52 protein-coding genes and 5 pseudogenes (2 of these 57 only partly in view) are annotated in these 56968 nt (G+C 70.5%); 30 read left to right on the forward strand and 27 right to left on the reverse strand.

Annotation, left to right across the window (positions count from 1 at the left end; all coding sequences use genetic code 11):
* The 3 genes and pseudogenes from ACGH7X_RS41490 to alr all read right to left on the reverse strand — a co-directional run.
* Positions 1-542: the 5' portion of a GNAT family N-acetyltransferase gene (locus ACGH7X_RS41490; protein WP_399896489.1), read on the reverse strand. 13 nt of this gene lie to the left of the window's left edge; only the first 542 of its 555 coding nucleotides appear in the window; its start codon is at positions 540-542; its stop codon lies beyond the left edge, outside the window.
* 101 nt (positions 543-643) lie between these two features.
* A complete protein-coding gene (locus tag ACGH7X_RS41495) occupies positions 644-856 on the reverse strand; it encodes an alanine racemase C-terminal domain-containing protein (RefSeq protein WP_399897738.1) in 213 nt (70 codons plus the stop codon).
* 32 nt (positions 857-888) lie between these two features.
* A pseudogene (gene alr, locus ACGH7X_RS41500) lies at positions 889-1803 on the reverse strand (alanine racemase); the annotation flags it as partial.
* Positions 1804-2125: 322 nt separating this feature from the next.
* On the opposite strand from alr, the gene ACGH7X_RS41505 reads away from it, so the two are divergent.
* Positions 2126-2740, forward strand: a complete 615-nt coding sequence (locus ACGH7X_RS41505; RefSeq protein ID WP_399896492.1) for a hypothetical protein — start codon at positions 2126-2128, stop codon at positions 2738-2740.
* Positions 2741-3056: 316 nt separating this feature from the next.
* Here ACGH7X_RS41505 and ACGH7X_RS41510 read toward each other — a convergent pair whose 3' ends face one another.
* Both ACGH7X_RS41510 and ACGH7X_RS41515 read right to left on the reverse strand, forming a co-directional pair.
* Complete coding sequence (locus ACGH7X_RS41510) at positions 3057-3875, reverse strand: SDR family NAD(P)-dependent oxidoreductase (protein ID WP_399896495.1); 819 nt, start codon at positions 3873-3875, stop codon at positions 3057-3059.
* A 49-nt stretch (positions 3876-3924) separates the two neighbouring features.
* Entirely contained in the window at positions 3925-5937 is a 2013-nt protein-coding gene (locus ACGH7X_RS41515; RefSeq protein WP_399896497.1) for a BTAD domain-containing putative transcriptional regulator, read from the reverse strand.
* 1303 nt (positions 5938-7240) lie between these two features.
* Here ACGH7X_RS41515 and ACGH7X_RS41520 point away from each other — a divergent pair.
* Positions 7241-7645, forward strand: a complete 405-nt coding sequence (locus ACGH7X_RS41520) for a LuxR C-terminal-related transcriptional regulator (protein ID WP_399896500.1) — start codon at positions 7241-7243, stop codon at positions 7643-7645.
* 23 nt (positions 7646-7668) lie between these two features.
* Here the strand turns inward: ACGH7X_RS41520 and ACGH7X_RS41525 are convergent, their stop codons facing one another.
* Positions 7669-8415, reverse strand: coding sequence for a TetR/AcrR family transcriptional regulator (locus ACGH7X_RS41525; protein WP_399896502.1), 747 nt, complete (start codon positions 8413-8415; stop codon positions 7669-7671).
* 184 nt (positions 8416-8599) lie between these two features.
* Here ACGH7X_RS41525 and ACGH7X_RS41530 point away from each other — a divergent pair, with 184 nt between their 5' ends.
* Positions 8600-9331 (forward strand): DUF2306 domain-containing protein, encoded by a 732-nt coding sequence (locus ACGH7X_RS41530; protein ID WP_399896505.1) that lies wholly within the window; start codon positions 8600-8602, stop codon positions 9329-9331.
* 111 nt (positions 9332-9442) lie between these two features.
* On the opposite strand, the gene ACGH7X_RS41535 is transcribed toward ACGH7X_RS41530, so the two are convergent.
* Positions 9443-9784 (reverse strand): DUF6924 domain-containing protein, encoded by a 342-nt coding sequence (locus tag ACGH7X_RS41535; RefSeq protein WP_399896508.1) that lies wholly within the window; start codon positions 9782-9784, stop codon positions 9443-9445.
* Positions 9785-9919: 135 nt separating this feature from the next.
* Entirely contained in the window at positions 9920-12151 is a 2232-nt protein-coding gene (locus ACGH7X_RS41540; RefSeq protein ID WP_399896511.1) for an MMPL family transporter, read from the reverse strand.
* Between the two features lie 178 nt (positions 12152-12329).
* Between ACGH7X_RS41540 and ACGH7X_RS41545 the strand changes: the two genes are divergently transcribed.
* On the forward strand, positions 12330-12722 hold the full coding sequence (locus ACGH7X_RS41545) for a VOC family protein (RefSeq protein WP_399896514.1): 393 nt from the start codon (positions 12330-12332) through the stop codon (positions 12720-12722).
* 10 nt (positions 12723-12732) lie between these two features.
* On the opposite strand, the gene ACGH7X_RS41550 is transcribed toward ACGH7X_RS41545, so the two are convergent.
* Complete coding sequence (locus tag ACGH7X_RS41550; RefSeq protein ID WP_399896517.1) at positions 12733-13380, reverse strand: TetR/AcrR family transcriptional regulator; 648 nt, start codon at positions 13378-13380, stop codon at positions 12733-12735.
* A gap of 203 nt (positions 13381-13583) precedes the next feature.
* On the opposite strand from ACGH7X_RS41550, the gene ACGH7X_RS41555 reads away from it, so the two are divergent.
* Positions 13584-14987, forward strand: a complete 1404-nt coding sequence (locus ACGH7X_RS41555; RefSeq protein WP_399896520.1) for an MFS transporter — start codon at positions 13584-13586, stop codon at positions 14985-14987.
* Positions 14988-15004: 17 nt separating this feature from the next.
* Complete coding sequence (locus ACGH7X_RS41560) at positions 15005-15214, forward strand: hypothetical protein (RefSeq protein WP_399896523.1); 210 nt, start codon at positions 15005-15007, stop codon at positions 15212-15214.
* An 80-nt stretch (positions 15215-15294) separates the two neighbouring features.
* On the opposite strand, the gene ACGH7X_RS41565 is transcribed toward ACGH7X_RS41560, so the two are convergent.
* Positions 15295-15975: a TetR/AcrR family transcriptional regulator gene (locus tag ACGH7X_RS41565; protein WP_399896526.1), complete on the reverse strand. Its 681-nt coding sequence runs from the start codon at positions 15973-15975 to the stop codon at positions 15295-15297.
* A gap of 96 nt (positions 15976-16071) precedes the next feature.
* Here ACGH7X_RS41565 and ACGH7X_RS41570 point away from each other — a divergent pair, with 96 nt between their 5' ends.
* The 4 genes from ACGH7X_RS41570 to ACGH7X_RS41585 all read left to right on the forward strand — a co-directional run bounded on the left by ACGH7X_RS41570 (position 16072) and on the right by ACGH7X_RS41585 (position 21934).
* Complete coding sequence (locus ACGH7X_RS41570) at positions 16072-16269, forward strand: ferredoxin (RefSeq protein WP_399896529.1); 198 nt, start codon at positions 16072-16074, stop codon at positions 16267-16269.
* Between the two features lie 91 nt (positions 16270-16360).
* Complete coding sequence (locus tag ACGH7X_RS41575; protein WP_399896532.1) at positions 16361-17599, forward strand: cytochrome P450; 1239 nt, start codon at positions 16361-16363, stop codon at positions 17597-17599.
* A gap of 69 nt (positions 17600-17668) precedes the next feature.
* The gene (locus tag ACGH7X_RS41580; RefSeq protein ID WP_399896535.1) at positions 17669-18889 is read left to right on the forward strand and encodes an FAD-dependent monooxygenase; all 1221 of its coding nucleotides are present in this window, start codon (positions 17669-17671) and stop codon (positions 18887-18889) included.
* 150 nt (positions 18890-19039) lie between these two features.
* Positions 19040-21934 (forward strand): SpoIIE family protein phosphatase, encoded by a 2895-nt coding sequence (locus ACGH7X_RS41585; RefSeq protein ID WP_399896538.1) that lies wholly within the window; start codon positions 19040-19042, stop codon positions 21932-21934.
* Positions 21935-21953: 19 nt separating this feature from the next.
* Here the strand turns inward: ACGH7X_RS41585 and efeB are convergent, their stop codons facing one another.
* The gene (gene efeB / locus ACGH7X_RS41590; protein WP_399896541.1) at positions 21954-23246 is read right to left on the reverse strand and encodes an iron uptake transporter deferrochelatase/peroxidase subunit; all 1293 of its coding nucleotides are present in this window, start codon (positions 23244-23246) and stop codon (positions 21954-21956) included.
* Between the two features lie 346 nt (positions 23247-23592).
* Between efeB and ACGH7X_RS41595 the strand changes: the two are divergent.
* From ACGH7X_RS41595 to ACGH7X_RS41615, 5 genes and pseudogenes are all read left to right on the forward strand, one after another.
* Positions 23593-24026: pseudogene (locus tag ACGH7X_RS41595) on the forward strand (cytochrome P450); the annotation flags it as partial.
* A 176-nt stretch (positions 24027-24202) separates the two neighbouring features.
* Complete coding sequence (locus tag ACGH7X_RS41600) at positions 24203-25615, forward strand: aminotransferase class V-fold PLP-dependent enzyme (RefSeq protein ID WP_399896543.1); 1413 nt, start codon at positions 24203-24205, stop codon at positions 25613-25615.
* Positions 25616-26064: 449 nt separating this feature from the next.
* A complete protein-coding gene (locus ACGH7X_RS41605; RefSeq protein WP_399896546.1) occupies positions 26065-27066 on the forward strand; it encodes a hypothetical protein in 1002 nt (333 codons plus the stop codon).
* Positions 27063-27704 carry an RNA polymerase sigma factor gene (locus ACGH7X_RS41610; protein ID WP_399896549.1) on the forward strand — a complete coding sequence of 214 codons (642 nt, stop codon included), beginning with the start codon at positions 27063-27065 and terminating at the stop codon, positions 27702-27704. Before ACGH7X_RS41605 ends, ACGH7X_RS41610 begins: the two co-directional genes overlap by 4 nt.
* Positions 27701-27946 (forward strand): hypothetical protein, encoded by a 246-nt coding sequence (locus ACGH7X_RS41615; protein ID WP_399896552.1) that lies wholly within the window; start codon positions 27701-27703, stop codon positions 27944-27946. The genes ACGH7X_RS41610 and ACGH7X_RS41615 overlap by 4 nt, the downstream gene beginning before the upstream one ends.
* Positions 27947-28000: 54 nt before the next feature.
* Here ACGH7X_RS41615 and ACGH7X_RS41620 read toward each other — a convergent pair whose 3' ends face one another.
* The 5 genes from ACGH7X_RS41620 to ACGH7X_RS41640 all read right to left on the reverse strand — a co-directional run bounded on the left by ACGH7X_RS41620 (position 28001) and on the right by ACGH7X_RS41640 (position 32529).
* Positions 28001-28651, reverse strand: a complete 651-nt coding sequence (locus tag ACGH7X_RS41620) for a DJ-1/PfpI family protein (protein WP_399897741.1) — start codon at positions 28649-28651, stop codon at positions 28001-28003.
* Between the two features lie 431 nt (positions 28652-29082).
* The gene (locus ACGH7X_RS41625) at positions 29083-29982 is read right to left on the reverse strand and encodes an alpha/beta hydrolase (RefSeq protein WP_399896555.1); all 900 of its coding nucleotides are present in this window, start codon (positions 29980-29982) and stop codon (positions 29083-29085) included.
* Between the two features lie 59 nt (positions 29983-30041).
* On the reverse strand, positions 30042-31433 hold the full coding sequence (locus ACGH7X_RS41630) for an alpha/beta hydrolase (RefSeq protein WP_399896557.1): 1392 nt from the start codon (positions 31431-31433) through the stop codon (positions 30042-30044).
* A 110-nt stretch (positions 31434-31543) separates the two neighbouring features.
* Complete coding sequence (locus ACGH7X_RS41635; protein ID WP_399896560.1) at positions 31544-31885, reverse strand: hypothetical protein; 342 nt, start codon at positions 31883-31885, stop codon at positions 31544-31546.
* Entirely contained in the window at positions 31882-32529 is a 648-nt protein-coding gene (locus tag ACGH7X_RS41640) for a SigE family RNA polymerase sigma factor (RefSeq protein WP_399896563.1), read from the reverse strand. The genes ACGH7X_RS41635 and ACGH7X_RS41640 overlap by 4 nt, the downstream gene beginning before the upstream one ends.
* A gap of 538 nt (positions 32530-33067) precedes the next feature.
* Between ACGH7X_RS41640 and ACGH7X_RS41645 the strand changes: the two genes are divergently transcribed.
* Positions 33068-33232: a hypothetical protein gene (locus tag ACGH7X_RS41645; RefSeq protein WP_399896566.1), complete on the forward strand. Its 165-nt coding sequence runs from the start codon at positions 33068-33070 to the stop codon at positions 33230-33232.
* Between the two features lie 64 nt (positions 33233-33296).
* Here the strand turns inward: ACGH7X_RS41645 and ACGH7X_RS41650 are convergent, their stop codons facing one another.
* The 6 genes and pseudogenes from ACGH7X_RS41650 to ACGH7X_RS41675 form a co-directional block, all read right to left on the reverse strand.
* Positions 33297-34775, reverse strand: coding sequence for a sensor histidine kinase (locus tag ACGH7X_RS41650; protein ID WP_399896568.1), 1479 nt, complete (start codon positions 34773-34775; stop codon positions 33297-33299).
* A gap of 17 nt (positions 34776-34792) precedes the next feature.
* Positions 34793-35497, reverse strand: a complete 705-nt coding sequence (locus ACGH7X_RS41655; RefSeq protein WP_399896571.1) for a response regulator transcription factor — start codon at positions 35495-35497, stop codon at positions 34793-34795.
* Between the two features lie 105 nt (positions 35498-35602).
* Positions 35603-36331 (reverse strand): ABC transporter permease, encoded by a 729-nt coding sequence (locus ACGH7X_RS41660; protein ID WP_399896574.1) that lies wholly within the window; start codon positions 36329-36331, stop codon positions 35603-35605.
* A gap of 149 nt (positions 36332-36480) precedes the next feature.
* Entirely contained in the window at positions 36481-37395 is a 915-nt protein-coding gene (locus tag ACGH7X_RS41665) for an ABC transporter ATP-binding protein (protein WP_399896577.1), read from the reverse strand.
* Positions 37396-37793: 398 nt separating this feature from the next.
* Positions 37794-38967, reverse strand: a pseudogene (locus tag ACGH7X_RS41670) (MMPL family transporter); the annotation flags it as partial.
* Between the two features lie 118 nt (positions 38968-39085).
* Positions 39086-39658, reverse strand: coding sequence for a TetR/AcrR family transcriptional regulator C-terminal domain-containing protein (locus ACGH7X_RS41675; RefSeq protein ID WP_399896580.1), 573 nt, complete (start codon positions 39656-39658; stop codon positions 39086-39088).
* A gap of 70 nt (positions 39659-39728) precedes the next feature.
* On the opposite strand from ACGH7X_RS41675, the gene ACGH7X_RS41680 reads away from it, so the two are divergent.
* The 4 genes from ACGH7X_RS41680 (at position 39729) to ACGH7X_RS41695 (ending at position 45428) form a co-directional block, all read left to right on the forward strand.
* Complete coding sequence (locus ACGH7X_RS41680; protein ID WP_399896583.1) at positions 39729-40976, forward strand: FAD-dependent monooxygenase; 1248 nt, start codon at positions 39729-39731, stop codon at positions 40974-40976.
* Between the two features lie 210 nt (positions 40977-41186).
* Positions 41187-43391, forward strand: a complete 2205-nt coding sequence (locus ACGH7X_RS41685; protein WP_399896586.1) for an MMPL family transporter — start codon at positions 41187-41189, stop codon at positions 43389-43391.
* Between the two features lie 118 nt (positions 43392-43509).
* Positions 43510-44736: a sensor histidine kinase gene (locus ACGH7X_RS41690; protein WP_399896589.1), complete on the forward strand. Its 1227-nt coding sequence runs from the start codon at positions 43510-43512 to the stop codon at positions 44734-44736.
* Entirely contained in the window at positions 44733-45428 is a 696-nt protein-coding gene (locus tag ACGH7X_RS41695; RefSeq protein WP_399896592.1) for a response regulator, read from the forward strand. The genes ACGH7X_RS41690 and ACGH7X_RS41695 overlap by 4 nt, the downstream gene beginning before the upstream one ends.
* A 212-nt stretch (positions 45429-45640) precedes the next feature.
* Here the strand turns inward: ACGH7X_RS41695 and ACGH7X_RS41700 are convergent, their stop codons facing one another.
* Positions 45641-46600: a CPBP family intramembrane glutamic endopeptidase gene (locus ACGH7X_RS41700; RefSeq protein ID WP_399896595.1), complete on the reverse strand. Its 960-nt coding sequence runs from the start codon at positions 46598-46600 to the stop codon at positions 45641-45643.
* 249 nt (positions 46601-46849) lie between these two features.
* Here ACGH7X_RS41700 and ACGH7X_RS41705 point away from each other — a divergent pair, with 249 nt between their 5' ends.
* The 3 genes and pseudogenes from ACGH7X_RS41705 to ACGH7X_RS41715 form a co-directional block, all read left to right on the forward strand.
* Entirely contained in the window at positions 46850-47104 is a 255-nt protein-coding gene (locus tag ACGH7X_RS41705; protein ID WP_399896597.1) for a hypothetical protein, read from the forward strand.
* Complete coding sequence (locus ACGH7X_RS41710; protein ID WP_399896600.1) at positions 47101-47475, forward strand: PIN domain-containing protein; 375 nt, start codon at positions 47101-47103, stop codon at positions 47473-47475. The genes ACGH7X_RS41705 and ACGH7X_RS41710 overlap by 4 nt, the downstream gene beginning before the upstream one ends.
* A gap of 785 nt (positions 47476-48260) precedes the next feature.
* Positions 48261-48376: pseudogene (locus ACGH7X_RS41715) on the forward strand (transposase); the annotation flags it as partial.
* A 169-nt stretch (positions 48377-48545) separates the two neighbouring features.
* On the opposite strand, the gene ACGH7X_RS41720 reads toward ACGH7X_RS41715, so the two are convergent.
* The gene (locus tag ACGH7X_RS41720) at positions 48546-48767 is read right to left on the reverse strand and encodes a hypothetical protein (RefSeq protein WP_399896603.1); all 222 of its coding nucleotides are present in this window, start codon (positions 48765-48767) and stop codon (positions 48546-48548) included.
* A 54-nt stretch (positions 48768-48821) separates the two neighbouring features.
* The gene (locus ACGH7X_RS41725; RefSeq protein ID WP_399897797.1) at positions 48822-49013 is read right to left on the reverse strand and encodes a hypothetical protein; all 192 of its coding nucleotides are present in this window, start codon (positions 49011-49013) and stop codon (positions 48822-48824) included.
* Between ACGH7X_RS41725 and ACGH7X_RS41730 the strand changes: the two are divergent.
* The 6 genes and pseudogenes from ACGH7X_RS41730 to ACGH7X_RS41755 form a co-directional block, all read left to right on the forward strand.
* A pseudogene (locus tag ACGH7X_RS41730) lies at positions 48976-49571 on the forward strand (transposase); the annotation flags it as partial. The gene ACGH7X_RS41725 and the pseudogene ACGH7X_RS41730 sit on opposite strands and share 38 nt — an antisense overlap.
* 442 nt (positions 49572-50013) lie before the next feature.
* Positions 50014-50706 (forward strand): SDR family oxidoreductase, encoded by a 693-nt coding sequence (locus ACGH7X_RS41735; RefSeq protein ID WP_399897744.1) that lies wholly within the window; start codon positions 50014-50016, stop codon positions 50704-50706.
* A gap of 68 nt (positions 50707-50774) precedes the next feature.
* Positions 50775-51695: a zinc-binding dehydrogenase gene (locus ACGH7X_RS41740; protein WP_399896606.1), complete on the forward strand. Its 921-nt coding sequence runs from the start codon at positions 50775-50777 to the stop codon at positions 51693-51695.
* Between the two features lie 39 nt (positions 51696-51734).
* Positions 51735-52220 (forward strand): OsmC family peroxiredoxin, encoded by a 486-nt coding sequence (locus ACGH7X_RS41745; protein WP_399896609.1) that lies wholly within the window; start codon positions 51735-51737, stop codon positions 52218-52220.
* A gap of 66 nt (positions 52221-52286) precedes the next feature.
* Positions 52287-52973, forward strand: a complete 687-nt coding sequence (locus tag ACGH7X_RS41750) for an EthD domain-containing protein (RefSeq protein ID WP_399896611.1) — start codon at positions 52287-52289, stop codon at positions 52971-52973.
* 41 nt (positions 52974-53014) lie between these two features.
* Positions 53015-53938, forward strand: coding sequence for a TIGR03619 family F420-dependent LLM class oxidoreductase (locus ACGH7X_RS41755; protein ID WP_399896614.1), 924 nt, complete (start codon positions 53015-53017; stop codon positions 53936-53938).
* A 41-nt stretch (positions 53939-53979) separates the two neighbouring features.
* Here the strand turns inward: ACGH7X_RS41755 and ACGH7X_RS41760 are convergent, their stop codons facing one another.
* A complete protein-coding gene (locus tag ACGH7X_RS41760; RefSeq protein WP_399896617.1) occupies positions 53980-54927 on the reverse strand; it encodes an AraC family transcriptional regulator in 948 nt (315 codons plus the stop codon).
* Between the two features lie 233 nt (positions 54928-55160).
* Between ACGH7X_RS41760 and ACGH7X_RS41765 the strand changes: the two genes are divergently transcribed.
* Positions 55161-55772, forward strand: coding sequence for a hypothetical protein (locus ACGH7X_RS41765; RefSeq protein ID WP_399896619.1), 612 nt, complete (start codon positions 55161-55163; stop codon positions 55770-55772).
* 343 nt (positions 55773-56115) lie between these two features.
* On the opposite strand, the gene ACGH7X_RS41770 is transcribed toward ACGH7X_RS41765, so the two are convergent.
* On the reverse strand, positions 56116-56968 hold the 3' portion of the coding sequence (locus ACGH7X_RS41770) for an aldehyde dehydrogenase family protein (protein WP_399896622.1). The gene runs 521 nt beyond the window's last position; the window shows 853 of its 1374 coding nt (coding positions 522-1374); its start codon lies beyond the right edge, outside the window; the stop codon is at positions 56116-56118.

Here is a 56968-nt window from a genome sequence, read left to right on the forward strand (position 1 = left end):
CGCCGGGCGACTTCACTCGGCCCGGACGGGAACAGGCTCTCGGAGAGCCGAGGCGAGGCCGACAGGGAGGAGTCGCCCGGGCCGCTGCCGAAGTGCTCCAGACTGTCGGCGAGGCGCGCCTTCGCGGCGTCGGGGAGTCGCAGGACGTGGGCGGTCGCGCAGCCGGCGCTGTCGCGGCGGAGGTACCCCGGTGCGTCGTCGGGGCCGAGGCGGACCGTCCGGTCGGTGACGAGGAATCCGAGGCGACGGACGAGCAGCCCCATTCCGTCGGGGTTGGCCTGATGCACGTAGCCCATCACCGGCTTGGTGTCGGTGTGGGTGACGGCCGCGATCGCGACGGTGCTCAGCAGCGTCCCGAGGCCCCGACCGCGCAGGGCCGGAGAGAGGTGGAGGCCGCCGAACTCCCACCGGGCGACCGTGTCGAGCCCCTTGCCGTCCGGTGCGACGTAGCAGAGACCCACGACTGCTCCGCGTCGCTCGACGGCGATCATCCGGCTCGCCCCGACGATCTGCTGGAACGTGGTCGCCGCGAGTGGCAGCATGAACTCACCGAGGTTGGCCCGGTGATATGCGAAGGCGGCGTCGCGGGTGTCGTTCGTGACCGGCGTGATGAGCAGGGCTTCCGGCGTGTGGGCGGGTGGCTTCAATGCCTGGTCTTCCCTTCGAGACGGTTGAGGAGGACGTCGGTGGTTCCCGCCCAGTCCGCCCACTCGGCGGCCGTCGGCTCACCCTTGTCTCCCGGGCCGAAGACCACCGCGTCCTCGCCGACCGTGACCTGGTCGTTCCCGGTGTCCACGAGGCACTGGTCCATGGCGATCCGGCCGGCCCCCCGTCGGCGGACTCCGCCGACCAGGATCTCCGCCGAGCGCGAGGCCCGAAGGGCAGTCCGTCGGCGAAGCCGAGCGGTACGCGGGCGAGCGCGGTCGGACGCTCGGCCACGTACTCGTGCCCGTAGGACACGCCCGTACCCGCCTCCACCCGCCGGCTCATGATGACGCGGCCGCGCAGCGTCATCGCCGGCCGCAGCCCGAAGCTCTCGCCCCTGACCGGCTCCACGCCGTACAGGCCGAGCCCCGCGCGGACCAGGTCGTAGTGGGTGTCGGGAGCGGCCAGCGCGGCGGCCGAGTTGGCCAGGTGCAGCACCTGGGGCCGCAGGCCCGCGGCACGGGCCTGCGACACCGCCGCCTCGAAGGCGTCGACCTGACCGGCGACGCTCGGGTGCCGGGGATCGTCGGGGTGCACGAGGTGCGACCAGACGCCCCGCACCCGCAGCAGGCCCCGCCGTTCGAACTCGGCGGCCGCTTCGAGGAGTCGGGGCCAGTCCACCGTGCCGGCGCCGTCGCGCCCGAGCCCGGTGTCCACCTTGAGGTGGACGGCGCCCGGGATCCCCGCCTTCTCGGCACACGCGGCGATCCCCGCCAGGTGCGCCAGGGACGCGGCCGACAGGTCCACGTGCTGCCGGATTGTCCCGGTGACGTCCTCACCCGGCAGCCGCATCCAGGCCAGGACGGGTGCCGTGATGCCCGCCTCGCGCAGCTCCAGTGTCTCCGGAGTGGAAGTGGCGCCCAGCCAGGTGGCTCCGTGGGCGAGCGCGGTGTGTGCCACCTGTACGGCTCCGTGACCGAATCCGTCCGCCTTCACCACCGCCATCAGGGCGGCGCCGCGCGAACGGGCCGCAAGGACGCGGGTGTTGTGGGCGATGGCCGAGAGATCGACCACCGCCTCGGACAACCGGTGCCGGACGGTGTCGGGGTGTGTGTCACATTCGGGTTCCGACCTCGCTGAGGGCGACTGGCGCGTCATCAAGACTCCGTGGGGGTGGAATACGCGGACGGCGTGGTCATTCGAGATTCGTCAACGGAGAATGCGCCCGCACCCGTGACGAGTTGTTCCCGTGGGGGATACGGGCGATCGCGCGCGAACGTTGAAGCCCACACTCTCGAATGCGACCAACCCAAGTACTCCGGCCCCTCCACGACGATGAAGCCCGCACGTCCAACGGATGTACAGCCTGGGCTACCGGGCACGACGTGCCGCCGTCTCCCTCCTCCCTTTCAACACAGACGGTGGAATCCGCGTATCCCCGTTGTACTCAGTCGTTCACGTACGGCCTCAGGGAGAAGGGGTGGCCGGCACCATGAACAAGGCATGCGTTCACCAACGGCCGTTCCTGACCGAGTACCTGCTGCTCGGGACTCCCCTGCCCGAGGAACTCTCCCGGCACCTCGACCAGTGCCCGGACTGTGCCCGTGAGGCTGCCGAGACCGAGGACGTGAGTCGTACGATGCGGCGGGTCGACGCCTCCGCCCGCTGGAAAGCCGCGCCGCAGGGCCCGGTGTGCTCCGTGAATGGCACGGAGGCTCCGAAACCGGTTCGTACCGGCCCCGGAACGTGCATCACCCTCGGGTTCGCCGCCGCCCTCGTCGTGGCCGCGGCAGTGGTCGTTCCTCTCGGCGTGACGCACCGGCAGGGGGCCGATCCCACACCGTCGGCCGCGCTGATCACGCACGGCGAGATGATCGGCCGGCCGTGGGGCACCGAGGCCCCGGTGGTGCTGTCGAGGCTCAGCAGCGGTGAGACCTACCGTCTGACGACGCCGGGCGCGGACGGTGCGAGCGCGGAGCGGCTCATCTTCCGCATCGTGACGTCCATGGACAAGGACACCATCACCGAGCTGATCGTCGAGGACGGCGAAGGGCACGTCATCGCCCGCGTTCCCATGTGCCCGTGCTCCGTCTGACCCGGTGCGGTGCCTCCCGGAACCGTGTCACCCCGGTTGGGAGGGCAGGTCCTCGGGCCATCGACTCCAGCACCCGCCGCGCCAGGCGTGCGTTGCCGATGGTCCGCCCGCTGGGGACTGCGTCGAAGTGGGCGCCCAGAACCTTCAGCGTCGCGTCGGAGCAGGTGTATTGCACGCACCCGAGGGAGCCGGGTGGGCGCCGCGTCCGGGATCCGAAGCCCGGGACGCCGTACGACCGGCACCCGCCGGGACCCGACGACGATGTCCCGCGGCCGGGAGCTCGGTCTACGCGACATCGCGGGGATGCGTTGAACGTTCACGGTGCGAGCCTCAGCAGTTCGGTGCTGCGATCCCACAGCAGGTCAGGGGCGACGGAGGGGGCGTTGACCGCCCGCAGGCTCCTCTTCTCGTAGTAGCCGCCGGAGACCCAGTTCCGGCCGGGTTCGGACGTGGCCAGCCACAGCATCTGCCCGGCTGCCTTGGCGGGTGACTGGAAGAAGAGCCCGGGAACAGGCGACCTGAACAGCGTGCCCACCGGGCTCCGGCTGCTCCGGGCGAAGCCCGAGGCCACACCCCCCGGGTGGAAGGCCGCTGCGGACAGCCCTCGGGAGTGGTACCTGCGATGGAGCTCCTGGGTGAAGAGGATGAGTTCCATCTTCGCGTTGCCGTAGGCCCGCACCGGGGAGTACCGGCGGGAGTTGTTGAGGTCGTCCAGCTCGACCCGGGAGGAGAGCCGGGCCGCGTTGCTCGATGTCTGGATGACGGAGGCACCGCCGGCGAGTAGGGGGTCCATGAGGAGCGTGGTCAGGAGGAAGTGGGCGAGATAGTTGACCTGGAACGACTCCTCGAACCCATCCTCCGTGACGGTGCGCTCGCCGAGAATCGCCCCCGCGTTGTTCATCAGGACGTCGATACGGGGGTGCCGGGTGGCGAGTTTCGCCGCGAGGGCGCGGACATCACCCAGGTGGGCGAAGTCCGCCGTGTAGTGCTCGGTGCCCAGCTCCTCCGCCGCCGTGCGGGTCTTGTGCGGTGACTGGCCGACCAGGACCACCTGGTGTCCGCCGCGCACCAGTTGACGGGCGGCCGCCAGGCCGATTCCGTCGCTGGCACCGGTGATGACGATGGTTTTGGACACGTTCCAGTCCTTCGGTCGGTTGCGTAGGGGGCGGTGCCGGTGCGCTGGATCATCCGATCGCACTGACTTCGGCGCTTTCGCGGGAGGCGGGGTGGCGTGGGGCGCCGGAGCGTGTCCGCCCGGTCGGGCCGGCGACCGTGGCCGGGGCCATCGGGCCGGCCGCGCGCAGATGGCCGACCAGGCGGTCCGGGTCGGTGTCCTTACGGCCGTTCAGTTCACGGGCGATCGTGGAATGGAGCAAGTGCCTGGACGAGGTGGTCAGCGAGTCGACCAGTACGTCGTGGACCAGGTCGGGCAGACGATAGTGGCCTCCGGCGGGCGCCCTGGAGTCCGGGTCCCAGACGACGAGCCTTCGGGAGGCGGAGTCGTCGACCTGACGCAGTAGCTGTTCATGTGTCAGGCGCTGTACGCCCGCGAGCAGGGCGACGTCCAGCCGACCCCCGTCGACGGCGGCGTAGGTCAGCATCGTCCGGGCCGGTGCGGGCAGTTCGGCCAGCCGTGCCTGGACGACGCTGCGTACCGACTCCGGCACCCTCGCGTGGGGGCCGGTGCGATGGGGACGCGGCAACTTCAACAACTCGCCGAGGACGAACGGGTTGCCCTCGCTGCGCCGGTGCAGTTCCGCGCAATCGGCCGGGGACACGCTCTCGCCACGCGCCGCGAGGATGTCGGACACGTGGGCGGTCCCGAGCGCGTCCAGCCGCAGCCAAGTCGTGTCCAGCCGGGCCAGCTCCGCGAACAGGCCACTGACCGCCGAGGACTGTGTGTCGCGCAGGGCGCACACCACGACCACCGGTACATCCCTCAGCAGGCGGGCGAGCCGGCGCAACTGGTCGTGGACGTCACCGGCCGCCCAGTCCAGGTCGTCGACGACACAGAGGGTCGGCACGCGTGCGAGCTGCCGGACGAGTGTGGTGAGGACGTCCTCGCCGGGCCCGGAATGCGCCTCCGCGGCCCCGTCGGGGCGGCGCAGTCCGTCGGCGAGCTGAGTGATCGCGCAGCGCAGGGTGACGGTTCCGCCGCGGCCGAGGGCATGCCCCCCGCTGGCCCGGGTGATGGCGAATCCCGCCTCGGCGGCCTGGGCCGCGAACTCGTCCAGCAGGCGGGTCTTGCCCGAACCGGGCTCACCCGAGACCACGGCCCACCGGGACTGCCCGGTCGCCGCGTCCCCCAGCAGGGCACGGAACCGAGCTGTCTCCTGCGACCGGCCCACGAGCGGTGCACTCGTCACCGGAGGGGTGCCGGACAGTGCCGTGGGCTTCCGTGACGACCGGGGGATTTCGAGGACGGCGGTGTCGTGCCGCAGAACGGCTAGCTGCAGGTCGCGCAGGGCAGGGCTCGGGTCGAGTCCCAGTTCCCGGGCCAGCATGGTGCGGAAGCGGTCGTACTGGCGCAGCGCCTCCACAGGTCGTCCGGCGGCGTAGAGGGCGCGCATGAGCAGGGACCAGGAGACCTCGCGCAGCGGAGCGCCGACCGTGAGCTGCTCGGCGACGCTCACAGCGGGCACGAGGTCGCCCTGCCCGATGAGGATCGCCGTCAGGAGTTCCCTCGCGTCCTGGCGGGCCGCGTTGAGGCGTGCGCCTTCGCGCAGCGCGAAGGGTTCTTCGGCGGCTTCGCCGAGGGCGGGCCCGCGCCACAGGCCGAGGGCCGTGTCGATCTCGGTGCGGGCCAGGGGAAGTTGCTCCCGTGCGAAGACGTCGCGGGCCCGGAGCACGTGCGCCTCGAACGCGGTGGTGTCCCGCGCTTCCCTCGGTACGGCCAGCGCGTAGCCGGCGGGGCCACTGACCAGTACGGACGACCTGCGCTTGCGTTCCGGGTCCAGAACCGACCGCAGCCGGCTGATGTGGGCGCGGATGGACGACACCGCCGCGGTGGGCTGCTCGTCTCCCCAAAGGGAGTGGCAGAGCTCGGTGAGGGAGACGGGCCGGCCGTCCTCGATGAGGAGGCGGGTGAGCAGGAGCCGACGTTGCCGTGGCCCCAGGTCGAGGGACGTACGGCCGTGCCGGACCACGACGGGGCCCAGCATGCCGTACCACATGGTGTGGTCGTCTTCCGCGTTCACCGGGTCAGCTCACTTCCTGCTGACACCGCGCGGGGGCCTGCTCCTCGATGCGCCGTTATCGCCAAGGTGATACGCCGGTTCCGGTCGCGACGTTGCGGGTCACGGCCATGACGACCCCAGGACCTTGCCCGGTGGTTGTTCCGGACCCTCGCGACTCGACCCGTACACGCGGGACGGGACTCGCCGGGAGTCTGCTTCGCGCCCCCAGGACGTCGGCCCGGGTGGGTGTCGTTTCCGGCAGCCGAATTCCGGGACAGCAAGTGGTGTGTCATCAAGACCCCTGTAGCGACTTGTGGGAAGGCAGGAGTGGTAAGAAGGGCGGCGTCGTGCGTGCACCGGGTGTCGCCCGGGACAGGACAACGATGTCCCGCGCCCGGTACCTCGGCCGATGACCGGCCGGTACTTCGGGCGGCATGGGTAGCTCGTACACACGACCGCTCACACAAGGTCTACGCAACGCGGCGGGGTTACGTTGAAAGGATGTCCGCGCGCGGTCCAACCGCGCTCTCGTGACGGCGTGACCAGGACCTCGCCGTGATCACCATGCCCCGGGCCTTCCTTCTGTTCAAGGACGCCGTCGACTCGATCGGCGCGATCACCAACATAGGAACGGGGTGTGACGGCCGCCATGAAGCCCTGGGGCCAACCAGGGGTACAGCCTGCGCTACCGACCCGGGTTGCGGGTGCCGTCGGGGCGCTCGGTGTCGTGTGCGAGATCGTCGCGAGAGAGAACTGTTCCGGCTCTGGTGACTGCGCCCCCTGCGCAAGGGGGTGAGAGGGCGCAGTCGAACAGCCGGCTCGCAACGGGGGGTATGCGAACCGGCTGTTGTGACGGCAGCCTTCTCATGCCTTCGGTCCGGCTGAACCGTCTCCAAGATCGTAGTGGCGTTGGATTGTCGCTTTCTTGTCGGTGAACCCCGAGTTCCCCGAGCTGGGTGAGGATGACAGGGCCCCTTGCGGCCGACCCGCTCTTCAACGGTGCGGCGGGTGATGTCGTACACCCCGTGAGCGCCCCGCGCGTCGCCCGGAAGAAGACGGACCCTGGACGGAGTCACCATGACGCCCCCACACCCAACCCGCCCTCACCGGCACCGGATCGCGTGCCCGTCGTGATCCCTGCCGACGACCCCGTACTGCGGGCGGGAATCGTGCACTGCCTGGCCCCATGCCCCACCGTCCGGCTGGTTGGCGAATCGGACAGCCGGTGTGACGCCGTCTCCGTGTTCCCGGTCGACACTCCCGACGAGGCGGTCAAGGCCGGTTGCGTGCGTGTGCGCAGGTCGGGGCAGGGCGCGCCGTGCTGGTGACCCGCGGTCTGAAGGACGCGGACTTCCTCGATGTGATGGGTGCGGGTGTCCGTGTCGTCGTGCGGAGCCACGATGTCAGCCCGGACCGGCTCGCCCGGGCGGTTTCGGCGGCGGCGGCCGGTCACGGCGACCTGGTCGACCGGCTGCTGGCTCTCGCGGTGTCGGTGCGCCGGTTGGCGGTCGGGCAGGACACCGCCGGGTCGGTGCACCGCCCCTCGCCGCGAGAGCTGACCGTGCGGCGCCACGTCGCCGAGGGGTTGAGCAACCAGGAGATCGCGCAGCGCCTGGAGTGTTCCGAATGGGCCGTCAAGAACTCCCTGCGTCAGGTCATTGGCCGCTGGGGGGGGGTGCGCGGCCGGGAACACGCCATGGCCCACGCGATACGGGCGGGACACATATGACCCGGCGGTCCACCGGGGTGTCGTCACCGCGCGGTGACGTCGGCCGGAATGCGGCGGCGGACGTCCTGGAGCATGGCCAGCATCGCCATGCGGAACATCTCGGCCTGATGCGGTCCGACGAAGGACGTGTGTCCGAACACCTCGAGCACGACCAGGCCGTGCATCTGTCCCCAGGCGCTGATCAGGATGGGCACGGCGGGAGACGGCATTCCGCCGAGGGCGTCCGGGGACAGGAAGTCCTCCAGGTGCTGCTTGAGGGCGGGGGAGAGAGCGGCGGTGTCCGCGGCGGCGAGTTGCTCGGTGGTGAATCCTCTGAACAGCTCGTTCTGGAAGATCCCGCTCATCCGGCGGACCGCCCGGGTGCTGGCGCCCTCCGCGGGGGCCGAGTAGTGGCGCAGGGGCGCTCCGTAGATGAGCTGGAACCGCTCCGGATGGTCGACCCCCCACTGGCGGTACCTCTCGGCGGCGATCACCATCCCGGGCAGGTCGGAGTCCTCCGGCGCCGAGTCGACCGCTTCCTGCACGGCGTCGGCCAGGTCGCCGTAGGCCTTGGCGACGAGGGCGGTGACGAGCTCGTCCCGGCTCGGGAAGTAGTGGTAGAGCGCCTGCACGGTCATCCCGAGACTCCGGGCGACCGCACGCAGAGACAGCGCGGCCGGTCCGTTCTCGGCGATCTGGTCCTCGGCGGCGGCCAGGATCTCCCGGACGGCGACGGCCCACCGCCGTTCACGCAGGGACAGTGGGGCACCGGCTGGTTCGTCTCCGTTCATGATTCAGACCGTACGACGCACGCCTTATGGCGACAAGGATGGTGAAGAGTGATAAATCAAACTCACACTGTTAGGTAAAATTAGTGCTGCCAACACAGATGGATCCCTGTCTACCGTGAGCACGGCGCATCGCAGCCACTCCGAGCCCGTCCCCCCAACCAGGCACCAATTCGGGAGTCCCCCCATGTCCACAGCCAGGATCACGTCGAAGCGCCGGTGGCCGAGCTTCGGCTGGTGGCTGTTCGCCGTTCTGGCGGTCGGAACCGCCGCGTACAGCGTCCCCGTCTATCTGACCGGCAGTGAGTCGCAGAGCAAGATCCCGCTCAACCCGGACGTGGCCGTGCACTACCTGATTCTCGGCATCCACGCCTTGCCCGGGGGGTTGCTGCTGGCGCTCGGACCGATCCAGTTCGTCCCGGCCTGGCGGAACAAGTACCGCAAGATGCACCGGGTCCTGGGCCGCGTCTACATGGTCAGCATGGTCATCGCGTCCGTGGCGGCCCTCTTCGCGGCGACGTTCTCCGAGGACGGGTTCCCCGCGCAGGTCGGCTTCTACATCCTCACGGCGGCCTGGCTGTACTCCATGGTCCAGGCCTACCGGACGATCCGGAAGGGCCAGGTCCAGCTCCATCGCATCTGGATGATCCGGAACTACGCGCTCTCGTTCGCCGCCGTCGTGCTCCGCGTGTTCCTCCTGATCGGACTCGCCCTCCGGTCGCAGTTCGACTGGCTGTCCTTCGAGGACGTCTACACGACGTCCGTGTGGGGCTCGATCCTCATCAGCGCCGGCGTCGCCGAATGGTTCATCGTCCAGCGCACCCTCAAGCCCCTCGCCCGCAGCCGCAGGCGCCCCGCGGGCGCCCAGGAGCAGACGGCCGGGAGGGGCCTCGGCAAGGAGGAGCCCGCGGCGGTGTGACGGCCTCAATTCGGCGGCCGGTGACAACATGTCACCGGCCGCCTCGTCGTGTCGAAGCGGCCGGTCGGTGCAAGGTCCGCGCAAGGGGCGGGCAGTGAGCCCTCGACGGTCCTATCGCTCGGCGACGGAGCGGAAGACCCCCTCCGGGTCCTCGCGCGCGCTCGAAGAGAATTCCTCGAAGTCCACGTTGGCCAGTTCAGGGTTGACATGGATCGAGTGCACACCGCCCGGCAGCGTGCGGAATGCACGTCCGAACTCGACCGCGGCCTCGTACTCCTCGTCGTCGTCGAAGTCCTCCCGGGTCATGGTGGTGACCGCGAGCAGGGCGTGGTGGCCGACACACATCGTCGTGCAGTCGGCGACGAACACCACACTGAGCTGTTCCAACAGCTCCTCGTGGGCCGATATCGCCGCCAGGACCGCGTCTGTGTCCGCACCGTCCAGCTCGGGCATATGACGCGGCCGGGTGCGGCTACCTCGTCTTCCCGCATCCGCCCCGGCCGGCGAGAGCCACCCCGGTAGGCACGAAGGGGCGGGCTCGCGGCAGATACCTGCCGCGAGCCCGCCCGGACGTCGTGGTACCGGTGGTCAGACCTGCGTCGTGTCCTTCGCCCACGAGGGCGCCGTCGTGGACGCCGGCGTCGGCTCGGGACCACCCTCGCTCAGGCCGATCCGGCCGTGCAGCTTCTTCAGGAAGGGCGGCGCGTACCAGGCCGAGTCACCGAGCAGGCGCATCGCGGCGGGGACGAGCACACCGCGTACGGCGATGGCGTCGATCAGGATGGCCAGGCCGCTGCCGAGGCCGAACATCTGCATGAAGGTGATCTTGGCCGTGCCGAAGGCGAAGAAGCTCACGGCCAGCAGGAGGGCCGCCGCCGAGACGATGCGTCCGGTGTGACCGAGCCCGTTGGCCACGGCGGACTCGTTGTCCTCGCCCTGGTCGTGGAGCTCCTTGATCCGGCTGGTGACGAACACCTCGTAGTCCATCGACAGACCGAAGGCGATGCAGAACATCAGCACCGTCATCGACACCTCCATCGGCTGGGCGGTGAAGCCGAGCAGGGACGAGAGGTTGCCGTCCTGGAAGATCCAGGTCATGACGCCGAGGGTGGCGCCCAGGCTGACCACGTTGAGGGCCAGCGCGCGCAGCGGCTGCACGATGCTGCCGGTGAACAGGAAGAGGAGGACAAAGGTGGTGAGGACGACCAGGGCGATCGCGAGCGGCAGCTGGCCGCTGATGGAATCCTTCGCGTCGACCAGCTCGGCGTCGGTCCCGCCCACCAGGGGTTCGGTCCCTTCGGGCGCCGTCACCGCACGTACATCCGCGACCAGCGCCTCGGCCTCGTCCGACTTCGGGGTCAGTCCGCTCACCACGTTGATCCGCTGGGCGTCGGGGCGCCCGAGTGCCGGGTTGCCGGGACCGGTCGGCGCGGACTGGCCACCGGTGTACATGCCCTCGCTCGTCTCGACCCGCAGGACGCCGTCGAGGGCGGCCAGGTCACTCGCGTAGGAGGTCAGCCCGTCCGTGGCAACGGCCCTGTCGATGACCACGTGGAGGGCCGCCGCGTCGTTGCCGTTGAAGTTCTCGCCGAGCATCGCGGTGACCTGGCGGCTTTCGGCGTTCTCAGGCAGCACCCGCTCGTCGGGGGTGCCGAAGGTGATGCCGATCAGCGGGGCGGCGGCCACCAGCAGGACGGCGAGCACGGGCAGCGCGGTCAGCGCGGGCCGCCGCATCACCGTCCGGGCCATGCGGCCCCAGACGGAACCCTGCACGGTGGGCCGGCGGTCCTTGGCCCACGGCATCCGGCCCTTGTTGACCCGGTGTCCCAGGACGACGAACAGGGCGGGCATCACGAACAGGGTGCTGACGGCCGCGATGGCGACGACTCCGACGCCGGCGTAGCCGAAGGAGCGCAGGAAGTACTGGGGGAAGACCAGCAGCGAGGCGAGTGCGGCGGCCACCGTGGCGGCGGAGAACGCGACCGTGCGGCCCGCCGTGCTCACCGTGCGGCGGACGGCGTCGTCCACGGAGGCTCCGGACGCGAGCTGCTCACGGAAGCGGCTGGTCATCAAAAGGGCGTAGTCGATGCCCAGCCCGAGGCCCAGCGCGGTGACCAGGTTGGTCGCGGTGTTGGAGACCTCGGTGATGCCGCCGAGAATGGACAGCTGGGCGAAGGCCCCCGCGATGGCGATGACCGCGATGGCCAGCGGCAGCAGGGCGGAGACGACGCTGCCGAAGACGAAGAGCAGCAGTATCAGTGTCAGGGGTATGGCGATGGACTCCGCCAGCACCAGGTCCGAGACCACCTGGGTCGAGATGTCGGCGCTCACGGCGGTGCCGCCGCCCGCCTTGACCTCGAGTGTGTCCTTGTAGGCCCCGGAGTAGGAGTCGATGAGACTCTGGGCGTTGTCCTGCAACTCCGCCTCCTCGCCCTTCACATGGGCGAGGATCAGGGCCTGCTCCCCGTCCTCGGAGCGGAGGTCGGCGAGGTTCGTGTCCCAGTAGGAGTACACGTTCGCCAGGTTCTTCTCACCCTTGAGCTCGGCGACCAGCGCCTGTCCGCCGCTCTTGGCGGCCGGGGTGTCGACACCGCCGTCGGGGGAGTCGACCAGCAGGACCAGGTTCGTCTCGCCGCCGAACTTGTCGTCGATGACCTCGACGGCCCGGCTGGACTGCGAGTTCGGGTCGTCGAAGCCGCCCGGCAGCAGCTTGGTGAACGCGCCGCCGCCCACGAAGCCCATGACGGCCACCGCCAGGACGGCGATGACGAGTACCAGCCGGGACCGGCGAATCGCCAGCTCGGCCACGCGTTCGAACATGACATCTCCTCTTGCTTGCACCTGCTGGTCGTGAATGAGGGGTTGTCGCGCTTCCTCATCGCCGTGAGCGACGGTAGTCAAGGAGAGGAAGATTTAGCAGTATGAATTTTATCTAACAGTGTCAGAATTATTTGGCGTGCCAGAAAGGTCCTTCATGCGTTCCCGATAAGGTGCGGTCATGAACCTTGCCCAAATCCGCCTGCTGGTCGCGGACTTCCCCCGCTGCTACCGCTTCTACCGGGACGTTCTGGCGCTGAAGCCCCAGTTCGAGGCGGAGGACGGGCCGTACGCGAAGTTCACCGCCGACGGCGGTGCCGCGGGCATCGCCCTCCAGGATCGGGTCCAGATGAGCGGGATGCTGGGTGAGCTGGCCGCCGAGCCGACCGGATACCGGTCCCTCGTCGTCCTGCGCGTCGACGAACTGGACCGCTACTGCGAGGAGATCACCGCGCGGGGCGCCGTGCTCGTCAACGGTCCCGCCCCCATGACGGACCACCTGCGCGTCGCCCACCTCAAGGACCCGGCGGGCAACCTCGTCGAACTCCAGGAGTGGCTCGAGCGGCGCGGGTGATCCGCGTCCGCTACGAAGGCCGGTAGGCCCGCAGAAAGGTCCGTACGCCCTCGACGACGAGCGGCCGGACACGAGGGTCCTCCGCGGCGTTGGCCGAACCGAGCCGGTTGAGCGCGACCGAGAAGGTCAGAGCGGTGAACTGGTCCGCCGCGAGACGGGCGTCGGGTACGGAGAGCAGGCCGGCGTCGGCGAAGGCGGCGAGCCGTTCGGCCAGTGCCTCGTCGGGGGTGTCGGCCATGAACTGGTCGCCCCCGTCCGGCAGATGACGGGACTCCGTCCGGACCAGGCGTTGCAGTGTCGCGTACTCGCCCGAGTCGAGCATGTCGGTCGCGATGCGCATCGCGAAGGCCACCAACGCGTCCTCGAGCTCGGCGGCCTCGGTGACCTGCGCGAGGGTGTCGTCGAGGGTGCGCCGGATCGTGGTGATCAGTGACTGGCCGATGGAGTCGACGACGGCCCGCAGCAGCGTCTGTTTGTCGCCGAAGTAGTCGTAGACCGTCCGCTTGGAGACTTCGGCCAGCGCGGCGACCGCGTCGACGCTGGACCGGTCGAAACCGCCTGTCAGGAAGAGCTCCCGGGCGGCCGAGAGGATGGCGGTCCGTTTCTGCGCGGAGCCCTCGCGCAGGGTTTTCGGACGCGGTGTCTTCGTGGTCGCCATGCACTCATACTAGCGCCTTACACTGCACGGTGTAGTTTACCTCGGGGGCTGGATGCCGTGCCCGGCCTGATCACCGCCCGCCCGCCCGGTGTCGGCGCGCGGCGAACCCAGCTGTGCCCGCCGGGTTGGCTCGCACGGTTCACGACACGTTCCCGTCCCCGCGTACTGCTCCCCACTTTTCGGCAACGACGGATTGGACGAGCATGACCATGGCGCTGGCTTCACCGGTCGGCATCAAGAAGCCCGCTCTCGCCGCACTCGGCATGCTGGCACTGGCCACCGGTGCCCTGGAATCGGTGGTGACGCCCACACTTCCGCTCCTGCAACGGGAGTTGGACATGAGTCCCGCCGAAGGTGCGTTATTGAGCATCATGCTTCTCATCACCGGCGCGCTCATCACGCCGGTCGCGGGGAAGTTCGGCGACCGTTACGGCGGCAAGAAGGTCCTGATCCGGCTGATGGCGGTGGTCTCGGTCGGCGGCACGGTGTCCTCCCTGGCGCCGAACCTGCCGGTGCTGCTGCTGGGCCAGGTGTTGCAGGGCGCCATGGTGGGCGCGCTGCCCCTGTCGTTCATCGTGGTGCGCAAACATCTCCCGGCGGGCGACTCGAAGGTCGCCATCGGGGTGGTCAGCGGGCTGTTCGTGGGCGGCGGGATGGCGGGAACACTGTCGGCCGGGCCGGTGGCGGAAGGACTCTCCCGGCACTGGATGTTCGCCCTGCCGACGCTGGCCGTCATCGGGTCCACCCTGCTGGTGTACCGGCTGATGCCCGCCGATCCGCCGGGCCGCTCGGACGAGGCCGGGGTCGACTGGCCGGGCCTGGCCCTGCTGAGCGGGATGCTCATCACGCTCATGCTCGCGCTCGCGCTCGCGCCCGACCTCGGCTCGCAGCCGGTCCTGCTCGTCGCCGTCGTCGTTCTGCTGGCCGGCTTCGTGACCGGATGGATCGCCGTGGAGCGGCGCGCGGCCGCGCCCATGGTCGATCTGGGGATGCTGACCCGGCCCGGGATGTGGAAGTCGTGTGTGCTGACGTTCGTGATCTGCATCGGCACGTCGGTGGCGGTCTATCTCGTACCGCAGTTGTTCGCGGTGTCCGAGGATGCCTACGGGTTCGGGGCCAGCGCCACCGAGACGGGGTTCTTCCTGCTGCCCGGCGCCGTGGCCGCGTCGCTCGCCGGGCCGCTCAGCGGGATCGGCGCGCGGCGTTTCGGCTCACGTGCCGTGGTCACCGCCGGCATCGTCATGATGGCCTGCGCGCTGGCCGCCCTGGCACTCGTACACACCCAGATCTGGCACCTCATCATCGGCAAGATGCTGGTCGCGCTCGCGAACGGACTGTGCGTCACGGCGATGGTGAGCAGCACCGCCACCTCCGTCGACGAGAGCGACACCGGCATCGCCACCAGTCTGATCCTGGTGACCCGCGTGATCGGCTACGCGGTGGGTGTACAGGTCAGCGGCGCGATCCTCACCGCGGGGACTCCCTCCGGGTCGGACACCCCGGCCGAATCCTCCTTCGTCACCGGCTTCGTCATGGCCGGCGTGGTGACGGCGCTGTCCCTGCTTGTCGTCCGCTCGATGAGCAAGCGGGAAGAGCGCACTGCATAGGCTGAACGTGCGCCGTCATGCCACAGATCTGTTGCTGTCCCGACGAGTTGCCGCCGCCCGGCGGCGCGGCGACGTGGACCTGGCGGGCCTGCTCGCTGGTGGAGGCCGGCACGGACGGCTGCGTCGCCCACGCCGTCGAAGCCGTCCACCGGGTCATGCGGGACCCGGCCAGCCGCAAGGTTCCCGCGGTGCCGGACTCGGACCGGACGACACCGAGGCGTTCTTGAACCGTGGCCTCACCCTGCGCCCCGACCGCCGTGCCGCCCGACTTGCCGGCAAGGACGTCAGGTCCGGTACGGGGACCCGCTCAGGAGCGGCCGAACAGGGAGACGAGAAGAGCGTTCTGCAGCTGGACCAGGGGCTGTTGGCCCGGCTTGTTGCGGGTGGTGATCCACCAGATGCCGAACTGGCCGTGCAGGCCGGTCCACAACAGCCGTGTGAGGTCCTCCGCGGTCAGTGACGACGCGCCCGGGTCTCGGCCGACGTTGGTGGCCGGATCAGCCAGGTACGCCTGGACGACCTCGCGCCACACCTCCATCACCCGGTGCCCGGGGTGCGCCGCTGAGGACTGGGGCTCGGTCAGTGTGGGCCCGATGTGGAACATGAGCTGGTAACTCTGCCGTTGATCGGTGGCGAACCGGCAGTACGTGTCGACGGTGGCCCGCAGCGCCGTCCACGGATCGGAGCCGGGTGCCGACCGTGCCGCTTCGCGCATGTCCTCGGCCAGTTCGCGGCAGATGTCGTCGAGGACGGCGAGGAGCAGTTCCGACTTGTCCTTGAAGTGTTTGTAGATCGAGGGAGCGGTGACGCCCACTTCTCTGGCGATGCCGCGCAGCGAGATCTCCTCGGGACCGCCCCCCTCCCTGAGGAGGCGTCCGGCCGCGTCCAGTACCTCCTGGCGCAGCCGTTGTCCTTCCCCCCAGCGGTTGGGTACGCGGATGCGTCCGTCGGACGCACCGGATCTTCCTGTGTGGCCTGTGCTGCTCATGGCTTCTCCACATTGATTCCGCTTGATTCTGTCGCGGCATTCAGTTTACATTGTTCATCAAGTTGGTAAACGGTGATTACTGATTGGAGCGGGCCCATGCGAGTGGACGTGGAGCAGGGCAAGTGCGTCGGTGCGGGGCAGTGCGTACTGCTCGCGCCCGAGGTCTTCGACCAGCGCGACGAGGACGGGATCGTCGAGCTGCTGGACGCCCGTCCCGCACCCGAGGCGCGGGACGGGGTCCGAGAGGCGGCCGAGGCCTGCCCCGCCGTGGCCATCCGTCTGGTGGAGGCGTGAACGAACGACGTGCGCCGTGCCGGCCTGGGGCGTGCCCCCACGCGGCCGTCGCACACTCCGCCACCTGCCCCACGACCCTGATGGAGGACTTGTGACCACGCAGGCCGAGCCCGACCCCACGGCCGAACTTCCGGCCTTCCCCCAGGAACGCTCCGCGCAGTGCCCCTTCGACCCGCCCGCCGCCTACCGCGACTGGCGACAGACCGCGGGCCTGCGGAAGGCCCGCCTGTGGGACGGCAGCCAGGTGTGGATGGTGACCCGCTACGAGGACATCCGCACCGCCCTGCGTGACCCCCGCGTCAGCGCCGATGCGAGGCACCCCGGATTCCCCCGGGTCTCCCCGGGCACGCGGGTTCCCGGCCCGGAGGACGAAGTCGTCTTCGCGCGTACGGACGACCCCCGCCACGCCGAACACCGCCGCATGCTCACCCGGTTCTTCACCGTCAAGCGCGCCGAGAGCATGCGGCAGGACATCGAGAACGTGGTGAGCGACAACCTCGACCGGATGACCGCCCACGGCCGGTCCGCCGATCTGGTCACCGAGTTCGCCCTGCCGGTCCCTTCCGAAGTGATCGCGCGGCTGCTGGACGTCCCCTACGAGGACCACGCCTTCTTCCAGGAGAACTCCCGGAGACTGTTCGACTTCACCGCCTCCGCCGCGGAGGTCCGCGGCGCCTCCGAAGCTCTTACCGCCTATCTCCTCCGGCACCTCGAACGCAAGTTGCGCCAGCCCGGCGACGACCTCCTCAGCCGGCTCGTCACCGAACGGATCGCCACCGGTCAACTCACCCGGCAGCAGGCGGCCCCCATGGCGATGGCCCTGCTGGTGGCCGGGCACGAGACCACCGCGACCATGATCGCCCTGGGCACCCTGGCCCTCCTGCGCCACCCCGACCAGCTCGCGCTCGTCCGCGACACCGACGACGCGCGCGTGGTCGCCGGAGCGGTCGAGGAGATCCTGCGCCACCTCACCATCGCCGACAACGTCGTCGTCCGCGTCGCCCGGGAGGACCTCACCCTCGCCGGACAACCCGTACGGGCCGGCGAGGGACTGGTCTTGAGCCTCCCCTCCGGCAACCGGGACGAAGCCTTCCGCGGCACCGACCCCGACGCCCTCGACGTCCGCCGCCCTGCCACCGGTCACCTGGCCTTCGGCTACGGCCCCCACCAGTGCCTCGGCCAGAACCTGGCCCGGGTGGAACTCCGGATCGCCCTGCCCGCGCTCCTGCGCCGGCTGCCGGGCCTGCGACTCGCGATCCCCTTCGAGGACGTCGCCTTCCGTCGGAACACCGCCCTCTACGGACTCAATGAACTGCCCGTGACCTGGTAGGACACACCGGCTCGCGCCGTGAGGCGCGGGTTTTGTCGTTGTTCGTACCAGGAGCAAAGGAGAAGAGACATGACGTTCGACGGACTGATGGCCGAGGTCCGCAACAGACCGAGGCCCAACGCCCTGGTCTCCGGCGCCGGCATCGCGGGACCGGCCCTCGCCTACTGGCTGAACCGCTGGGGCTTCGAGGTCACGGTGGTGGAGAAGGCGGGCACACCGCGCGGTGGCGGCTACCCCGTCGACGTACGGGGCACCGCGCTGGAGGCCGTCCGCAGGATGGGCATCCTGCCCCGGCTCAGAGACGTGCACGTGGGTATGGGCAGGACCACGTTCCTCGACGCGGACGGCAGCCAGGTGGCAACGATCGCCCAGGACGCCGTCGTCGGCAGCGTGACCGGACGGGACATCGAGGTGCGGCGCGGAGACCTGACGTCCGCCCTCCACGACGCGGTGCGTGACGACGTGGAGTTCGTGTTCAACGACTGCGTCGAGACCCTCGACCAGACCCCTGGTGGAGTGGACGTCGCCTTCCGCGGGGGAGCCTGCCGCACGTTCGACGTGGTGGTCGGCGCGGACGGACTGCATTCGCGCACCCGGGAGATGGTGTTCGGTCCCGAAGAGGGCTTCCACCGGTACCTGGGCTACTGCTTCGCGGGATTCACCATGCGCGACACCCTCGGTCTCTCCCGCGAGGCGATGATGTGGAACAGTCCGGGCAGGGCCGCCGCGCTCTACGCGGCGGGCGACGGGGACGAGGTGCACGCCTTCCTGATCTTCGCCCGGCCGGAGCCGCCGTTCGACGCGTTCCGCGACCCGGGGGCGCAGCGGGAACTGGTCGCGGGGATCTTCGCGGACGCGGGGTGGGAGGTGCCGGCCATGGTCGCCGCCATGCGCGAGGCGGACGACCTGTTCTTCGACGTGGTCAGCCAGATCCGTATGCCGAGCTGGTCCAGTGGCAGGGTCGCGCTGGTGGGCGACGCGGCGTTCGCTCCCTCGTTCCTGACCGGGCAGGGATCCAGCCTGGCCCTGGTCGGCGCGTACATGCTCGCCGACTCCCTGGCCGACCGGAGCCCCGCCGCGGGCTTCGCCGCCTACGAACACCGGACCCGGGAGTTCGTGACCCTGAACCAGGACGTGGTCGGCGAGGGCGACGCCAGGCTCTTCCCCACCACCGCCCGGGGACTGGAGCAGCGCAACGAGATGCTGCGCCGGCTCGACACCATGCCCTCCTCGGGAGGGCGCCCCGTCCACTCGGCCCTCACCCTGCCGGAGCTCGCGCCGATGATGTGACCTCGACGTCCGGACGTGCCAGGGCCCAGCCGTCTGAACGACCAGGCAAAGGGTAAATAATGCATGAAACGGTAAGATGCGCATAAAAAGCCTCTAGTGTAAACGCGCGCGCGGGGCACCTCTCACGCGTGGACCGCGCGAGGGATGATCATGAAGGCACTCTTCCGCCGAATCCGGCACGCGCCGCACGGGCCGAAGGCCGACGAGGGGGAACGGGGCCGTACCGGCGGCTCGGAGCCACGGCGTCCGGCGGCAGGGGACCCGGGCACCGGCCACTCCTCCGGTTCGGTACTGCGCGCCCTGCTGAGCCCTCGCAGTGCCGCCGGGCAGGTGTTCCTCCTCCAGGTCGGGATCGTGGTGCTGCTGGTCGTGGCCGCCGTGACGGCGCTGATCCTGCAGGCCCACCGGGACAGTACGAGGGAGGCCAGGCGGCAGTCGGTGACCGCGGCGGAGGCGTTCGCCAACGCCCCGGGCATGGAGGAGGCGCTGAAGTCCCCGGATCCGACGGCGGTGCTGCAGCCGCGGGCCGAGGCGTTCAGGAAGAGGGGCGGTGTCGACTTCCTGACCGTCACGGACACCCGTGGCATCCGTTACACCAACCCGATCCCCGAGCGGATCGGCAAGAAGTTCGTCGGAAACATCGGACCGTCGTTGCACGGTCACGTCCTCGTCGAGACGCTCGACACCCCCTCGGGCCACGTTGTCCAGGCGGTGGTACCGGTGACCGGGTCCGACGGCTCGGTGATCGGCCTGGTGTCCTCGGGGTTCAAGGTCCGCAGCGTGACCAGCATGGCCGCGAACCAGCTGCCGATCATCCTGGGCACCGGCGCCGTCGCCCTCGTCGTGTCCACGACCGGCACGGCGTTGGTGGCGCGCCGGCTGCGCCGCCAGACGCACGGCCTGGGCCCGGTGCAGATGGCGCGGATGTACGACCACCACGACGCGGTCCTGCACGCGGTGCGGGAAGGCGTGCTGATCACCGGCCCTGACGGCCGGCTGATCCTGGCCAACGACGAGGCCCGGCGGCTGCTGGACCTGCCGGCGGACGTCGAGGGCCGTCCGATCGGCTCGCTCGGTCTGGACGAAGGTGTGGAACGGATGCTCGCGTCGGACGAGCCGGTCACGGACGAGGTGCGGCCGGCGGGCGACCGGCTGCTGGCGGTGAACAAGCGGATCACCGCCCCGTACAGCGGGCAGCCCGGCAGTGTGGCGACCCTGCGCGACACCACCGAACTGGCGGTGGTCTCGGGACGGGCCGAGGTCGCCCGCGCACGACTGACGCTGCTGTACGACGCCGGGGTGCGGATCGGGACCACGCTGGACGTGACCCGCACGGCGGAGGAACTGGCCGAGGTGGCGGTGCCGCGGTTCGCCGACGTCGCGGCCGTGGACCTGCTGGAGGCGGTGCCGAGAGGCCAGGAGCCGTCCTCCGAGGCATGGGGGCGGATGCGTCGTACGGCACTGTGCGGTGGGGCGAAGACATCGGCGCTGCCCCCGGCAGGGAAGCTGATCACGGTCGCCCCCGGGACGGCACCGGACCGGGCGCTGGAGTCTGGGCGGGCCGTCGCGGAGACGGTCCCGCACGCCGCCGCCGGTCCGCCACCCTGGGACTACCAGGGACCGGAGCCGGACCGGGATCAGGGCCACGGCCCGGATCAGGACCAGGTGCGCGCGATGCCGGAGCACGGTCTGCGGTCGCTGGTGACGGTGCCCCTGCGGGCGCGCGGTGCGACGCTGGGCATGGTGCACTTCTGGCGCACCGGGGACGCACCCGCCTTCGAGGAGGACGACCTGTCCTTCGCCGAGGAACTGGCGGCGCGGGCCGCGGTCGCCGTCGACAACGCCCGCCGGTTCACGCGTGAGCACGCGATGGCCGTCACACTGCAGCGCAGCCTGCTGCCGAGGGGTGTCCCGGAACAGAACGCGCTGGAGGCGGCCTGGCGGTACCTGCCCGCGGAGGCGGGGGTGGGCGGGGACTGGTTCGACGTCATCCCGCTGCCCGGCAGCCGGGTGGCACTCGTGGTCGGCGACGTCGTCGGCCACGGCCTGCACGCGGCGGCGACGATGGGCCGGCTGCGGACCGCCGTGCGCAACCTCTCTGCGCTCGACCTGCCGCCGGACGAACTGCTGGCCTACCTGGACGATCTGGTGATCCGGATCGACGCCGACGAACGGACCGACGAGGAGCCGGGCGAGGGCGCGGGAGTGACAGGGGCGACGTGCCTGTACGCGGTCTACGACTCGGTGACCGGCCTCTGCACGATGGCGCGCGCCGGGCACCCGGCGCCGGTTGTGGTGCGTCCGGACGGCACCGTCGACAGTCCGCAGGTGCCGGTCTCCCCTCCCCTGGGACTCAACGGCATCCCCTTCGAGACGGCGGAGCTGCGCCTGGCCGAGGGATCGAAACTGGTGCTGTACACCGACGGGCTGATCGAGGACAGGAACCGGGACATCGACAGCGGACTCGCCCTGCTGCACGGGGTGTTGCACGGCGTGGCGGACCGTACTCCGGAGGAGACGTGCCAGACGGTGCTCGACACCATGCTGCCGGAACACCCGCTGGACGACATCGCTCTGCTGGTGGCCGGCACCCGGCTGCTCGACCCCTCGCAGGTCGCGCGGTGGGACGTGCCGTCGGACCCGCGGGCGGTGGCCGGTGTGCGCCGGGAGTGCGCGCGACGACTGGAGGAGTGGGGCCTGGGGGAGACGGCGTTCACCCTGGAACTGATCCTCAGCGAACTGCTCACGAACGCGATCCGGTACGGAACCGAACCCATCGGGGTCCGTCTGCTCCACGACACGAACCTGACCTGCGAGGTGTCCGACGCGGGCAGCACATCGCCGCATGTGCGCAGGGCGGCGACGACCGACGAGGGCGGACGCGGCCTGTTCCTGGTGGCGCACTACGCGCAGCGCTGGGGCACCCGCTACACGCCGGACGGCAAGGTCATCTGGGCCGAACTGGCTCCGTACGCCGACGCGGCCGGCGGCATGGCGGACGCCACCGCCGACACCCTCCTCGCCCAGTTCGACGACGAGCTGTGACAGTACGACGCGGGCGCGCTCACCCCTCCAGCAGCCGCTGACCCACGTACTCGCCCTGCGCCGCCCCGCCCGGCACCGCGTACAGCCCGCTCGCCTCGTGCCGGATGTACTGGGACAGGGCGTCGCCCCGGTCGAGGTGGAACTGGAGCGGCACGAAGCCGCGCATGGGATCCGCCTGCCAGCAGACGAACAGCATGCCCGCGTCCGGCGCACCGTCCTCGCCGAACCCGTCGTGGTAGGAGAACAGACGGCGCAGGATGGTCACGCCCTGGTTGTAGTCGGGGCGGCTGATGCGCGCGTGGGCGGTGAAGGGGACCACGAGGTCGCCCTCCGCATCGGTCTTCTCCAGGTCCATGTCGCTGGTCTCGGTGCCGCCGCTCAGGGGCGCCCCGTCCGCCTTGCGCCGCCCGATGACCTTCTCCTGCTCACCGCGGGAGAGCTTCTCCCAGTCGTCCAGGAGCATGCGGATCCGGCGTACGACGGCGTACGAGCCGTTCGCCATCCAGTCGGGCTCGCCGTCGGCGGGGACGAAGACCTTCTGTTCGAAGTCCTTCTCGTCCGGCCGCGGGTTGCGCGTGCCGTCGACCTGTCCCATCAGGTTGCGGGCCGTCATGGGGTGGGAGGTGGCGCCGGGCGAGCGGTTGAAGCCGTTCATCTGCCAGCGCACCCTGGCCGCGGAACCGGCGTCCCTCTGGATCGCGCGCAGGGCGTGGAAGGCGACCAGCGAGTCGTTCGCGCCGATCTGCACCCACAGGTCCCCCTCGCTGCGGGACTTGTCGATCCGGTCGGAGGAGTAGGGAGGCAGCGGAGCCAGCGCGTCCGGACGTCTGCTCGCCAGCCCCGTGCGGTCGAAGAAGGAACGGCCGAGACCGAAGGTGATCGTCAGCGAGGCCGGGCCGGCGTCCAGGGCCACCCCGGTGTCCCCGTCCCCGGCCGGCTCGCCGGACATGAGCCGTTCGGCCGTCGCCGACCACCGGCGCAGCAGCGCGGCCGCCTCCTTGCGGCCCGAACCGGGCACCAGGTCGAAGGCGACGAGATGACCGGAGGACTGCAGGTCACTGCTGATGCCCGACTGATGCCTGCCGTGGAAGGGCGACTGCCCGGAACCGACCGACGCCAGCGGGGTGTCGCCCGCCGGTGCGGCGGTCGAGCGCCCGGCGAGCGCGCCCGCGGTCCCCAGCACCACCCCGGTGGCCCCGGCCGTGCCGAGCAGCCGCCGGCGCGACACGACCGCCGCGCCCCTCGTACGCGGCGGGGTGCCGGGGTCGCCGGTGGTGCTCTCCGGAGCCGCGGGCGTGGGCTGTTCGGACATGACGGGAGCCAACCAATCCGCGACGTTCCAGCACAACGTCGGGTGTTGGCGTACGGCCGGGGTCGCATGAGACGACGTTCACCGGGGGATACGCGCGCCGGGCCGAGGGTGTTGAACCGGCGCCGGTCAGGAAACGTCCCACGCGCGCAGCCGGCGGCCGACGATGCCGACCCCGACGGTGCCGGAGGCCGCCTCCCGGACCAGGGCGACCGCCTCCTTGGGCGGACAGGGTCTCGCCCATGGCGGCGTCGCGGTGCCGGCCGGAGACGGTGAGGTCGAGGCCGGTGACCAGGTCTCCGGTCCCCACCCAGATCCGGCCGTTGCGGAGCCCGTCCACGATGTCGGCGCACTGCGCCCGGGCATCCGGCGGATCGTCGGCGAACGGCTCGACGCGATGGTCGCGCAGGGCCCGCCCGCCGACCTGGTGGCGGCCTTCGCGCTGCCCGTGCCCTCGATGGTGATCTGCGCGCTGCTCGGAGTCCCCTACGCCGACCACGAGTTCTTCGAGGAGCAGGCCCGACGGCTGGTGCGCGGAGCCTCATCCGCGCAGGCTCAGGGCGCCCGGAGCGAACTGGAGGCGTTCCTGGGCGAGCTGATCGACCGCAAGCGGATGTCACCGGGCGAGGGTCTGCTGGACGACCTCGTCCGCGAGTGGCGGCACGAGCCGGAGGCCGGTCGTGGACGGCCACCGAGGACGTCGACGGCGACGGGCAGACCATCCGTGCCGGGGACGGAGTGGTCCTCGCCGTCTCCCTCATCAACCGCGACGAGAGCGTGTGGATGCTCGAACTCCCCGTCGCCTGGTAGTCGCCTGGCAGGAGGCCCCGGCTCACCGGCCCGTCGAGGACCGTGCCGCATCGCGGACACATTCCCGTCGACCCACGTAAACCTTTCCGCTCCCGACGCAACCAACCTGTGCCACGTGCGCCGAGACACGCGAAAGGAATGTCATGATCATGACTAATGGGACGTCTGCGGAATGCGCCGGTGTCTCCCGGCGGGGGTTCGTCGGACTGCTGGGAGCCGGTGCCGCCGCCGTCGGCATCGGCGCGGCCGGTGCCTCGCCGGCCTTGGGCGCACCCGCCGGCCTGACGTCGGCCACACTGCCGCCCACCTCGTCGCCGCGCTACTGGGACGCCGTGGAGAGACTGTTCGTCCTGGACAAGGACGTGCTCTTCATGAACGTCGGCACGGTGGGATCGCCCCCGCGCGAGGTGCTCGACACCCTCGCCAGGACGCACCGGGACACAGCCGTCCGGGCGCTCTCCGGATACGACGACTTCGCCGACGTACGTGCCGTCGTCGCGAGCGGCTACGGCTGCGACCCCGACGAGGTCGCCGTCACACACAACACCAGCGACGCCATATCGAAGATCATCGCCGGGCTGGCTCTGAAAGAGGGCGACGAGTTCCTCATCACCAACCACGAGCACCCTGCCTCGCTCACGTCGTTGGCCCAGGCACGGGACCGGCACGGCATCGTCGTCAGGCAGGTGGACCTCCCGGTCGGCAACGACCAGCGCGCCGAAGACTACGTCGAGCTGTTCCGCGGGGCCATCACCTCGCGGACGAAGGCGATGCTGTTCTCCGCGCCCACTCAGAAGACGGGCGCCATGCTGCCCATCGCGATGCTGGCGAAGCTCGCCCAGGAGCACGGTCTGATCACCATCGTCGACGGTGCCCACGTCCCGGGAATGATGGCGTACAACCTCCACGAACTGGGCGTCGACTTCCTCGCCGGTTCGATGGCGAAGTGGCAGTGCGCCCCGGCCGGCACCGGTCTCCTCTACGTCCGCAACAAGGTGCTGCCCCGCTACAACCCCAACGCGCTGCCCGAGTTCTGGCCCGTGGTGTCCATGAGCTACCCCACCGACGGGGGACTGCCCCCGCGGTCCACCGGGCCGACCGCGAGCTACGACATCGCCTCACTCCTCCAGGACGTCGGCAACACCAGCCTCGCGATGATGGCCGCCGTGCGCAACACCTGCGAGATCTGGGACCGCATCGGACGCACCCGGATCCAGGACTACGTCCTCGGACTCTCCGCCCACCTCAAGGACCTGGTCGTCGAGCGCTGGGGCATCGAAGCCCTGTACTCACCGAAGGACGACCCGCGGCTGGCGTGCGCGCTCACCTCCTTCACGCCGTTCCGCGACCCGGCCGACGTCCACGACGCGAAGAAGGCGTCGGCACTCGTGACCCGCCTCAAGGAGGAACACGGCATCGAGATCCGCAGCATCTCCTTCCCGGTGACCGGCTCGGCCAAGGAGCACCAGGCGCTCCGCGTCTCCACGCACCTCTTCCACCAGAGGAAGGACGTGGAGCGGCTCGTCGACGCGGTCTGGAAGGTGTCGCGAGAGATGGGCTGACTTCCCGTCGGCACCACGGCGCGGGTCGGGAGGTGGGGCACGAGGCGGGCCTCACCTCCTGGCGGTCGGTCCGGACGACGGTGGGCACGGGGCTCGGCCGAAGCTACGCGGCGGCGCGGTGCTCCGGTACACACCTTCTCCGCACGACCTCATAACCTGCGGGTATGGCCGACGAGTGCCCTCGCGGCGAAGCCGTGTCGAGGGCTGTTCATTGGCTGAAATCGGTGGTTCACTCCTCAGCGGTCAGGGTCGATCCCGCTCGACCCTGACGGCTTCGGCCCGACGGCGGCCTCCTGGCACGGGGTTCGCGTCCGGCACACGTAGCGGTGACCCCTGAGGGTTCACCGCGACTCGGCCGGGTTCCCTCCCGACGGCGCTGTCGTCGACCGCGGGAGGAGAACCGGCCGCGCTCCGGACTGACATCACGTCACTTCGAGCGTGGAGGAGCCATGAACAGCCCTGGTGCTGTCATCACCTATTCGGCCGTCGTACTCGTCGGATCGGCGGCCGCTCTGCTCAGCGCCCGCCCGGCGGCGCGAGGCGGGTCGCCGGCGGACCGCTTCGCCCGGGCCGACGCCGCGTTCGCGGCGCAGGACGGCACCGCCTCACTCGTACCCGGGCCCGCGCTGGCGCCGGCGTACGTCTCCCTGGCCGTCGGCTCGGCGATGGCGCTCTTCGCCTTCCCGCACGTTCTCCAGGTCGCCTTCTCCGCCCGCTCGGGCGACGTACCGCGCAGGACGTCCGTCACGCTCTTCGGGCGGACGGCAATGCTCGGCCTGTTCGCGCTCTTCGGCATCGCGGCGCTCGCGGCGGGGGTAAGCCTTCCACCGGGGCGCAGTGAACTCGCGGTACCGCTGCTCGTGCTCGACCTCGCTCCCGGGTGGGCGGCCGGGATGATCCTGGGCGCCATCGCCGTGGCGGCGCTCGTGCCGGCCGCGGTCAGGTCCATCGGCGCGGCGACGCTCTTCGCGAGGAACGTCTACCTGGAGTTCGTCAACCCGACGGCCACCGTGGCACAGGTGACCCGGACGGCCCGGCTGATGTCGCCGGTCGTCAAGGTGGGGGCGCTGGCGTTCGCCCTGAGGGTGCGCGGCCAGGCCGCCATCAACCTGCACCTGCTGGGGGCGGTGTGGGTCCTCCAGATCCTGCCCTCGATCGTGCTGGGCCTGCCGCGCCGCACACCGCACCGCCTCTCCCTGCTCGCGGGCTGGGTGGGGGGCATGGTGGTCGGCACCGCGCTGGTGAGCCGGGGCGGGTTCTCCTCCCTCGTGCGGGTCTCGGTCGGCCCCTTGGACGCGCAGGTGTACGCGGGTGTTGTCGGCCTTGCCGTCAACGTCGTCGTGGTGGCGCCGGCGAGTCCGCCGCTGGACCGGCTCGGTGTACCACGAGGACTGCCGGGTCTGCTGAGACCCGCCGGTGGTGGCGTGCGCCGGAACGGGGCGGCACGGTGAGGAAGACGGACAGGCCCCGGCGCCGTACGCGGGGGTGCACGACCGTACTCGGGGAGCAGGCTTCCGGCCTCCCGGACACCGCCGACGCTTCCGCGCTTCCGGCGGACACGGATCCTGCGGACACGGCGCCGGGCGTCGACCTGCGCGACGTCGAGCGGGAGACCGCGATGATCCGGCTGTTCGACGGGCAGCACGCCCAACTAGTACGGCTGGCCGTGCTGCTGGGGGCCGACCAGGACGCCGAGGACGTCGTGGCGGAGGCGTTCTGCGTGCTGCACAGCCGCTGGTACAGACTGCGTGCGCCCCAGGCCGCCGCCGCGTACCTTCGTTCCGTGGTGTGCAACCTGGTCCGGATGCGGATACGTCGTCTGCAGGTCTCACGCCGCCATGCGGACGTGCGGCTCGACCCCGTCGCCTCCGCCGAGGCGACGGCGATGCTGCACGAGGACCAACGACAGGTGGTCGACGCTCTGGAGGGGTTGCCCACGCGGCAGAGGGAGGCACTGGTGCTGCGGTACTGGATGGATCTCAGGGAACGGGAGATCGCCGAGGCGATGGGGATCAGTACGGGCGCGGTGAAGTCGCACATCTCGCGTGGCATGCATGCGCTTTCGCGTGCCATGGGGATACGTCGATGAGTGTCGACGACCCCGAGACCCTGCTCCGCGAGGCCCTCGACTCGATCGCCGGCACCGTGGTGCCCTCCCGGACACCTACGCCCGAGCGCGCAGGGAGCGCAGGCGGCGGCTCGTCATGCTGGGTACTCGCGGTACTGATCGTGGCCGTCGCCGACGCCGTGGGACTGTGGGCGCTGAACTTCCTGGGCGAACCCGACGTGCCACCGCGTCACGGAGGGTTCGACGTCGTGGTCCCGCCCTGAGGGGCCGTGGACGCGTTCCGCGGAGCCGCACCGGGAGGGGACGCCCGCCCGGTGTCACCCCTGGCCGTCGGGGAACCGCTGGGCAAGCCTCTCCGTAGCCATCCTGACGATGTCCGGTGGCGCGGACTCCAGGGATCCCGCGTCGTAGGGCGGATGCGGCGCGTACTCGATGATGAGCTGAACGGTGCGTGCCACGTCGTCGCCCAGTTGCTGACCGGCCAGGCTCAGGGCCATGTCGATTCCGGCGGAGACGCCTGCCGCCGTCGCGTAGTGGCCGTCGACGACGACCCGCTCCTTCGACGGCGTCGCCCCGAACTCGCCGAGGTGGTCGAGCGCGGCCCAGTGGGACGTCGCCCGGCGCCCCTTGAGGAGTCCGGCGGCGGCGAGGATCAGGGAGCCCGTGCGGACCGAGGTCGTCCACACGGAGGTCCGCTCGACCCTGCGCAGCCACGCGTGGAGGGCTCCGTCGGACATCTGCTCCGCCTGGCCCGGGCCTCCGCCGATCAGCACCACGTCCGGCTTCGGCACGTCGGCGAGGCTCGTCACGACGTCCACCGAAAGGTTCCCCAGGTCGTTGACGACGATGCCCCGATGCTCGGCGACGAAGACGACCTCGGTGCCGGGCAGGCGGCCCATGACCTCGTAGGGGCCGATGCTCAACGACTTCATCAGTCTCCAGAAGGACACCGCCCTGGTGAACGTCATCGGCACGATCGACGCCTTCAACCAGTCCAAGATCTTCGCGTCCAACCACTTCAACCTCTCCTCCGTCACCGTGGTCGCGCCGTCCCGCTCCTCACCAGCAGGCGCTGCGCCCATCAGGCCCACCGCGTGGGGACCGCCGTGTGGGGCGTCCAGTTCCACTCCGAGGTGCTGGCCGGTCACATCGCCACATGGGGGACCTCCGACGACGCGCCGTAGCGGGCGCCGGGCCCCGACCCGGCCTCGGTCGTCGGCCGGGTGGCACGTGAGGACGCACGCCTGCGGGTGGTGTGGGGCGCCTTCGCCGGACGGTGGGGCACGGTCGTGGAGATCCGCAGAACGGCATCCGTGCGGTACTGACGGGACCGGGCGGGTGCCACCGCGACCGCCCGGTGCGAGGGGTCCGGCCTCGGCGCCGGTGACCGGGACGGCGCTCAGCCCCGGGCGTGCTCCTCGATGAACTCCGTCACCATGGCCTGGAACCGGTCACGACGCGGGCTCCGGCGCAGCATGTCCGTGCCGTGCAGTTCGTCGTCGTCGACGACGAGCCGCTTGTCCTTGGCGCCGGAGTTCTCGTAGAGGACGCGCACCTCCCGTTCCATGTTCCCCTGGAGGTCGCCCGACCCGACGACGAAGAGTGAGGGTGCCGTGATCCGGCGCACCGGCGGCACCGCGTCGACGGTCAGGCATGCGGAGGGCGAGGACATGATCAGCAGTCCGGTCACGGGAAGCGACTGGGCCGCGCCCGCCACGATCGTCGAGGTCCCGCCGCAGGACGCTCCGGCGAGGAACACCCGCTCGGCCCCGACCCGTTTCAGCTCGGCGAGGGCCGCCTCGGCGTCCAGGTCGGGGTCCTCGTTCTTCTCGTCGTACTCGGACGCCCCGTGGTTGCGGTACTCCGGCAGCACCACCCGGAAGCCATCCGCGGCGAGCCGCCGCCCCGTCTCCAGCCACGAGCAGATGTTGTAGCCCTGTTCGTGGTCGAGCAGGACGCCGTCGGGGCCGTCACCGAGGACCAGCGCGGACAGATGGAACCCGTCGCGGGTCGTCAGCACGGTGGCCCTGTCACGCAGTTCCTCGGGCACACATGTGGTGACCTGGTATCCGGCCTTCGTCCGCACCGTGTCGTCGGGCCAGGACGGGGTGTACTCGGCCGGCGGGTTCGCCGGTACCCGCGTCCGGTCGGTCCGGGTGCCGCCCGCACCCCCGTCTCCCGCCGCGGCCGGAGGGGACGACGCACGGTCCGGCGTCGCCCTGGCCGTCCGGGCGGGAGCGTCCTGGTCCGGAGCCGAGCAGGCCGCGAGCACCAGCCCCGCGGCCGCAAGAGCGACCACGCCCCCTCGCGTCCGCCGCACGCCTCGTCCCTCCTGTTCCGCAGATCGCCGCACGCCGGTCAACGCCCTGAGCCCGTGCCGGGTACGTGCTCGACGGACACCCGCCCCGGCCGGCCCTCGCCGGGGAACGGGCGGTCTCCCGTGAGACGGGGCGTGAGGTCGTCCCGGCCGCGCAGGAACCTCTGGAAGAAGGCCGACACCCGGTTGGTCGTCACGAGCCGCTGGTACGCCGCCGTCATACGGGGCTGGTCGACCCGAGGCCGGTCACGGTCCTCGTACTGCGACAGACAGGTGCCGGGAGCGCTGCCGGGCACGGCGTCGTCCCGGGAGGCCACCTGGCCGCTGTCGGGTGACCACTGCCGGTTGTAGAAGTCGTGATTGCCGCCGGTCAGGGTGTACTTGAACGCCGGGAACCGGGTGGTGGCGCGGTTGTGCTCGAAGTACGACCCAGTGTTCACGGCGTCGCAGGTGCCCCACATGACGGCGAAGGGGACCCCTGTCACCGCTTCGAAGTCCCAGGTGGCCGTGGGCGCCAGCGTGAACGCGGCGGCGATGCGCACCCCGCCGGGCAGGGCACGCGGGTTGTCGTCGGACACCTCCTGCATGACGCCGCCGCCTCCCATCGAGTGCCCCAGCAGCCCGACGTGCTTCAGGTCGAGGTGCCCCCGGAAGTCCACCGGGTCCGGCCGGCCGGTGGCCGTGTCGGTCAACGCGTGCGCCAGGGGTCCTTCCCCGCGCGTTGCCAGGCGCTGCCACAGCTTCAGATGGTGCTCGACGAGCAGGGCCCGGGCACGGTAGGCCGTGGGCGCCTGACCGCCCTCCGTCGAGTTGAGGCCGTTGACTCCGACGGACACCACGACGAACCCCCGCGCCGCCAGCGCGCGGCCCAGGTAGTCGTATCCGCTACTGCTGGGGATCTGCCGGGTGCCCGTGGCACACGGCCACGCCCAGAGCTTGCCGGCCGCACGCTCTATGAGGGCGTTCTGCCGCTCGGCCTCCGCCTGGTCCCCGGCCGCCTCGGCCCGGTCGCGGGCTCGGACGGCCCGCTCACGGTCCGCCGCGGCGCCCGCGTCCGCGCACGTCTCCCACGAACCGTGCTCCATGACGACCAAGGGAAGGGCGCGGCTGCCGAGGTCGGCCGGGCGGTACACCGTCGCGGCGACCTCGGAGCGCCCCTCATACCCCAACTCGGGTGTTGGAGCGAAAGCTTGGTCGCCCAGGTCGTAACGGGACTCCCGGACGGCGGCGCCCTGCCGCGCCGCCGCGGCCGTGACGTACGTGCCCTCCGGCCGCTGTACGGGGCGCGGTCCGGCGGACGCCGTTCCGGCGAGCGGGAGCACGCCGAGCACGGTGGCGGCGGCAAGCAGCGGCAGCAGTTCGCGACGCCGGCCCGGCTTCCCGGGACGGCGGGCGGGTTCCGGACTGCTCCGGGCGATCATTCCAATGGGCACAGTGCTTCTCCTGTCGTGTCGTGGACGGTACGAGGCGGTCGGCCGTTGCTGTGCCGCAGGAGCCGGGCAGGCCACACTTCCCCTGGCGTGCCGGACGTGCCCGGCGTCCTTCAGCTCGCGCTCGGCTCAGGTCCCTTGGGTCTCGCCACGTCGGGTGACGGGGTGGGGACGGCGCTCGGGGTGGGCGTGGCCGACGGCAGGTCCGGCGCCAGTGTCCGGGAGGGGGCGGGCACCTGGGTGGGCGGCTGCTCGGGGGCGTCCGACAGCAACAGCACGACTGCTGCCAGCCCCGCCGCGAGACCGAGCAGACCCGCCACCTTCGCGGCCCCGTACCACACCCTGATGAGCGACCCGCCGGCCGACGGCGGCATCGGAGGACGCAGATCTCCGTACGTCACCGAGGCGGCTCTGGCGTCCAGCGCCTCACGCAGTCGCTGCTCCGGCCCGGTCACGGCGCTTCCTCCAGCCGCCGCGCCAAGGCGGCGAGTCCTCGGCTCGCGGTGGACTTCACCGTGCCGCGGGACAGGCCGAGGGTGTTCGCGATCTCCTCCTCGGACATATTCGACCAGTACCGGAGAACGATCACCTGGCGCTGACGGGCCGTGAGCCGGCGCAGCGCGCGCAGTACCTCCCGATGCTCCTCGCGCAGCAGTACCTCCTCCTCCGGCGGTGGCGCGGGAGTCGTCCGGGGAGGCACGTACGACCGTACGGTCCGCCGTCGGCGCAGTACCGAGCGGGCCGCGTTGACCACACAGCGGCGCACGTACCCCTCGGGGTTGTCCAGCCCGGCGAGCCGGGGCCCGTGGCGCCGGTACACGGCGGTGAAGGCGTCCTGCACCACGTCCTCGGCCGTGGGTACGTCGTCCACGAGGAGGACGGCGAGCCGCACGAGTTCGAGTCGCCGGTGGTGGTAGAGGGAGTCGATGTCCTCGGAGTCGGAGTCGGAGCCGGGGTCCGCCCCGGACCAGGACCGGGAGCCGACGTCCAGGACCGGTGGCTCGGGCGGGGCATCCGCCCGGCCGTCGGCAACGCGCCGCAGCAGCCCCCGGATCCCTTGGGCAGGGCGGACGGGAAGGAGGAGAAGGATCTCGGACATTCAGCGACCGGCGGTGCTGGGGACGGGGCGGGTCGGCGCCGGGTTCGCCGGCACGGAGTCGGCCTCGGCCACGGGCCGGTCGGCGGGGGGCCGGGGTGGCAGGACCCGGCGCGTTCGGTCGGACAACGGTCATCCTCGAATCTGTCGGCGAAGAAGACCCCGAGGCCGAGCCCGGACCCTTCGCCCTGACAGACGTCCGGCAGCCACCGGGGTTGCGGGCCACTGGTCACGACTTCTGTTCCGGGCTCGCCGCCGCCGGTCGCGGCGCCGCCCCGCGTCCCGGAGGGCGCTGCCGCCCCGGCCACCGATCGGGTGCTGGTCCGCATGACGTCAACTGCCGTAGGCCTCCTCACGCCACGGCGTTGCCCGCAGCCACTTCTGTTCGTCTCCTGATTGATGAAAGTCCGCTCGGCAGATCTCTCAATTTCACCTCGGAGAGGTTCGCGCAAAAGAGCTAGTGGATATTTCGCCGCAGAGTCTGGGTCTGTCAAACGTTCAGGTCTGTTCCGTAGTCGGTGGTGACGGTGAGTGCTCGCCTGTGATCATCGAGGATGTGCCGGTCGACGGCCGGCAGGTCGTGGTCCGCCTGCCGCACCACAACCGCGGCACTGAAGGCGTGCACAACAAAACCAAGCTGATCAAGCGCCAGATGTACGGCCGCGCGAGCTTCCCCCTCCTCCGCCACCGCATCCTCCTGGGCTGACCACACCCTCCGTCACCACCGACTACGGAACAGACCCGCTTCTCCTGCCGGGCCCGTCGGGAGGTCACTCCGACGTGTCGCGGGGCAGCAGGATGCGGAAGGTCGCGCCGGCGCCGGGTGCCGTCCGGAGGTCGACGCGGCCGTCGTGGGCGCGCACCAGCGAGTCGACGATGGCCAGCCCCAGACCGGCGCCGCCCTCTCCCGTACGGGCGCGGGCCCGGTCGGCGCGGTAGAAGCGGCTGAAGACCCGCGCGGCCTGGTCGTCCGTCATCCCGGGACCCTCGTCCGCGAACTCCAGTACGGCGTACTCGCCCTCGGTGCCGACGCCGATGCGAACCGGCGTGCCGGACGGCGTGTGGGCGACGGCGTTACCGACGAGGTTGGAGGTGACCCGGCGCAGCCGGGCCTCGTCGCCGAGCACGGGGGCGGGGCCGGACCGTCCGCCACCGAGGCCGGTGAGCTCGACGGGCCGCCCCGGGTCCAGGGCACGCAGGTCGTGCAGCGCGTCGACGGCCAGGGTGCGCAGGTCCATCGGCGTGAAGTCCAGCGGGAGCGCGGCGGCGGTGCCGTGCTCGTCGAGCCGGGCGAGCAGCAGGAGTTCCTCCACCATGTCGACCAGGCGGGCGGCCTCCCGCTCGATCCGGCCCATCGAGGCGTCCACGTCTGCACGCTCGGGCATGCCGCCCATCCGGTACAGCTCGGTGAACCCCTTGATGCCGGCGAGCGGGGTGCGCAACTCGTGGCTCGCGTCGGCGATGAACCGGCGCATGCGCCGTTCGGAATCGGCGCGGGCGGCGTCGCCCGCCTCGATCCGGTCCAGCATGCCGTTGAGTGCCGTGGACAGCCGGTCCAACTCGGTGCGCGGGGCGGCCAGCCGCGGTACCCGGCTGGACAGGTCGCCTGCCGCGATCGCCGCCGCGGTGGTCTCGATACGGCGCAACGGCCGCAGCCCCGCCCGTACCGCGAACCACCCGGCGACCCCCAGGAGCGCCAGGACCACCGTGTCGAGGACCAGGACCCGCCCGGCGAGGTGCCACACGGCGTCGTCGACCTCACCGAGCGAGCCGGCCGCAACCACGCTGCCGCTCCGGGCACCGGGCCCGTCGGTGCGCGGCACCGCGATCACCCGCCAGTCGCCCGTGCCGCCCCCGCCCTCGACGGTGAACGGCTCGCCGGAACGCCCGGCGACCTCCGCCTGGTCGAGTCGCGGCAACGCGGGCGGCTGCCGTACGGCGGACCGCACCACGCGCTCGACGCGCCCCTCAGGTGTCAGGTAGGCGATGTAGACGTCCCGCACCCACTGCAGCTCCACCGAGTCGCGCACCCGCGGAGCGTCGTCCTCGCCGACCGCCTCCGGCAGGACGGGAAGGCGCGCGGTCACCTCGGCCACGCCGCGGATCCGCTCGTCCAACTGCGCCACGAGGCCGCGCCGAAGCTGGTCGACGGCGATCCCGGTGCTGCCGAGCAGAGCGGCCACCAGCAGGGCCAGGGTGATGACGAGCAGACGCCCGCGCAGCGACAGGCCCCGGATACGACGCGTCACGGTGCTGGGCACCCTGCTCACCGCGAGGGCCTGCGCAGTACGTAGCCGGTGCCGCGCACCGTATGGATCAGTTTGGGCTCGACGGCGTCCACCTTGCGCCGCAGGTAGCTGACGTACGAGGCGACGATGCTGTCGTCGCCGCCGAAGTCGTAGTGCCACACTGCCTCCAGCAACTGACGCTTGGTCAGCACCTGGCCGACGTGCTCCATCAGCACCTTCAGCAGGCTGAACTCGGTGGGGGACAGCAGGACCGGCACCCCGCCGCGGGTGACGTGATGGCCCTCGGGATCGAGAGCGAGGTCCGCGACGACCAGGTGGGCATCCGGCTGCCGGCCGCCCGTGCGGCGCAGGATGGCCCGGATGCGCAGGATCAGCTCCTCGAGGTTGAACGGTTTGGTGACGTAGTCGTCGCCGCCCGCGCTCAGCCCGCTGATCCGGTCCTCGGCCGCGTCCCGGGCGGTGAGGAACAGCACCGGCGGGGGCCCGGCCGGCGCCGGCAGCCGCGGTCCGCCGTCACGCAGCCTGCGTACGACCTCGAACCCGTCGAAGTCCGGCAGCATCACGTCCAGGACGATGAGGTCGGGCGGATCGCTCCGCACCCCGGCCACCGCCTCGGCGCCGGTCGTCACCGCCCGGACCTCGAAGCCGGCCAGTCGCAGGCTCGCGGACAGGAGCTCACGCAGCGTGCTGTCGTCCTCCACCACCAGGAGCTGTTCCGCCATGTCCGTCCCGTTCCGATCGCGTGATCGCGTGTGCCTGTCGTGCCTGTCGTGCCTGTCGTGCCTGTCGTGCCTGTCGTTCTTGCCGGTCGCCCCGTACCGATCCTTCTACGCGTCCCGTCGGCGGAAGGTGAAGAACGCCGCGCCCAGCAGGACCACGACGCAGTCCGCCATCACGGTGAAGCCCGGCCACGGGCCCAGCAGGTCGGGGTCGTGGTATCCGGTGACGATCTGACCGCCCGCGGAAGGCGGCCAGTACTTCGCCACCCCGTCCGCGAGCGCACCGGGAAGGGACGGGGCCAGCGCGGGAACGAGCAGTGTCGTCGCGAAGAGCGTCGTCACCGTGGCCGTGGTGCTGCGGATCATGGTGCCCGCGGCGAGCCCGAGGAGGGCGGAGAGGGCCAGGTAGAGCCCGCCGCCGAGGACCGCCCGCCACGCCCCCGCGTCGCCGAGCGCGAGGTACGGGGCACCTGAGGAGTCCAGCGCCGCCTGGCCCGCGAGGAAGCCCCCGAGCGTCGTCAGCAGTCCCGTCGGCAGCGCGATCGCCAGGACCACGACGGCCTTGGCCACGAGCACCCGGCCGCGGCGGGGGACCGCCGTCAGCGTGCTGACGATCGTGCGGCTGCCGTACTCGGAGGCGATGGCCAGGCCGCCGAGCAGCGCCAGGGTGAGCTGGGCCAGAATGATGCCCTTGAGGCTGGTGGCCAGCGGGTCGAAGGTGAGCCTGTCCGCGGCCGACATCGCGGCGTACTCGTCGCCCGCCGAGGATCCGTTCAGGGTGCCGAGACCGGCTCCGGCGCCAAGGGTGGCCAGAACCACGTACAGGGTGGAGCGCATCGTGCGCAACCTGATCCACTCCGCGCGCAGACTGTGACCGAACGTCGCCCGCCCCACGGGTCCCGTGGACGGATCCTCGCGCCTCACGCGCCGCGGCCTCGCGGGCCGCTTCAGGCGTGGCACACGGGTCGCGACCGTGCTGCGGCTCATCACGCGGCCTCCCCTTCGGCGGAGTATTCGACACTGTCCCGGGTCAGTTCCATGAAGGCCTCCTCCAAAGACGTCTGGCGCGACGCCAGTTCGTGCAGTTCGACCCCCGTCGCGGCGGCCAGCGCGCCGATGTGCGCGGCGTCGAGCCCGGTCACGACCAGTTCGTCCTCCTCGCCGGTCCGCAGGGCGGCGCCGGCCGCCGCGAGCCGGCCGGCGAAGGACACCGCCTGTGGGCTGCGCACCACGACCTCCTGGTGCGCGACCGAGGCGATGAAGTCCGCCATGCCGGTGTCGGCGATCAGCTTGCCGCGGCCGACGACGACCAGGTGGTCGACGGTCAGCTCGACCTCGCTCATCAGATGGCTGGACACCATCACCGCCCGCCCCTCGGCGGCCATGCGCCGCATCAGCCGGCGGATCCACACGATGCCCTCGGGATCGAGTCCGTTGAGGGGCTCGTCGAGCACGAGCACCGGCGGGTCGCCCAGCAGGGCGCCCGCGATGCCGAGCCGCTGGCGCATGCCGAGCGAGTACGTGCCGGCCGCCCGGCGCGCCACCCCCGACAGCCCCACGTCCTCCAGGACGGCGTCGACGCGGCTGCGGGGGAGCCCGTTGCTCGCCGCGAGCGCCAGCAGATGGTGGTACGCGCTCCGGCTGCCCAGTACCGCGCTGGCGTCCAGCAGGGCTCCCACGGCCCGCATCGGCACGGGATGCTCGGCGACGGGGCGGCCACTGATGGTGGCGGTGCCGGAGGTGGGGGCGTCCAGGCCCAGGATCATCCGCATGGTGGTGGACTTTCCGGCGCCGTTCGGGCCGAGGAAGCCGGTCACCTCGCCGGGACGCACGCTGAAGTTCAGATCGTCGACGGCCAGGACCTCGCCGTAGCGTTTGGTCAGCCCGCGCACCTCGATCATTCGCTCTCCCTGATCCGCTCGTTGACAGGCCGCACGCTCTGGTGCGGCGAGACCAACGCTCGCCGGGGCCGATGCGAGCGTGATGAGCGTTTATGAGAGTCCGATGGGAATCGCGAGCGACATCACGAGAAATGTCCCTGAAATGAACCTATTGGCTGATCGTATGCCAGGCGATCGTGAGGAAACTCCCAGAGTGTTGTCAGGACGTACTGCGCACGGTCGGCGGGAAGGCCTCGCGGTGGCGATCTCTCACGAACGAGTGCCGACGAGCATCGTCAGCCACTCGACCACGGCATGCGGTGTGGAACGGCGCCGCGCCCATCCCCTCGGCGCAGCCCGTTCCGCATCCGACACGATCAACTCGGCCTTCGGCTGCCGAGTCGCGCCACCAGACAGCCCTACACCTCCGTAGAGGAGTCCTGACTCGGAAGACCAGCGGTGACCGGCACGGTTTCCACACCTGCCGGGGAGGGTCGGACACTCTGCTCACGGAGCAGCGCCGCTCCTTCCACGTCGATGCGGGGCACGATCCGGTCGAGCCAGGATGGCAGGCGCCAGGCCCGGTCGCCCAACAGGGCCAGCGCGGCGGGGACGAGCGTCATGCGGACGACGAAGGCATCGAGGAGGACCGCGACGGTCAGGCCGAACGCGAGCATCTTGATCAGGGGGTCCTCGGCGCCGAGGAAGCCGGAGAAGACCGCCGTCATGATCAGCGCGGCGGTGGCCGTGCAGGTAGGACTCGCGGATCCGGGAGACCAGGAAGACCTCGTAGTCCATGGCCAGCCCGAACATGATGCCCACCAGGAAGATCGGCATCAGGCTCATGACGGGACCGCTCTGCTCCACGCCGAGCAGGTCGGCACCGTGGCCGTCCTGGAAGACCAGGACGACGGACCGGATCTTCTCCGAGATGTCGATGTCCACCGCCGTGGAGCCGGTGACCTCATAGCTCGCACCGGTCCCGGCCTCGGCATCGGGGCGCTCGTCGCGGATTCTGTTGACCAGATCGACGGTCTTGGCATCGGTGGGGCTGGTGGCGGGGGTCACCGCGACGATCCCGTCGGTGGCACCGACCTTCCGGCTGATCACCGCTACGGCGTGTGCGGGGTCCGCGGCGCCCCTCGCGTCCACGACGATGGTGAGCGGCCCGTTGAAGCCGGGGCCGAAACGTTCGGCCAGCACGTCGTAGGCACGACGTTCGGTGCCGGTGACCGCTTTGGCCTCGTCCCCCGGAATGCCCAGTTGCAGACCGGCGGCCGGGGCGGCAAGCGCGCTCAGTGCCACGATGCCCAGCAGCAGGGTCAGGCAGATCAGGACGGAGAGCAGGACGGCTCCGGCAGCGCTCATGCCCATCCTGGTGAGCGCCGGGATGTTCACGACCGAAAGCCCGGCCAGGGCGAGACCGGCGGCCTCACGCGGGGCGTGCCCCTTGGCCCGCTCCTCTCGGTAGCGGGAAACGACGAACAGAGCGTAGTCGATGCCGCAGGCCAGGCCGAGCATCGAGGCGAGGGTGCCAGCCGTGACGGACAAGCTGAAAACGCTGCCCAGGCTGTAGCCGACGGCTGTGACGGCCGCTCCGCGAGTCGGCAAGTACGCCCTGCGCCGACGGGCGATCCACGCCACAGCCCCGGAGCTGTGGTCGTCCTCACCCTCGGACCTGGCCCGGCGCGCCGAGCGGGACGGGGTGTCACTACCCCGCGTCCACGTGCAGCGCCAGTCCGTCCGTGATGAGGGCCAGCCCCGCCTCGAACGCCGACTCGTGATCGATCTCCGGTACGCCGGCCGGGAGGTCAGCCGTGTCGCCGGGGCCGGTCTGCGCCTGCTGCTCCAGGACGCAGCCGACGGTGAAGCGGCCGGACGCGAGCATCGCCGTCTGGGCATGGCGCTCGGGTACGCCGGACGCGACGAGGAAGTCCATCTTGCGGCGGATCCGGTCGAGGTCGGCGGTGGGTCTGCTGCCGGCGTGGAGCCGTGCACCGTCACGGCGTGCGAGCAGGGTGCGTCTGAAACTGCGCGTGTTCTCCAGGAACCAGGTGTGCCAGTCCTCGTCGGGCTCCGGCAGCGGTTCGGCCGCGTGGGGCCCCATGGCGGCCTGCGCCATGGCCGTCAGGAGATCCCTCTTCGTGCGGAAGTGCCAGTACAGCGACGGCTGCTCGACACCCAGGCGCTTCGCCAGCCGCCGGGTGCTGACACTGTCCAGTCCGACCTCGTCGAGCAGGTCGAGCGCCTCGGTGATCACCGTCTCCCGATTCATCTTGGTCACGTTGACAACCTATCGCTGATAGATGACTCTGGAGAGCAATCATTCACCGATAGATTCTGGGGTGAGGGCAATGGCACAGCGGTCGGGGACGACCTCCCTGCGGGTTCTTGTGGCCGGCGGCGGGATCGCCGGTCAAGCGCTGGCGTACTGGCTGGTCAGAGGGGGGCACCGGGTGACCGTGAGGGAGCGGTACCCGGATCTGCGGGCCACCGGTGCCCAGATCGATCTCCGAGGCCAGGGCATCGAGGCCGTCCGGCGCATGGGGCTGATCGACACCGTCCGCGGCAAGCTCGTCGACGAGGCGGGTGTCGCCTTCCTCGACGCCCGCGGCAGGCCGAGGGCGACCCTCATGGCGAACACCTCCGGCCGGGGCCGGCAGAGCCTGACGTCCGAGTACGAGATCATGCGCGGCGACCTGGTGCGCATCCTCCACGAGGCGACCGGAAACGACGTGGAGTACGTCTACGGCACGAGCGTGGACGGCTTCGACCAGGACGAGCACGAGGTCGTCGCCCACTGCTCCGACGGATCGTCCGAGACGTACGACCTCCTGGTCGGCGCGGACGGACAGGGCTCACGCCTGCGTCGGACGATCCTCCCGGACGGCGCCGACCCGTACTGGCGGGTCGGCATCCACATGGCCTACTGGTTCGTCCCGCGCATCGCCTCCGACAGCAACATCCGCGACACCTGCATGGTCCCGGGCGGCCGCCAGATCATGCGCCGCAGCCACAACCCGACCGAGACACAGGTGTACTTCGTCCTGCGCGAGGACTCCGCGCAGGCATCGGCGATCCACCGCGAACCCGTCGAGAAGCAGCGGGAATTCTGGGCGAGCAGGTTCCGCGACGCCGGGTGGCAGACCGAGCGCTTCGTCGACGGCATGAAGACGAGCCCGTTCTTCTACTCCCAGGAGATCGTCCAGGTGCGCACCGACACCTGGTCCAGGGGTCGCGTGGTCCTCGCCGGAGACGCCGCGCACTGCGCCTCCCCCTACAGCGGCATGGGAACCTCCGGCGGCCTGGTCGGCGCCCACGTCCTGGCCGGCGAGATCAACCGGCGCCCGGACGATCTCCCGACGGCACTGGCGAACTACGAAACCACGCTGCGGCCGTTCACCGACGAGATCCAGGGCGAGGTCAACCCGCGTCTGCTGAAGCTCGCCATGCCCATGACCCAGCGGGCGATCGACGCCTTCCTCGGCGTCACCGGCATGGCCACCAGGCTCCGAGTCCCCGACCTGGCGGCACGCTTCTCGAAAGAGGACCGGGGCGGTGCCTGGCGGCTTCCGCACTACCCGGAACTCCGGGCCGCCTGACCGCGGCGCATCCCCCACGAGGGCACACATGACCCCGTTCGTACTGTGATCGCAGTACGAGGCGGTGTCAGCAGGGGTGGGACGACGAGGACGTCCCGCGCGGCAAACCATGGAGCACGGCTGAGGCACGTGTTCCTCCCGGCCCGTACAGGCGGAACGCGGCCCGGTGCCGCCGCATTCTTCCCATCCTCCTGACTGGAGCTGCTCGCCATGTCCACCCTGCTGTACCGACTCGGACGATTGTCGTTCCGACGACGCCGCTACTTCACCTTCGCCTGGGTGGTGATCCTGGCAGCATGCGCCTTCGCGGCCCTGAGCGCCCCGGCGGCAGAGGACGACGGGTTCTCGATCCCGGGCACCGAGTCGCAGAAGGCCTTCGACCTGCTCGACGAGCGTTTCCCGGGCGGGAACTCCGAGGGCGCCGACGCACGCGTCGTCTTCGCGGCCCCGGACGGTCAGAAGATCACGGCCCGCGACCACCGCCTCGCGGTGAACAAGGTCGTCGACGACATCGCCGCCAGTCCGCAGGTGGAGGAGGTGCCGAGCCCCTTCGCACCGGGAACCGTCAGCAAGGACGGCACCACCGCGTACACGACCATCACCTACGACGCCACGAGCGACAACCTGACGGAAGCCACCCGCGAGGCGCTCCTGGACGCCGTCCAGGACGGCCGGGAGGCGGGCCTGACTGTGGAGGCCGGCGGCTCGGCCGTGGACGGGGGACCGGAGTTCGGCGGCATCACCGAACTGATCGGCATCGGTGTCGCGGCGATCGTCCTGTTCATCACCTTCCGCACGTTCGTCGCGGCCGGACTGCCGCTGGTCACCGCCCTCATGGGGCTCGGCGCGGGGGTCTGCCTGATCATCGCCGCCGGAGTGGCCACCACGACGATCACCCTGGCGCTCATGCTGGGGCTGGCCGTGGGAATCGACTACGCCCTGTTCATCGTCTCGCGCTACCGCACGGAACGGGCGGAGGGACAGAGCGCGGAAGAAGCCGCAGGCCGGGCGATGGGCACGGCCGGCTCCGCCGTGGTCTTCGCCGGAGCCACCGTCGTCATCGCCCTGGCCGGACTGTCGGTGGCGGGCGTGCCCCTGCTGACCGACATGGGCCTGGCCGCCGCAGGAACCGTAGTGATCGCCGTGCTGGTCGCGCTGACCCTGCTGCCCGCCCTGCTGGGCTTCTTCCCCCGGGCCGTCCTGCCCCGGACCGACCGGGCCCCACGAAAGCGGGCCTCCGGGACCAAGGAGCCGGCCGGCAGCCGCTGGGCTCGCTTCGTCGTCCGCCGGCCCCTCGCCGTACTGCTGCTGAGCGTCGCGGGCCTGGGCGTCGTCGCCGTCCCCGCACTGGACCTCGAACTCGCCCTTCCCGGTGACGAGTCCCTGCCCACCTCCACCACCCAGCGCCGCGCCTACGACACCCTCGCCGACGGGTTCGGCCCCGGCTTCAACGGCCCCCTGACCATCGTGATCGACGCCCAGGGGGCCGACGACGCGAAGGCCGTCGCCGACCGGGCCCGGAAGATCCTGGACACCACCGACGGCGTGGTCGACGTGTCCCCGGCCATGTTCAACAAGGCCGAAGACACCGCCGTCCTCGCCGCCGTGCCCAGCACCGGCCCCACCGCCACCGAGACCAAGGACCTGGTCGAGACCATCCGCGCCGAAGCGGACGAACTCGAGGCCGACACCGGTGCGTCCATGGTCGTGACCGGGCAGACCGCGCTGAACATCGACGTGTCGAACAAGGTCACCGCCGCCCTCCTGCCCTACCTCGCGGTCGTGGTGGGCCTGGCCGTTCTGCTGCTGATGATCGTCTTCCGCTCCGTCCTCGTCCCGCTCAAGGCCGCACTGGGCTTCCTGCTCTCGGTCGCCGCGTCGTTCGGTGTGATCGTCGCGGTCTTCCAGTGGGGATGGCTGGCCGACCTGCTCGGCGTCGCCCAGACCGGACCCGTGATGAGCATGATGCCGATCTTCCTGATCGGCGTGGTCTTCGGACTGGCCATGGACTGCGAGGTCTTCCTCGTGACCCGCATCCGGGAAGCCCACGTACGGGGCGAAGGGCCCGCACAGGCCGTCGTCACCGGCTTCCGGCACAGCGCCCGGGTCGTCGTCGCCGCCGCCGTCATCATGATCGCGGTGTTCGGCGGCTTCATCGGCCTGACCGACTCCCTGATCAAGATGCTGGGACTGGGACTGGCCTCGGCCGTCCTCTTCGACGCCTTCGTCGTCCGGATGACCATCGTCCCCGCGGCTCTCGCTCTTCTCGGGCACTCCGCCTGGTGGATCCCGCGTTGGCTGGACAGGGTGCTGCCCGACCTGGACATCGAAGGCGAGCGGCTCACGCACGCCCTCGAAAGCGATTCCGCTCCGGTGGCACCGGCCCCGCACCAGGGGGAGTCGGTGAACGTGTGACCCGGTCGTGCCGGGCTGCCTCGGTCCGGGCGGCCCGGCGCCCCGCCTGCCCAGGACACGCCGGGACGGGACAGCCCAGGACGAAGAAGGCACCACCATGACCGGTCAAGGAGCTCGTGTGATCGTCGAACCGCGGCAGTGGATCCGGCGCCATCCCCGCGGGACCGACAGCACGCTCGCCGTCCTGCTGTTCGGCATCACCCTGGTGTCCACGACCTGGGAGCAGCCTCCGTACGTCCATCAGTGGCCACCGCTGCCCGCGCTGGTCGTCTGCGCGGTCTCGGCCGGCGTGCTCCTCCGGCACCGCCGCCACCCGCGCCTGACGGTCATCGTCACCACCACGTGCAGCACCGTCCTGGGCGCCCTGGGGCCGACGTTGGGCTACCAGTTCGGCTCCACCGTCGCCTCCACCGCCCTAGCCGCGCTGGTCTCCCTCGCGTGGCGCACCGACCAACGCACCACCGGCCGGTACAGCGCCGTCTGTGTGCTGCCGCTCCTCGCCGCCTCCGCCGCCCGGACGTCGGACGGCATCCACGTGCAGCCCGACGAGGTCGGACTCGTCGCCATCGTGCTCCTGGCCGCCGCGGTCGCCGACTCCGCACGCAGCAGGCGCGACTACGTTGCCGCCGTCGAGGCCCGGGCGGAACTCGCCGAACGCACCCGCGAGGACGAAGCACGCCACAGGGTCGCCGCCGAGCGGATGCGCATCGCCCGCGAACTCCACGACGTCGTCGCCCACCACATCACCCTCGCGCACGCCCAGGCCGCCACCGCCGACTACCTGCTGGCCAGCAGGCCCGACCGGGCAGGGCCCGCCATGAGTCATCTCATCCCCACGTTGGCGACCGCGTTGAAGGAACTGCGCGCAACCGTGGGGCTCCTGCGCCACAACGGCCACGAAGGCCCACTGGAACCGGCGCCCGGACTGGCCCGGCTCCCGGCCCTCCTCGCCTCCTTCGCGCATGCCGGACTCACCGTCCACCGCACCGACGACGGCCCCGAGCAGCGGCTGTCGCCCGGCGTCGACCTCACGGCCTTCCGGATCATCCAGGAGGCGCTGACCAACGTCGCCAAACACGCCGGAACGCCCGCAGCGCGGCTGCACCTCACCCATACCGGCGACCTGCTGACCATCACGGTCAGCGACGACGGCCCCCCGCGCGCGGTGGCGGACACAGCCGCCGGATACGGGATCATCGGCATGCGGGAGCGGGCCCGCGCCGCGGGCGGGCGCCTGCGTGCCCGGCCGAAGACGGACCACGGGTTCGAGGTGATCGCCGAACTCCCCACCGGCACGGCGCACCCGGCGGGGCCGTCGCTCACCGACCGCGAGGACGTCCGATGACCATCCGGGTACTGCTCGCCGACGACCAGGCACTCCTGGCCGGCACCTTCCACATCCTCGTCGACGCCACTGACGGCATGGAGGTCGTCGGTGTGGCGGAGGACGGGGACCAGGCCGTCGGGCTGGCCCGCACCACGGCACCGGACGTCGTCGTCATGGACATCCGGATGCCCGGCAAGGACGGCCTCGACGCCGCCGAGGAGATCCTTCGGTCCGAAGAGCCCCACCGGCCCCGGATTCTCGTCCTCACCACGTTCGAGACCGACGAGTACGTGACCCGGGCCCTGCGCGCCGGCGTCAGCGGATTCCTCGGCAAGGGCATCGCCCCCGCCGAACTCCTCAGCGCCATCCGCACCGTCGCGGCCGGCGACATGATCCTGTCCCCGCTCGCCACGCACACCGTCATCAGCCGCTACCTCGCCGTCCCGGGCCCGTCGAGGGCGGTACCCGAGGCGCTCGAAACACTCACCCCCCGCGAACGCGAGGTCCTGGCGCAGGCGGCCAAAGGGCTCACCAACCACGAGATCGCCGAGTTCCTGTGCCTGAGCCCGCTGACCGTACGCACCTTCATCCAGCGCATCATGGCCAAGCTCGACGCCCGTCACCGCGCCCAACTCGTCGCGATCGCCTATCAGACCGGCTTCGTACGCGTCCATCAACCGCCCTCGCCCCCGCCCGACGCGCGGACGTGAGACGGCGCCGGAGGCGCCCTGGAACAACCGCTCACGTTCGGTCGAGTGGGGCGCGCGGTGCAATCGGCGCGATTCGTGCAGTCGTTGGACCGGCGCGCGAGATCCGGAGGAATGCTCCGGAACGCGAGCGGACACACCGACGTGTCTGTCGCCCGCGCGACGCCGTGCGGGCAACAGACACGCACCGGATTGCCTACTCGGTGGCGTTCCGGTCAGCCGGCCGTCGGCGCGACCGACTCCGTCCTGGAGGTGTCGCGGGTGGCCGGCGGGCATCCGAGCCGGCCGCGGGTGACGATGAGGAGGATGCCCGCGGCGGTGACGGAGGCGAGCAGGAAGGCGAGCTTGGGGGTCGAGTCCGAAAGGGTGGGGAACACCTCGGACCAGGCGATGGAGAGGAAGTTGTTGACGCTGGTGTGGAGCAGCATGGCCAGGATCAGTGCCTGGCCCGTGTGGTTGAACACCCAGGTCATGACGAAGCTGAAGGCCGTAGTAGTGACGAGGAAGACCGCCACCTCGCTCCAGGTGGTGTCGGGCCAGCCGCCCCACTCGGTGAGGAACAGGGGCAGGTGCCAGACACCCCAGAGCGGGCCGAGGACCAGGGTGCCGAAGAAGGGGCCGTAGCGGCGCTGGAGGCGGGGCATGGCGAAGTCGCGCCAGCCGGGCTCCTCGGCGATGCCGGTCGTGATCATCTGGAGGATCAGGCCGGGGAGGTAGGCCACCAGCACCGCGACGGGCGGCACGGTGGGGTTCTCACCGGACAGCGCGGTGGTGGCGAGGGTCAGCGCGGCGGGCACCGCGATGATGATGCCGACGTACCAGTACCAGCCGAGCCGCCACTTGGTCATCCGTCCGGTCCAGGCCCGGAGCCCCGGGCGGCCGTCGCAGACAAGGGTCACGATGAACGCCGACAGGATCGGGCCCAGGTAGGCGCCCGGGAGCACACCCAGGAGCTGGCTGGTGCCGAGCGCCGCGGGGAACTCGAAGTGCAGCACCCCCAGACCGTTCTCGGACAGGACGTAGGGAGTCCATCCCACCCAGCTCAGCAGGAAGGCGAGGGAGAAGAACCAGACCAGTGGATGGCGGCGGATTCGGCCCCGCATTCCGGAGCCGTCGTCGTCCAAACCGGTGGGATCCGATGGCCGGAGCAGCTCGTCGGGTGTGTGGATGCTCACCACGTGTCCTTTCACGGATGCCTTGTGCGACGTGCTCAGCACATCAAGTGCGGGACGGCGGATCCATGACGTGTGTGCCCCGAACCGCGGTACAGGAGGCACTACCGAACGTGTGGCCTCCCCGCGCCGGCCCCCGCGGCGTCCTGGGCCCGGTCGCCGGGTGCACGAGGCTCACGGGCCGTACGAGGTGCTCGGTCCCCCGTCGAAGGAACGGTTCCCTCCTGATTCTACCGGCGGTAGAATCAGAGCATGAGCAAGCCGACGAGTATCAAAACCAGTGAGGATGTGCGCGACCGGCTGCGTGTTCTGGCCGAGGAGCGCGGCACGACGATCACCGAGCTGCTGGAAGAACTCGCCTCCCGCGAGCTCACGCGGACGGAGCGGGAGGAGCGCGCCGCCGAGGCGGCACGTGAACTCGGTGTCAAGTACAGCGAGCAAGTCCGGCAGGCTGGTCAGGATGCCTGGGCGAGGATCCGTGCCCATCAGGGCGGCGCCGCCGCGTGAACCTGACGGTTGTCCTGGACCACACCGCTCTGGCCGCTCTGTATCGGGCGGACTCCTTCTTCACCGGCCTCTACATCGAGGCCTCGCGCGGCACCGGCCGCGTCATCGTCCCGACTCTGGCCGCCGTGGCCGCCGAGCGGGAGACGGCCGGAGCCGGCCGGCACGCGGCTTCCCTGCGGTTCGCGCAGAGCGTTCCGTTCACCGCCGCCCACGCGGTCGATGCGATGGGCTGGCGCGGTACAAACTGGCCGGTCGCTCATGCGGCGGCGATCGCCTGGCAGGCGATCAAGGCGGGCGAGCCGCTCACCGTCCTGTCACTCGAGCCCAAGCTGTACGCGGACACCGGCATCACTCCACTGAATCCCACCTGACTTCGCTGTCCCAAGTTGTTCATGCCGTGAGCCTGCTCACCGCCGTTCCCTCCGAGCGGTGGGCAGACGTACTTCGCCGCCGGGTCCGGTGGACATGCCCACGTTGCGCCGCCCCTCGCCCGTGCCCCGTGCCCGGGGCCGCAGTGGCCGCATCGTCCCGGTACGCGGAGCCGGTCGAGCGCCGGCGCCAAGAACGGGGTGAGTGTCTCGGCGTATGCCTCCGAGAGGTGGCTGCCGTCGCGATGGACGGCGGTGTCGGTGACGACGACAGGACACGGGCCGGTTCGGGTCGGGTGACATGCATCCGCACAGACGATCCGATTGCCGTTTCGAGTGGTTGCCCGTCGGTGCCCCCTCATGCAGCCGGGTGGCAGTTCTCGCGTGCCTCTGTCTGACGTGGGCGAGCCGCGCGCCGATCGGCCTTCGGGCCCGGCGCGGGGACCCTGACGGACGACGGACGGACGGCGGAGGCTCCTCCTTGCCAGAGAGCCGGCACCGGAGCGGGCTCCCTGCACTCGGCGCGTTCCGTGCCGGCAAGGTGAACTCCCCGAACGTGCTCGCCCTGAGTCTGCGGCCGGCTTCCGAACAGGTCCTCAGCGAGATCTTCCAGACCTCCTGGTTCGAGACGGACCGAGCTCGGCGCCCGGGGACACCCCGGCGATCACGCTCGTCGAGCCCTGAATCGCCGCGCGGACACGATCTATCGCTCCGCCTGCGCGCCGACACGCATCCAAGCCGTGCCCCGCGTCCGGAACCCCTCCACCAACGTTGCCGCCGCAGGCCAGGGCATCGATGCCGGGAAGAAGACATCGTCGGGCGCAAGCGGAACATCGTCACCGACACCCTCGGACTCCTGCTGGCCGTGCTGGTCACCGCGGCAAGTGTGCAGGACTCCGCCGCCGGCGCCCGGCTCGTGGACCAGGTCGCCGCCGACCATCTCCGGGGTAAAACATCGGGTGAAAACGACCTCTCAGGTGTCCAGTAGTCCTTGTGGCGACGGCACTCTGATCGTCGGCTCGCTCGTGCAGGTCGTTCCCGCAGGTCATAGCCGGCATCCCTGCCATGGATGGTCAGACACTCCACTGATGGGCCCGGTCCCCTCGCCACTTCACCCACTGGGGGTCGTCCGGCACCGTCTCTGGGTCGGGGATCCCCGCAGCCTCGAGGAAGACGATGACGTCGTGGTCGGAGTGCACCAGCCCGAGAGATTCGTCCCGGCCGTGCCGGTGCGCAGACACCCGTCGGCTGCCGGTCTCCGACAGGTGGTGCACGGTGATCGGCGCGTTGCTCATGTCCCCAGGCTTACCCGGCCGCACCGGGCGGACCAGTCGGGGAGCCTGCTTACTCTAGGACGTGTTCGGGGTCGGGAAGCTCCGAGGGAAGTGGCGTTCCAGGATCTGCGCCCAGCGGTGAAGGACCACGAAGCCGGTGGTGTCGGCCTGCGCCTGGACCAGTTCGACCAGCGCGTCGATGAACGGCTGAGTAGGCGTGCCCGGCTCACGGCCCCGCAGGCACGGCGGCGTCCTGACCTTTGCCAAGCCCGACACCTGGCACCAGCCCGACATCACCACCTCCACAAAACACCGCCCGCTACGGCACCGCCGAGGCCGCAGCCTGGGACCGGATGCACCCCAGACTCACCCACCGCGGCCCCTGGCTGGAGCACGCGGACGATGAACTCCCCATCCTGCACGGCACGTTAATGCGGCAGAAGGTCGATCACCTGCCGGGCGACCGCGACCCGAAACCCGTCTGGCTATGGTCCTCAGCCGCCGGTGCCACGCCGACGGACGTGGACCGCTGGTGGCAGTCGTTCCTCCGCCGCTTCGACCTGGAGCACACGTTCAGGCTGCTGAAGCAGACGCTCGGCTGGACCGCCCCGAAGATCTGCCAGGCTGACACCGCCGACCTGTGGACCCGGCTCATCATCGCCGCACACACCCAGCTACGACTCGCCCGGCCCCTCGTCGAGGATCTCCGCCGGCCCTGGGAACGCCGCACCGAAACCCACACGACCGGGCCCTGGACGGCCTCCGGGCTCGAAGAAGAAGAACCGGGCCAAGCAACACGACGTCGGCAAAACGGTCAAACGGCCGAGTCGATCAAGGAACACCAAGCTCACGGGCCACGGCGACCGCGCTGATCGTCTCGGATCGGAAGTCGATCGCCTCGCGAGCAGGGCGACGTACGGCTTGGCAGCGATGTGGTCGCGGCTGCGAACCCTTCTCGGTCTGCTCGACCACCACATCCAGCTCGATGCGGAAGGCGGATCAAGCATGGTTCCCATCGCCATGGGTGGAGGGCATCCGTGCCGAGCCCTCGCGCATCAGAGACCGCGGCCGCCCACCACGAGATCCATCCGTCGATGATGGCGCGGCCACCGTTGGCGCGGCCACCGTTGGTGACGCCCCGCGCGGCGCGACGTGTTTCACGTGGGTGAGGCAGACGGACACACCATCGACGCCGCCGGTCATCGTCACGCCCGTGCTGAGTTCCTACCTTCGAAGGGAGACATCAGCCCGGCATCTGGAGAAGCAGTTGAAGATCGAGAACTCAGTGGCGCTCGTGACGGGAGCGAACCGTGGCATCGGCGAGCAGTTCGCCCGGAACCTCCTTGAGAGAGGGGCGTCGAAGGTGTACGCGGGGGCCCGGGACGCGGCGCGCGTGACGGTGCCGGGTGTCGAACCGGTATCGCTCGACATCACCGACCCGAAGTCGGTCACCGCGGCTGCTGCGCTGGCCGACGACGTCACGCTGCTGGTCAACAACGCCGGGGTCGCCCATGCGCAGGATCTGGTCGACGGTGATGCCGACCGGATCCGCGCCGAGTTCGAGACGAACGTCTTCGGGACACTCTCGATGGTCCGCGCGTTCGCTCCGGTCCTGGCCCGCAATGGTGGCGGGGCGATCGTCAACGTCCTCTCGGCAGCCTCCTGGTTCTGCTACCCGGGGAGCAGTTCCTATGCGGTGAGCAAGGCGGCGCAGTGGAACTTGACCAACGGTGTGCGCATGGAGCTGGACGCGCAAGGCACGCTCGTCGTCGGTGTGCACGTGGGAATGGTCGACACCGACCTGACGTCCGCCCTGGACGTGGAGAAGATGCCGCCGGCCGAGTTCGTCGAGATCGCGCTCGACGGGCTCGAGAACGGTCAGCTGGAAATCGTCGCCGACGACCTGAGCATGCGCGCCAAGGCCGCCCTGGCCGGTCCGCCCCGCCTGATCGTCCCGTAAGGACCCCCCCCTCAATCCGGTGGTGACCGGCTTCGCGGTCACACACGATGCTGATAGGAGGAGTTGGCATGCAGGCACTCGTCCATACCCCGTCGGCCCGGACGGGACTTACTCTCGCCGAGGTCCCCGACCCCGTCCCCGCCGCCGATGAAGCGCTGGTCGCGGTGGAAGCGGTGTCGTTGAACTACGGGGAGGTGCGCTACCTCGCCGCGATGCGGCAACCAGGCGAGGTGCCGGGCTGGGACGCGGCCGGTGTCGTCGTCACCCCTGCCGCCGACGGTTCCGGTCCACCGGCCGGCGCCCGCGTGGCGACCTTCGGCGCCGCCGGTGGGTGGGCCACCCTTCGGGTGGTGGCGACCGGAGAGATGGCCGTCGTGCCCGACGCCGTCGATCTCGGGGCTGCCGCGACCGTACCCGTTGCGGCCGTGGCCGCGCTGCGGGCGCTGCGCCGGCTCGGGCCCCTGCTGGGCCGCCGCGTCCTCGTGACCGGCGCCTCCGGCGGGGTCGGGCGCTACGCCGTGGCGCTCGCGTCCCTGATGGGCGCCGAGGTCGTGGCCGCCGTCGGCTCCCCCGAGCGTCAGAAGGGGCTGCGGGAGATCGGCGCGTCTCGTGTGGTGCACGGCCCCGAGCTCACCGGCTTCGCCGGAAGGCTCGCGGGCATCGTCGACAACGTCGGCGGCGCCGTGCTCGCCCGGGCGGTCGACCACCTCGAGCCCGGGGGAACCGCGGTGAACGTCGGCGCGACCTCGGGGGAGCCGCTGGTCCTCGACCTCGAGGCGCAGCGCCGCCGTGCCGCCGGTACCCGCGTCGAGATCTTCGTCCGAGGTGGCGAGAGCGCCGACGACCTCACCCTGATCCTCGACCTACTGGCGAACGACTCGCTCGACCCGCACATCGGTTGGCGCGGCTCATGGCGCGACGCCGACGACGCTTTCGATGCACTGCTCGGCCGCAAGATCGACGGCAAGGCCGTCCTCGACGTTTCCTGACCGTCCGACCACCCGTTCTCCACCAGCATGAGGAGCACCATGTCCACCGAAGACCGCGACATCCTGTACCCCGGCACGGCCCGCCCACCCACACGCACCGCCCGCATCGCTTGGGAGGGAAATCTCGAAGGAGGCTCTGGCCAGGTGACGCTGGAGAGCTCACGTGTCGCCACCCACCCGGTTTCCTACTACGAGCGCACCGCACAGGACGCCGGCGGCACCACCAGCCCCGAGGAGCTGCTCGCCGCCGCGCACACGGCCTCCTACGTCATGGCCCTCTCGGCGGTCGTCGCGCAGGCCGGCGGCACCCCGGAAAACCTGGACGTGAGCGAGGACGTCTCGCTGGCACCCGATCCCGCGGGCGGTTTCCGGCTCGCGGGCCTCACGCTCACCGTGCGCGGGCGGGTCGCGGGCCTGGACGCCGACGGCTTCGCCGAAGCCGCTCGACGGGCAGTCGACACCGACCCGTTCGGCAAGGCGCTCACCGGGGTGCAGATCACCGTGCATGCCGAACTCGAGCCCTGAGCACCCATACCTCCGGCGGCCACCTCTCACCGACCCCGGTTCCCTACCCTGAAACGGAGAACTCCCGTGATCCGGTATTTCGCCATGTTGACCCGGTTGCCTCAGGTCGCCCCGGAGGTGTTCCACGATCACTGGCGCCACCCGCACGCGACCTACGGCAGTCTGATCCCCGGCATCCGCACCTACGTACAGGCCCATCAGATCCACAGCGACCTACTCGACGCCGACCAGGCCACGCACGAAGCCATTTCGGTGATCGAGTTCGACTCCGTCGCCGAGGCCCGCGGCCTGGTCAGCGAGCGGCAGTACAACGACTGGATCCTGCCCGACGAACCCCTGTTCATGGACAAGTCGAAGATCGAGAACTTCGCCACGGAGGAGGAGGTGCTCGTCGCCCGCGCCCGACCCCAGGACGGGGCGAGCTACGGCGATGCGCAGTGGTACCACCTGGACCGAAGCGTGAGCATCCAGCTTCTGCAGTTCGTCCGGCTCGACGGTAATCCCGGCTGGGCCGGCAGTGACGACGCCGACCTGGGCCGGCGCATCGGCGCCCTGCGCCACGTGCGCAACCACCCCTCCCGCGAGTTTCACGGCGACAACCCAACCTTCCTCGGGGCGCGGCAGCTCTGGTGGCCGACCCGGACCGCCTTCGAGGACGGCGTGGCCGCGGATCAGGAGGCGTTCACCGAGCTCGTCGGCCGCGGCGGTCGCTCCCTGACCGTCCTCGTGCAGTCGGAGCGCTTCGTCCGATGACCAGCCGCGCCACATCTCACACACCATCACGAGAGGCAGCCATGACATTCGGGTTCTTCGTGCCCAACCTGGGGCCGGCTGCCACCCCGGAGGGAATCAGCAAAATCGCGCGGCGCAGTGAAGAGCGTGGGTTCAGATCGCTGTGGGTCACCGACCGTCTGCTCGTGCCGACGCGGCCGACCCGCCCGCATCCGGGCTCGGCGGACGGTCTCCCTCCGGAGGCGCACCGGTACGCTCTCGACCCGATCGCGGTTCTCACCTACGTGGCGGCCCAAACCTCCCGCATCCGTCTCGGCACGAGCGTGCTGATCGCCAGTTACCTCAATCCGGTGGTACTGGCCCGACAGCTCACGACGCTCGACATCCTCTCCGGCGGCCGGGTGGTCGCCGGGCTGGGCGTCGGGGCAAACCCGGAGGAGTTCACCGCGACCGGCGGTGACCTGTCCACACGCGGGCGGCGCATGGACGAGTTCCTGGAACTGCTGGTCTCGGTGTGGACCGAGAACCCCGTGAGGTACGAGGGGAGGTTCTTCACCGTGCCCGAGTCCTCGATCCTGCCCAAGCCCGTCCAGCACCCGCACCCGGCGATCGCCCTCGCGACCAACAGCGCCGCAGCGGTGCGGCGCGCTGCGCGCGTCGGCGCGGCCATCCACCCGGTGAACGCGGCCGGCAGCGACCTCGTCGATCTCGTCAAGCTGTACCGGTCCGCGCTCGCCGAGGCCGGTCGTGACGCGGGCAGCGGGCAGATCATCCTCCGCGCGGAGATCGCGCTTTCCGACCGGCCACTCGGCCACGACCGCGCCCCGTACCACGGGACGGTCGAGCAGGTCGCCGACGACGTCGAGAACGCGCGCCGGTCCGGCGCCACCGAGGTTCTGTTCGATCCCTCCTACGCTGCGGGATCGCTGAGCGAGTTCGAGTACTACCTCGACGCGCTCACCCCAGTGGCGTTCGCCGCCACGTGAGGTGACAGCCGCCCGTAGAGCACCCTCCGTGTATGCGACCGCTATGCCGGCAGTCGGCGGCCGATGCGCGCGGCTGCGCGCACATCCGTGCGGAACGCGCTCGGTGCCAACCCGCGAGCACGCCGAAAGGCGCGGCTGAACGCGTGCGGTGAGGTGTATCCGACGGCGGTGGCCACGGCCTCGACCGTGTCATCGGTGTCGCGGAGCCGTGCGACGGCGAGATCGATACGCCATGCCGTGAGGTAGGCGCCGGGCGTCTGGCCGAGCGCGGCCGGGAAGCGACGCGACAGGGTGGCGCGCGACACCCGGATCGCGGCGGCCAGGGTCGCGGTCGTCCAGGCACGGTCGGGTTCGCGGTGGATACTCTCCAGCGCATCGCGGACGACGGGGTCGAGCAGCGCACCGAGCCACGAACGGGGCGGCTGCACCGGCTGCGTGGTCAGCCACGCCCGGACGAACTGGAGTAGTAGCAGATCGATGATGCTGTTGACGGCCGCGGTGGCGCCGATCTGCGGGTGGGCCAGTTCCCGGGTCAGCAGCCGAACGGTGTCGTCGAGGTAGGACCTCTCGCTCGCTGCCACGTGCACAGGTCCCTCGAGGGCGGTGAGCACCGGCGTGCTGACCTCCGGGTCCTGCTCGTAGTGCAGGGTCACCAGGGTGGTTTGCGTCGGTTGTGTTCCGAGTTGCAGGGCGCCGCCGATCACCCGCGCCCGGTCGGCTCTCTCCCGGTCGCAGGGGCCCATCATGACGCCCGGCTCGCTTGCCAACCCGTGCTCGGTGCCCGGGGGGAGGAGTACGGCGTCGCCGGCTTCCATCCTCAGCGGGCGGCTTCCGGAGACGGTGAGCCACAGCGTTCCGGATGTGACAATGTGTAGGGCGACACCGGGAAAGGTGTCCAGCCACAGTCCCCACGTCCCGCCGGCTTCCACGCGCGTCCCCAACGAGCCCCGCGCGCCGGAGACCCTCAAGGCATCTGCCAATAGGTCCATCTCGCCAACATACCCGATGAGAACCGGCGGTCCGTCGGTTGCCTGTCAACGGCCTTGTAGTTCTCCCCAGTTGTCCAAAACTGCCGATCATCGTTGACACCTGGGTCTCTGATCACTACGAGGCATCAGCCGGCAGGCGTACTACATCTGGTACCGCCGCTACCAAGCCGAGGGCATCGAGGGGCTGCGCACTCGCTCGAAGGCACCCGAGCACAGCCCGAACGCCACGCACGTTGAGGTCGTCGGAAAGATCATCCATCTCCGGCAGAACTACCACTTCGGGCCAGATCCTCAAGCGCCTGGACATAGGCCGCCTGCCGGCCTCCCAGCGGTACAAGCGCCACGACCGCCGATGGAAGCGCTACGAGAAGCAACTGCCCGGCCACCGGGTGCAGATCGACGTGAAGTTCATCGAGCCGCTCGCCTCCATGCCCCAGGGCCGACGCGGCGGCCGCAACACGTACTACCAGTTCACGGCGATCGACGACTGCACTCGGCTGCGGGTCCTGAAAATCTATCCGACGCTCAACCAGACCACTGCCATCCAGTTCGTCGACCACGTCCTGCAGAGGCTGCCGTTCCAGGTGGAGGTGATCCAGACGGACAACGGAGGGTCGAACGCTCTCACCGTATCGACGGCGAGGAGTTCTACCGGCTCCTGGAGGGCGTCATCATCGACGACGCCGACGTCTTCAACGACAAGCTGCGCGAATGGGAGGACTACTACAACTACCATCGCCCCCACGGCGGCCAGACTCCTTATGAACGCCTCAAGCAGAAGACCGCACCCCGGGCGTAAACGATCACCGTCGGTTGCACAGCGTCTCGGCCGCGTCGCCCAGTAGTCTGCCGTACGTAGGCCAAGGCGCGGTCAGCGTCGTACTCCCTGACTCCGCCCGGGGCGGGGACCGGCTTCCCCAGCGGCTGGCAGGAACAGATCAGAAACCCGGTGATTCGGTCAGAAGCCCTGTCCGTCCGTGTTCCAGGCCAGGGTCGGCGCCGACAGGGCCCGCCCGAGGCGAGGCGGCTACAGATTCATCCGGTCATGGTCATAGCGGTAGCGACCACGAGACGACGTCCACTGGCAAGGCCACGGCCAAGCGAACCGGTGGCGGACGCCGCCTCGTTCCAATCGGGCGAAGCTTCATTGCTGCCGGTGGCAAGAATCAGCCCGACTTTGGAGAGCCGTCAGAGGTTGACGACGATGGCCTTGGTCTCCGTGTAGGCATCGATGACGTCGGTGCCGTGTTCCCGTCCGAGGCCGGACTGCTTGAATCCGCCGAAGGGCAGGGGGCCACTGCTCATCTGATTGACCGTATTGATCCACACGGTTCCGGCCTGGAGGCGGTCGGCCATGGTGTGGGCGCGGCTGAGATCGGTGGTGAACACGGTGGCGGCCAGGCCGTAGATGGTGTCGTTGGCGATGTGCACTGCTTCGTCCAGGTCGCTGAACGGCAGTAGGACGGCAACGGGGCCGAAGATCTCTTCCCGGGCGATGCGTGAGGTGTTGTCGAGTCCGGTGACCAGGGTGGGGCCGACGAAGAGGTCATCGGTTTCGTCGTGCGGGTTGCCGATGATCTCGCCCCCCTCCTTGCGGGCCAGGTCGATGTAGCCGGCGACCTTCTCGTAGTGACCACGAGAAGCTAGGGGGCCCATGAGGACCTGTGGGTCGAATGGGTCACCCATCGGGATCTTGGCCATGTTGGCTGCCAGGAGGCGGGTGAACTCCTCGCGCACGGACTCCTGGACCAGTACGCGGGTGCCGGCCACGCAGCTCTGGCCGCTGCCGGCCGAGAAGGCAAGGGCGGAGGCTGCCGCGGCGGCCTCCAGGTCGGCGTCTTCGAAGACGATGAACGGCGACTTGCCACCCAGTTCGAGGGTGACGCGCTTGAAGTCGCGGGCGGAGGTCTCCAGGACGTGTTTGCCCACGGCGGTGGACCCGGTGAAGCTGATCTTGTTGACGTCCGGGTGGGTGATCAGGGCCTCGCCCGTGCTCCGCCCCGGACCCGTGATGATGTTGAGGACACCGTCGGGAAGGTCG

The organism is Streptomyces sp. BBFR51 (genome assembly GCF_044591655.1).
In the GTDB taxonomy this organism is placed as follows: Bacteria; Actinomycetota; Actinomycetes; order Streptomycetales; family Streptomycetaceae; genus Streptomyces.

Coding starts and splice junctions, on each gene's coding strand:
- ACGH7X_RS41525 (WP_399896502.1), bottom strand. CDS start 8,415: ATGAACGGAGACGAACCAGCCGGTGCCCCACTGTCCCTGCGTGAACGG.
- ACGH7X_RS41530 (WP_399896505.1), top strand. CDS start 8,600: ATGTCCACAGCCAGGATCACGTCGAAGCGCCGGTGGCCGAGCTTCGGC.
- ACGH7X_RS41535 (WP_399896508.1), bottom strand. CDS start 9,784: ATGCCCGAGCTGGACGGTGCGGACACAGACGCGGTCCTGGCGGCGATA.
- ACGH7X_RS41540 (WP_399896511.1), bottom strand. CDS start 12,151: ATGTTCGAACGCGTGGCCGAGCTGGCGATTCGCCGGTCCCGGCTGGTA.
- ACGH7X_RS41545 (WP_399896514.1), top strand. CDS start 12,330: ATGAACCTTGCCCAAATCCGCCTGCTGGTCGCGGACTTCCCCCGCTGC.
- ACGH7X_RS41550 (WP_399896517.1), bottom strand. CDS start 13,380: ATGGCGACCACGAAGACACCGCGTCCGAAAACCCTGCGCGAGGGCTCC.
- ACGH7X_RS41555 (WP_399896520.1), top strand. CDS start 13,584: ATGACCATGGCGCTGGCTTCACCGGTCGGCATCAAGAAGCCCGCTCTC.
- ACGH7X_RS41560 (WP_399896523.1), top strand. CDS start 15,005: ATGCCACAGATCTGTTGCTGTCCCGACGAGTTGCCGCCGCCCGGCGGC.
- ACGH7X_RS41565 (WP_399896526.1), bottom strand. CDS start 15,975: ATGAGCAGCACAGGCCACACAGGAAGATCCGGTGCGTCCGACGGACGC.
- ACGH7X_RS41570 (WP_399896529.1), top strand. CDS start 16,072: ATGCGAGTGGACGTGGAGCAGGGCAAGTGCGTCGGTGCGGGGCAGTGC.
- ACGH7X_RS41580 (WP_399896535.1), top strand. CDS start 17,669: ATGACGTTCGACGGACTGATGGCCGAGGTCCGCAACAGACCGAGGCCC.
- ACGH7X_RS41585 (WP_399896538.1), top strand. CDS start 19,040: ATGAAGGCACTCTTCCGCCGAATCCGGCACGCGCCGCACGGGCCGAAG.
- efeB (WP_399896541.1), bottom strand. CDS start 23,246: ATGTCCGAACAGCCCACGCCCGCGGCTCCGGAGAGCACCACCGGCGAC.
- ACGH7X_RS41600 (WP_399896543.1), top strand. CDS start 24,203: ATGACTAATGGGACGTCTGCGGAATGCGCCGGTGTCTCCCGGCGGGGG.
- ACGH7X_RS41605 (WP_399896546.1), top strand. CDS start 26,065: ATGAACAGCCCTGGTGCTGTCATCACCTATTCGGCCGTCGTACTCGTC.
- ACGH7X_RS41615 (WP_399896552.1), top strand. CDS start 27,701: ATGAGTGTCGACGACCCCGAGACCCTGCTCCGCGAGGCCCTCGACTCG.
- ACGH7X_RS41620 (WP_399897741.1), bottom strand. CDS start 28,651: ATGACGTTCACCAGGGCGGTGTCCTTCTGGAGACTGATGAAGTCGTTG.
- ACGH7X_RS41640 (WP_399896563.1), bottom strand. CDS start 32,529: ATGTCCGAGATCCTTCTCCTCCTTCCCGTCCGCCCTGCCCAAGGGATC.
- ACGH7X_RS41655 (WP_399896571.1), bottom strand. CDS start 35,497: ATGGCGGAACAGCTCCTGGTGGTGGAGGACGACAGCACGCTGCGTGAG.
- ACGH7X_RS41660 (WP_399896574.1), bottom strand. CDS start 36,331: ATGCGCTCCACCCTGTACGTGGTTCTGGCCACCCTTGGCGCCGGAGCC.
- ACGH7X_RS41665 (WP_399896577.1), bottom strand. CDS start 37,395: ATGATCGAGGTGCGCGGGCTGACCAAACGCTACGGCGAGGTCCTGGCC.
- ACGH7X_RS41680 (WP_399896583.1), top strand. CDS start 39,729: ATGGCACAGCGGTCGGGGACGACCTCCCTGCGGGTTCTTGTGGCCGGC.
- ACGH7X_RS41685 (WP_399896586.1), top strand. CDS start 41,187: ATGTCCACCCTGCTGTACCGACTCGGACGATTGTCGTTCCGACGACGC.
- ACGH7X_RS41695 (WP_399896592.1), top strand. CDS start 44,733: ATGACCATCCGGGTACTGCTCGCCGACGACCAGGCACTCCTGGCCGGC.
- ACGH7X_RS41705 (WP_399896597.1), top strand. CDS start 46,850: ATGAGCAAGCCGACGAGTATCAAAACCAGTGAGGATGTGCGCGACCGG.
- ACGH7X_RS41720 (WP_399896603.1), bottom strand. CDS start 48,767: ATGAGCAACGCGCCGATCACCGTGCACCACCTGTCGGAGACCGGCAGC.
- ACGH7X_RS41740 (WP_399896606.1), top strand. CDS start 50,775: ATGCAGGCACTCGTCCATACCCCGTCGGCCCGGACGGGACTTACTCTC.
- ACGH7X_RS41745 (WP_399896609.1), top strand. CDS start 51,735: ATGTCCACCGAAGACCGCGACATCCTGTACCCCGGCACGGCCCGCCCA.
- ACGH7X_RS41755 (WP_399896614.1), top strand. CDS start 53,015: ATGACATTCGGGTTCTTCGTGCCCAACCTGGGGCCGGCTGCCACCCCG.
- ACGH7X_RS41760 (WP_399896617.1), bottom strand. CDS start 54,927: ATGGACCTATTGGCAGATGCCTTGAGGGTCTCCGGCGCGCGGGGCTCG.